This window comes from Bifidobacterium biavatii DSM 23969, from assembly GCF_000741165.1.
Lineage (GTDB): Bacteria > Actinomycetota > Actinomycetes > Actinomycetales > Bifidobacteriaceae > Bifidobacterium > Bifidobacterium biavatii.
Genome location: NZ_JGYN01000034.1, coordinates 57,672 through 100,648, shown reverse-complemented (window position 1 = coordinate 100,648; position 42,977 = coordinate 57,672). Strand labels below are relative to the sequence as shown.

The following is a 42,977-nucleotide window of genomic DNA, read 5'->3' as shown; positions in this document are numbered from 1 at the left end:
GCGACCGGCAGCGTGACCGGCGCGTCCGGCGTAACCGGCGATGCGACGACCGCGCATGTCGGCGGCGGCGCGCACGACGACTACATCGACGATCCGTTCGCACCGAACGGCACCGACGGCCCGATCGGCGTGATCGGAGAATACGGTCCGGGCCCGCTCGGCGCGGCTGCAAACGTCGGCACCGGCACGTTCTCCGCACACGACAGCAACGCCGCAAACGCTCGCATACCGCACGCCGGACTGCCGTACGGACTCGGCGCGCGCGGGCGCAGCGGCGACGACGCGACCGACGCGCTCGCCGCACTGGCCGGCCGATCGATCGGCGTTATGCTACCCGAACCGAGCTTCTTCTGGCCGAGCGTCATCGAACAGATGCGCACGCTCGCAGCGCACGCACAGATCACGCTCAACGTGCGCGAATCGTCGTACAACGGCGACATCCACGAAGAACGCATCCTCGACGAATTCGCCGCCGACCCGAACATGTGCGGGCTCGTCGTCGCGCCCACGTCAGAGCCGACCGTCAGCCAGCGCACGTGGGACTGGATCGCCACGTCGCCGCTGCCGGTCACCGTCGTCGAACGCGATCAGCCGGTCATCGGCGACTACTACGTCGACTCGGTGCGCACCAACCATCCGTACGGCGTGCGCAAGGCCGCCACGCACTTCATCCAGCACGGGCACACGAACATCGCCGCCGCGTTCACCAACACGCCGACCTCCGACGTGATCCTCGCCGGCTGGCTGCAGGTCGTGCACGACGTGCCCGACATCAACGGCACGCTCGTGTTCGACGGCGTGCAGCCGTACGACGCGCCGGGCGTGGAGGAAATCGTCGAACGCATCCTCGGTTCAAGCACCACGGCCGTGCTCGTGCACTCCGACTATCTGGCGATCGCGCTCGCGCAGGCGCTGGAGAAGGCCGGCAAGCGCGTGCCGGAGGACATTTCGATGATTTCGATCGACGGTTATGCGACGCTCAGCTCGCGTCCGCTCACCGTGCTGCGCTCGTCGCCGCGCGACCTGGCCGAGGCGGCGCTGCGCACGCTCGTCGAGCGCATCCTCAACCCGGAGCGCGCCACGCGGCACGTGTTCGTCGACCCGCAGCTCATCGACCGCGGTTCGGTGGTCGACCGGGCGTAGATCGTCGACAGGGTGTGACCGGCTGCGTTGGTGACCGGCCGCGACCATCGCCGTGCGTACGTTCGCGGGCACGTTGTCATGCGTGCGAACGTGTGCCGGAATCGCACGCGGACCGGACCCGCCGTTCACACCGTGTTGTACAGGCGCGTGGGGAACGCGTCGCGGTATTGGCCGGGCGTGAGTCCCGTGCGGCGTTTGAATACGCGCATGAAGTACTTGGGATCGTCGTAGCCGACTTCGCGCGCGATGTCGGCGACCGGCGACGGCGTGGAGCTGAGCAGTTCGCGCGCGCGGTCGACGCGGCATTCGACGATCTGGTCGTTCACGCCGATGCCGAACGCGCGCTTGTACACGGTCGTCAGATAGCTCGGCGAATAGTGGAACCGTTCGGCAACCTTGGCGACGGTGATGTCGTCGAAGGCGTTCGCCATGATCCACGAGCGCACCGAAAGCATCGGGCCAAGGCCGACCGGCCGGTGGCCTTCGACGGCGACGTTCGCGCCGCCGATGCGCACCGTGTGGCCGTCCGGGCGGAATCCGCCCACGCCACCGCCCGTGTCGACGCCCATCACGTAGCGTTTCGCGGCGCCGGCGGCATCCGCACCGCGCCCGTCACGATCGGCGGCCGACTCGGTCATGCCGGCCACAAGCACGCGCGTCTGCGCGGTCACCTCGAGCAGCAGGCAGGTGAGGAAATAGTCGCAGTACGTGTTCGCGTGCGGACCGAAGCGCGCGTACAGGTCGATCAGCTGGCCACACATCACGGCCAGGCGGTCCGGGTCGGCGGCGCGGCACCAGTGTGGCAGGATCAAACTATCGCCGGACTGTGGCAGTTTGACGGCGTCGTCGGCGTCCCCGACGTGCATGTCACTGGAGCCCTCCGGCAGGCGAAAGTGCATCCAGTAAAAGTCGAGCGGCTCGGTGATCGCACGCGAACCGGCATGCTCGACGCCGGTCGGCAACAGCGCGAGCTGGTTGGCGCCGATCGTCAACTCCCGCTCCCCCACGCGCATCGGCAGCACGCCGCGGCGCACGAACACCAGCTCGAACGTGTCGATCACGCGGCGCGCATGCCGCCAGCCCGGCCCCGACACGAACTGGCCGATCGAAAAGAAATCCGCCGGGCCGTCCAGCCTGCAAGTCGTCACGTCCATGCCCACCAGCCTAGCCTCTCCGCGCTTTTCGTGCGCGCCGTTCAGAAGATGAGCATGGCCTGGGCGGAGCGGGGTTCGTCGTAGTGGATCATGAGTTCGAGGTCGGCGGGGCGGATGGGCAGCTGCCACGCGTCGACGCTGGTTTCGCCGTATTCGGCGTCGGTCCACGGGTCGTCGACGAGCAGCGCGCCGGTGGCCGGGTCGCGGCCGGTGACGGTGATCCAGTGCGGGCAGGCTTCGCCGTGCATGTGCAGTTCGTCGATGAGGACGACGGCGATATGGCCTTCGCTCACCACGCTGGCGATGTCGTCGGCGCTGAACGGCGCGACGGTGACGGGAATGCCGGCCTCGTGCACCTGCCGTTCGAACGCGAGCTGCGTGTCGCGGGCCATGGCCGGGTCGAGCAGGCCGAGCTTGCTGTCCGGGTGCAGCGCCGGGCCGGTGTGCGAAACGCGGATCGTGGGATGAGCGCCGCGGCGTTCGGCGGCGAGCGCGAGTCCGTACGGCTCGCACGCGACGGCGATGGTCGCCTCGCGCCACATCTGCAGTTCCTCCGCGCGCGTGGGCTTGGACACGATGCCGAGCCGGTGCATCGCGGTCAGCACGGCGACCGGCCCGCACGTGAATTCAGTGGTCTGCCGGTAGTGCGCGGTCGCGTCGGTGGCCGGCAGCGGCGCGGCGGTCGCCGCGTCCGGAACATCGGCTGCCGACGATGTCGTTTCGCCCGCGGCATTGGACGCCGATGCCGTGGGATTCCCGCCGGCGGCGGATGCCAGTTCAGCGCCCGCCGCGTCCGATTCGGTGATGTCGTATTTGACGACGACGATGTCCGGTTCGGCCAACGATTGCCGTTCTGCGAACGCGATCAGTTCGCCCCACAGCGCACGCTCGCCGCCGATCGCGGTGAGCTTCTGCTGGGCCGTGTGCGGACGGTGATAGCCGAGCAGCGACGCGACGGCCGGGCTTGCAGCCCCGGCTTCGCCAGTCGTGTCATCGGCAACGTTCGCATCATGCGCGGCCGCATCGGTCACGGCGAGATACACGGTGCGCACGAGCGCGCCGCCGGCCTTGGCGAGCGCCGCTGCGGTCGGTTCCGGGATGGCGATACCGTCGATGTCGCGGAGCGTCTCGCCCTGTTCGACGGCGTATGCGATGTAGCGGGTCATGTCTGGCTCCTTGCGGGGGAAATTCGAGGGAAATTCAGTCGAGGGCGGGCGGCATGGCGGCGATGAGGGTGCGCACGTAGTCGTGCCGCGGGTGGTTCATCACTTGGTCCGTGGTACCGGTTTCGACGATTTCGCCGTGGCGCATGACGGCGATGCGGTCGGCGATGCGGCGCACGGTGTCGAGATCGTGCGAGATGAACAGCATGGCGAGGCCGAGCCGCGAGCGCAGTTCGAGCAGCGTTTCGAGCACATGCGTCTGGATATTCGCGTCGAGCGCGGTCACGGCTTCGTCGGCGACGAGCAGTTTCGGTTCGGGAGCGAGTGCGCGGGCGATGGCGACGCGCTGGCATTGGCCGCCGGACAGCGTGCCGGGCTTGCGGTCGATGAATTCGGCTTCCAGCCCGACTTTGGCGACGAGCGCGCGCACGGCCGCGTCGTCGGCGGGTTTGCCGGACACGCGCAGCGCCTCGGCGAGCGTCTGGCGCACGGTCATGGTCGGGTTGAGCGACCCGTACGGGTTCTGGAAGACGAGCTGCGCCTCGCCGCGCGACCAGCCGGTCGGCTTGCCATCGTTGCCGGCGAAGACAACGCTGCCAGAATCCGGTGTTTCGAGGCCGACGATGCAGCGCGCGACAGTCGATTTGCCGGAGCCGGATTCGCCGACGAGGCCGAGGATTTCGCCGGCGCGCACGTCGAGCGACACGTCGTTGACGGCTGGCGCGGCGGCGCCCGGGAACGTTTTCATCAGGTGTTCGGCCCGCATCACCACGTCGCCGGGGGCCGGTTTGTCGGTGACGGCGAGTCGCGTGTGCGCGTCGAGCAGTTCGCGCGTGTACGGCGAACGCGGATGGTGCACGACCTGGTCGCGGCCGCCTTCCTCCACGACCTGTCCGCCGTGGAAGACGACGAGATGGTCGGCTCGTTCGACGGCGAGCGCAAGATCGTGCGTGATGAGCAGCAGCGTCATGTGCCGGCTGGAGCGCAATGATTCGAGCAGGTCGAGCACGGTTTCCTGCGTGGACGCGTCGAGCGCGGTGGTCGGCTCGTCGGCGATGAGGATGCGCGGATCGGGCGCGAGCGCGGCCGCGATGGCGACGCGCTGGCGCATGCCGCCGGACAGTTCGTGCGGATACGCGTCGTACACGGCCGGGGACAGGCCGACGTCGACGAGCAGCCGTTCGACGGCCGCGCGACGCTGCGCCTTGGTCAGCCGACCTTGTTCGACGGGCCGATCGTCGCCGGCACGGTCGGCCACACGACCGGTGCGGACCGCCGCACGCAGTCCGTCTTCGATCTGGCGGCCGCAGGTGCGCAGCGGGTCGAGCGAGGAGAACGGGTCCTGCGGCAGCCAGACGATCGTGCCGCCGCGCAGTCTGCGCCACGCGCGCTCCCCCGCTTCGAGGTTGATCGGCTCGCCGAACAGCGCGTAGTCGCCGCTGGCGTCCGACCGGTCGGGCAGTAGTCCGGACAGCGCTTTCGCAGTCACGGACTTGCCGGAGCCGGACTCTCCGACGACGGCGACGGTCGCGTCGCGCGGGATCGTCAGGTCGACGCCGTGAATGATCTCCTTGCCGCCGATCGTGACGTGCAGGCCGGCCACGCGCACGGCCGGCGACGCGACGGTCGCACTGCCGTCGTTCGCAGCGTACGCAACGTTCGCAGCAACGTGCGCAAGCTTGGCATCGTTGGCGGCAACGTTTGCGGAGGAAACAACAGAGGAAACAGTCTTGTCGCTCATCGTTCCGCCTTCTCGCTTTGCTCGGTGATGAAGTCGCCGACGATGTTGAGCGCGATCGACGTGACGATGATGGCCACGCCGGGCGCGATCGCCGCGTACGGGTTGTCGAAGAGGAGGTTGCGCGCGTCGGAGAGCTGCCGGCCCCAGTCCGCGTCCTGCGGCGAAACGCCGAGGCCGAGGAACGAGAGGGAGGAGAGCGAGACGAGCGCGTTGCTCATGTCGAGGAACAGAGCCGCGCCGACAAGCGGGCGGATGACCGGGAACAGGTGGAACGCGAGCGTGCGCAGCGGCCCGAGTTCGAGCAGCCGAGCCGCGTCGAGGAACGGGTCGTTGATGTGCGCGAGCGCGCCGGATCGCACGAGGCGCACTTCGTACGGCGCGTACAGGATCACGAACACGAGCACGTTCGTCCAGTAGCCGCCGCCAATCACGCCGGCGACGACGATCGCGAGCAGCAACGTTGGCAGCGAGAGCATGAGCTCGACGATGCGGGAGATGATCCAATCGACCCAGCCGCCAACGTATGCGGCAGTCAGGCCGAACACGAGGCCGACGGCCATCGCGCCGAGCGCGATCGTGACCGGGCCGATGATCGCCGTCTTCGCGCCGGCGAGCGTGAGCTTGAGCACGTCGCGGCCGAGCGAGTCGGTGCCGAGCGGATGGTCGGCGTCCGGCAACGCCGTCGACAGCATGATGTCCTGATCGAGCGCGCCGGCGGACAGCGCGGGAACCACGCTCAGCACCACCACGGCCGCCAGCACCACGAGCGCGAGGATCAGCGGCAGACGATGCCACACTTTCGTCATCATCGTGCGGTCTCCTTTCCGTCGTTCGCGCCAGCGCCGTGCGCGGCCGCATCGACGGCACGGTCATCGCTGACGTTCGCGCCAGCCGTGCCGTCGTTGTCAGCCCTGCCAACGTTGCTTGAACCGGCCGTAACGGCCACCGCAGCAACCGCAACCGGCGACCGCCGCACGCGCAGACGCGGGTCGATGAGCGCTGCGAGCGCGTCGACGACCGCCGTCGCCACGCAGATAATCGTCGCCATGATCATCGTGATCGCCTGCACGGTCGGAATGTCCTTGAACGTGACCGACGTCTGCAGCAGCGTGCCGAGCCCGCCGATCGCGAACGTCGTTTCGACGATCACCGTGCCGGAGACGAGCGTGGCGATGAGCAGTCCGGACGACGTGATGATCGGCAGCGCGGCGTTGCGCAGCTGGGCCGCGAGAATCGTCCGCCGGGCGACGCCGCGCGAGCGGGCGAACAGCGTGTAGTCGGAGTCGACCTGCTTGATAAGCGAGGCGCGCGAAATTTTCACCACGGACGCGAACAGGCCGACCGCGAGCGTGATCGCCGGCAGCAACAGGTGCCAGAGCGTGTCGAGGAATCCGCCTTCGCCGAGACCGTAGATCGGGAACCAGCCAAGCTGCACGGACAGGCCGTAGAGCAGCAGCAGGCCGACCGCGAAACTCGGCGCGCTGAGCCCGGCGACGGCGAGCGCGGTGACGAGACGGTCCTGCCAGCGGCCGTTGCGGCGTGCGGCGAGAATGCCGAGCGGCAGGCCGATGACGAGCGCGATGGCGAGGGCGAGCAGGGCGAGGGCGAGCGTGATCCATGCGCGCTGGCCGATCATCTGCGAGACGGGCAGCTGCGTGCGGATGGACGTGCCGAAGTCGCCGTGCAGCAGGTTGTTCAGCCAACGCAGGTACTGCCGCCACAGCGGATCGTCGAGATGGTACTGCGCGCGGATGGCGGCGAGCTGTTCGGCGCTCACCTTCTTCGCGCCGGCGAGCGTGCGGGCCGGGTCGCTGTTGGTCATGTACAGCAGGCCGAACGTGACCAGCGACAGCACGAACAGCAGCAGTATCAGGTTCGCCAGCCGTTTGCCGAGGAATTTCAGCGCGTCCAACGGTTCCTCCCTTCCAACGTTCTCATGGGTTCCATCGTTCTCATCGTGCTCATGCAACTCATTCAAGATACAGCCAGGCTCCCCTTGCCCGGGGAGCCGCCGGCGAAGCTGACTGAGGGGTAGTCAGAAGGCTGTCCCCTCTTGACTACCCCTCAGTCGGTCATGCGACCGACAGCTCCCCCCGCAAGGGGAGCCGAATGCGGTGTTGCTACCGGTGCTTAGGTTCCCGCACCAGTTCTACCGGTTTATTGTTCCACGAAATCGGCGGCCCAGTTGGTGCCGAGCCAGAACGTGTCGATGTTCTTGAGACCGAGGCCCTTCTTGGTCGCGACCGCGGCCTTGCCCCAGTAGACCGGCGAGTAGATGTCCTGCTCGAGCGCGGTCTTGGTGGTGTCGAGCACGATCTGCAGCTTCTCGTCCGTGTCGGTGAGCGTGCCGATCTTGTCGGTCTGCGCGGCCACGTCCGCGTCGGTCCAGTTGGCCGGGTTCGCGCCCGCGCCGCCGGCGGCGAGCAGCCACGAGGTGACCTCGTTCGGCTGCGGGGTGGTCGGGTTGTAGATCATCCACGCCACGCCCTGCTTGCCGTTGCCGACCTCGCTCAGCCACTGCTCGAGCGGGATCTCCTTGACGTCGACGGTCACGCCGAGCGGCTTGAGGGATTCAGCGAGCGCGAGGGACGCCTTGCCGACGGCCGGGTAGCCGGTCGGGTACGTGAGCGTGGTCTTGAAGCCGGAAGCCTGCGAGGACTGCTTGAGCTCCTCCTTGGCCTTGTCGATGTCGTAGTCGAGCGCGCCGAGGTTCTTGACCTTTTCGGCGGCCTTGTCCTTGTCGTTGTCGGTCCAGCCGGCGAGCTGCTCCGGGGAGTCGATACCGGTGGCGACCTCGCCGTAGCCCTTGAGGATGCCCTTGACGACGCCGGCCTTGTCGAGCGCGTAGGAGAACGCCTTGCGCACGTGAATGTCGTCGAACGGTTTGACGCCCTGATCGAAGGTCAGGCCGTAGTAGGAGCGGTCGGAGTAGGCGGTGACCTTGGCGCCGTCCTTGCTCCACTGGCTCACGCTGGTGACGGGCACGTTGAACGAGGCGTCGACCTTGCCTTCCTGGAAGGCGAGCAGTCGGGTGGAGTCCTCGGTGATGAAGTCGACGCGCACGGTGTCGGGGCCGTCATTCTCGCCCCAGTAGTCCTTGAACTTCTTGAACGTGACGTGGCTGGACGGGTCGAATTCGGTGACCTGGTACGGGCCGGTGCCAACGATCAGCTTGCTGGCCGAACCGTAGTCGCTGCCGGCCTCCTCACGGAACTTCTTGGACGTGACGAACAGGCCGGCCACGTTCGAAACCTGCGTCGGGAATTCGGTCTGCGGGGTCTTGAGCGTGATGGTGATCTGCCATTCGCCGGTCTTCTCGACCTTGTCGACATAGTCCGGCCAGTAGACGGACAGGCCCGGCGACAGCTTGGCGTCGCGCGCGGTGTTGATGGAGTCGACGATGTCGTCGGTGGTCAGCGAGCTGCCGTCGTGCAGCTTGACGCCCTGGCGGATGTCGAACACCCACGTCTTGTTGTCGGTGCTGCTCCACTTTTCGGCGAGCGCCGGCACAACCTTGCCGGTGGCGTCCACGCCGGTGAGGCCTTCCTGATACAGCGCGGCGAGCTGGTAGTTGGCGCTACCGGCCTCCTGATTGACGCTCAGCGTGCTCACGGCGGAGGCGCTGGCGATCTTGAGATCCTTGACGGCGGTGCCGGTGGTGGTTTTGGCGCCGGTTTCGCTCGGCTGGTTGGCGTTGTTGTTCGAGCTTGCGCCGCATCCGGCGACGGCGAGCGCAAGTGACAGCGCCAGCGCGACGGGCGCGATCACCTTCCTGAATACGTTGCGTTGCGTGGTGGCCATGTTCTTCCCTCTCGTTTCCTGTATGACGGGCGTTCACGGGCGGGCGTGGTTCCATACCGTGCCGAACCGATGAATGTCGTTGTAATGTACACTAGCCGGTCAACGTTTCGAGGGGAAACGACACGAGGGGCGTGAAAACGCTGTAATTCCAACGTTTTCACGCCCGCTATAGCTTATTGGTATACGAGATGCGGCTCATATTGCGGAGATGCGGGCGCGGGGCGGCGGGCCGGCCGACATCATGTCCCATTCGGCAGACCGCCTGGCAGACCATCCGACAGGCGGGCAGCGTCACGCGGCCGAGCCTGACATCACGCCCTGTGCAGCCGCGTCCATCGTCGCACTCGCGCAGCTGGCCGTCGTCACGCCTTGCGCGGCAGGTCGACGGGCCCGCCGAGCGTGACCGTGTCGAGTCGGCCGGGCTCGTCGCGCGTGGCCTCGGCCCAGACGCGCAGATCACCCTCGCCTTCGGGCACGAGGAACAGATTCCCCCGCCCGCCTGCCAGCACCGTGCCCGGCAGACCGCCGAGCACCATGCGTCCGAGGCAGGATTCGCGGGTGAACGCGGTGAGCTGCAGTCCGTCGCCGCGGAACCGGACGACCGTGTTGTGCGCATGCGCGGACTGGGCGATCGCATCGGCCGGAATGCGCAGCCACTGGCCGGAGCCGGGCGCGATGGCAAGCGGCAGCGTCGCCGTTCGGTCCGCTGCCGCGATTGTCGGAGCCGACGAACCGCAGGCCGCGTCCGCGTCCTCGGCCGCGTCGGGCGCCGGAACAGCCGCGTTGGACGCCGAGCCCGCGTCGAACGCCGAGCCCGTGCCGAACGCCGCGTCAGCGGCCGCGCGCAGTTCGCGCAGTCCCTGCGCCGCCATCGTCCAGCCGGTCACTTCGAGGCCAGTCAGCAGGGTCATGCGCCCGGCGTTCTCGCCCCACGTGCGCCAGACGGTCACGGTCAGCCGGTCGCCGTCGCAGATGTCGCCGAGCCAGAGCGTGGGCGTGAGCGGCGTGATCGCGCCGACCGCGCGGCCGTTGAGCGCCACATCGCAGCGCGCTTGCCCGTGCTCGACGTGCAGCGCGGCCGTCGCGTCGCCCGCGTGCAGCGTGCGCGTGTAGGCGAGCTTGTGCGGCCATACGTCGGTGGTACGGCCGCCCAGTCCGCCGCGCGGCAGCGGATCGTCGCCGATCGTCAGTCCGCGGGCGCGCAGGTCGCGTTCCGCGGCCGGATCGTCGGGCGCGTATTCGGTCAGCCAGCCCGAGTTGAGATCGTATGCACGGGTGACTGCGATCGCACCGGTGATGCCGCGCTTGGCGTGCAGCCGCAGCGACGGCAGGCGCGCGTCGTCGAAGTTGGAGTGTCCCCAGATGCGCGCAGTGACTTCGAGCGTGCAGGATTCGGCCTGTGCGGGCGATCGTTTCGCCGAACGGTCGGAACCGGCGCCGGCGGCAGAGCCGGCCGCATCGGCTGCGCTGGCGTGCGCTCCGCGATCGTCATCGGCGTTGCGGCCGAGCGCGAGCGGCACGTACAGCGCGCCGCCGCCGTTCGCGCGCCACGGCGTGACCACGGAACCGGCCGTACCGTCGCAGCGCACGCTGATCGTGTCGGCCGCATCGCGCAGCACCACGCCGGTCACATCACCGTATTCGGACGCGTCGAGCGGCGCACGGTAGCGCATGGATCCGGCGTAGACGCCGCGATCTTCCATCGGCAGCGCGCGGCCGTTCGCATCATCTGGCACCGGGGTCCACGCCGGTTCGGCGGCAACGTTCGCACCGGTCGTGTCCACCGTCGTCATCGTCGTCTCGCCGGCGCAGGACGGCCGGTACAGACGTTCCGGCCGCGACAGCACGACGCGGTATGTTCGCGGCTCGCCGCCGTCGATCGAGAACGTGACCGCGCCGTCGGTGCCGGACACGACGAGCGCGCCGTTTTCGACGCGCGTCTCGACATCCCCGGTCTGCCGGATCACGGCGATCGCCTCGCCGCCGGCCGGCGCGAACGCGGCCCAGACCGCGCCCGGCTGCGGCAGCGGCGCGGACAGTTCGATCGACGTGACCGCCGCCGGCCGGCCGTCTTCGGCACAGTCGACACCGGCATGATCGTCTCCGACGCGAACGTTATCGACACGGCCAGCGTCGTCATTATCACCACCGTGCGCCGCGACGGACAGCGCGACCGGCTCGCCGTTCGTCGCGCACAGCGTCAGCGCATCGTCCAACGGCAGGTCGTGCACCAGCATCACGCCGGCGCCGGCGGGTAGCGTCGCGGGCGGCAAGTGCAGCGACGGGGCCGCATCGGACGCAAGCGCGATCGTCGCGTCGCGATGCGCGACGTTGGTGAGCGTGGTCAGCAGGCCGCCGCCGTGCAGGGCGAGCGTGCCGATCGCGACGCCGCCGTCGGACGGGTCCGCGTCGTCCGTCGTGTCGAACGCGCGCCCGTCGGGGTCGCTCGCGGCCACGCCATGCCATCGTTCGCCGTCGGGCACGGGGTCGGCCAGCGCTAGCCGCTCCCCCAGCGCGGCGATGATCGCGGACAGCCGGCGCGCCTCGTCCGCATCCGGCCGCTCCTGGCCGGCGGGGTCGATCACGCCGCCGAAGTCGTAGTCGTGGGTCATATACGATTCGAGCGCGCCCCAGTTGTTCACCGACGTGGTCAGGTCGAAGTCCCAGCCGGACACCTGCAGGAACGGGCCGACGAACTGCGCGCCGTTGCCGACGAGCCGGCGCAGCGTGCGGTGCAGGCGGTTCGTTTCGGTGACGATCAGCGGTGCGCCGTGACGGGCTGCGGCCGCCCGATAGTAGCGAACGTGCGCATCCATGTCGACGCCGTTGTCGTCTGCGTACAGGTTCACCGCGGGCGTGACGACAACGTTCGCAGCATCGCCCGCGCCGGACTGCGCGATGTCGCCCTGCCCGGCGCACGCGACGATCGGCACGTCGATGCCGGCCTCGCGCATCATGCCGGCGAGCGCGCCGATGTAGCCGCGCGGGTCGCGGCAGTTGTAGAAGTCGAGTTCGTTGTCGGCCTGCACCATGATGACCGGGCCGTCGTGCCCGTACTGCCGACGCGCGATGATCGGCAAGATCCGGTCGTACCAGCCGCGCACGGCGTCGAGAAACGCGGGATCGTTCTGCCGCAGCGCTTTGCCGCCCCCGTGCGCCGGATCGGTGGCGACCCATGCGGGAATCGCGCCGCCGTCCCACTCGGAGCAGATGTACGAGCCGGGCCGCACCATCGCGTACAGGCCGGCCTCGCCGGTGAGCCGCAAGAATGCGTCGATGTCGTGCCGACCAGCGAAATCCCAGACGCCGGGCGCGGTTTCGTGGAAATTCCACGGGATGTACACGTCGATCGCGTGGTAGCCGAGCCGTTTCACGGCCTCGAGCCGCTGCCGCCACTGCGCGCGCGGCACGCGGAACGGGAACAGCGAGGCGCACAGCAGCACGCGCGGCACGCCGTCGATGAGGATGCGACCCCGTTCGAGCCTCACTGCCCTCGATGCGCTGTTTCGGTCGCCGGGCTGGTCGCCGGATTGGATGGACTGGTTCATGGTCGCCCCTTCTTGACGATTGACGATGCCGGTGGGCATGTCGCCGCCGACCGTTCGATTCATTCCCATGACCACTGTAGGCCGAACGCGACAAAGAAAGGCCCGCATCCGTGCCGATTGTCGAAATCGGGCGGATGCGGGCCTTATGGGTCGGCTGCCGTTACGCGGGCCGCACGGCCGATCGGTTGGGGATCGGGGCGGTTGTCCTTACGCCGGCGAGCGTTGAAGTTTAAGAAAGTCTGCGTGCGTTCGCAGTGCGCGATGCGCGCGGCTGCGACGCGGGGCGGCGCTTACTTGCGGCCGGCGAGGTGCTTGATGGCCTTCCAGGCGGCCTGCGAGAGCGCATAGTAGCCGAGCGACGGGTCGTTCGCGGCCAGCGGGGAACGCAGAGCCTTGTTCATCATTTCTTCGTCCATCATGATGGACTCCTTTCCGTGTCATGCCGTTTTGAACGGTTGGTTTTCAGTTGCTCTATCTTCGGTTATGGCTCCAGCATATGTCGCCTCGCCTTGCCGCGCATGCCGATTTCGTCGTATCTTTGTCATATTCATCGGGTTTCACGATGATATTTACATTCTGTTCACGTATGTGACGAAACCATGACGAACATAGACGACTCCACGCCACACGACATCACGCAACGTCGCACAAACGCAAAAGGGCTCCCCTCGCAATCATGCGAGAGAAGCCCCCCCTGGCAACGCCGAAACGTTGCGGATCAGCCGCGCGCCGCTACTGCCCCTGCGCCACGCGGATCATCGCGTACTGCGACTCGTAGAGCCGGTAGTACGCGCCCTTGTCCTTGAGCAGCTCCTTGTGCGAGCCGTGCTCGACGATCTGGCCGTGGTCGATGTAGAAGATCTCGTCCGCGTTCTCGATCGTGGACAGACGGTGCGCGATGATGAAGCTCGTGCGGCCCTTGAGCAGGTGCGCAAGGCCCGCCTGCAGCGCCTCTTCGGTGCGCGTGTCGATGTTCGACGTCGCCTCGTCGAGGATCAGGATGCGCGGGTCGGCGAGCAAAACCCTGGCGAACGCGATGAGCTGGCGCTGGCCAGCCGACAGGGTCGAGCCGCGCTCCTCCACCACCGTGTCGTAGCCGTCGGGCAGCTCCATGATGAACTCGTGCGCGTGCACGGCCTTCGCCGCCGCCTCGATCTCCTCGTCGGTCGCGTCGAGCTTGCCGTAGCGGATGTTCTCGCGCACGTTGCCGGAGAAGATGAACGTGTCCTGCAGCATGACGCCCATCTGCTTGCGCAGCGATTCGAGCGTCACGTCACGCACGTCGTAGCCGTCGATCGTGACCGAGCCTTCCGACACGTCGTAGAAGCGCGACAGCAGGCTGATGATCGTCGTCTTGCCGGCGCCGGTCGGGCCGACGAGCGCGATCGTCTTGCCCGGCTCGACGTGGAAGTCGACCAGGTTGAGGATGTTGCGGCCGCCCTCCTCGTAACGGAACACGACGTCGTTGAAGTCGACCTTGCCGCGGATCTGCGGCAGGTCGACCGCGTTTGGCTTGTTCTCGATCTCCGGCACCACGTCGAGCGTCTCAAAGATGCGCTCGAGGTACGCGGAGCAGGTGATGAGCTGGTTGTAGAAGTTGCCGATGTTGATGACCGGGTTCCAGAAGTTGTTCGCGTAGCCGACGAACGCGATGAGCACGCCCGTGGTCACGTTCACGCCACCGAAGCCGGTCACGCCCACGAAGTAGATGAACGCGATGGTCATCACGGAGATGGTCTGCACGCCCGGCCACATGAGGAACTGGATGTGCACGGCCTTCATCCACGCGGAACGCACCTCGCCCTGCTGCTGCTGGAACGTTTCGAACTGAGACTTCTCCTGCGCGAACGTCTGCGTGGTCTTCACGCCGGCAATCGACTCGTGGATGTACGCGTTGAGGTTCGACTGCTTGTTGGACAGCTTCTGGAAGGCCCGGCGCTGGAAGATCTTGAGCACGTACACCCAGATGATGAGCGCGGGGAACAGCACGAGGCTCCACAGCGCGAGCTTCCAGTCGATCACGAACATCACCACGAGCGTGATGATGAACGTGAACACGTCGGAGATCACGTTGATCAGGCCCGACGAGAGCGTGTCCGACAGCGTGTTCACGTAGTTGACCACGCGGATGAGGATCTTGCCGTGCGGGCGCGAGTCGAAGTAGCTGAACGGCAGCGTCTGGATGTGCGTGAAGATGTCGCGACGCATGTCCTTGAGCATGAGCTGGCCGACGCGCGTGATGGACACGGTGCGGTAGCGCAGGCAGAGCTCGTAGACGACGATCAGGCAGGCGAGCAGTCCGGCGAGCGTGCCGAGCTGGCCGAGGTCCTTGTGCGGGATCGCCTCGTCGATCATGATTTTGGTCAGGTACGGCACGGACACGGCGATGCAGCTCATCGACACGACGACGATGAGGATGCGGGCCACCTGCCCGAGGTACGGTTTGAGATAGTTGCCGACGCGCAGGATGTCGTGGAAGTTGATGGACTCCTCGAGTTCCTCATCCTCGCGGTACGTATTGCGTTGTGCCATGATTCCTTATCCTTGGGAATGCTTTGGTCTTGCTTGTTGCTTGGCGTTGGGCGACGTTGGCCGGCGCGATCCGCGGATCAGTAGCCCTGCGCGGCGCCGGACTGCAGGCCCAGCTGCTTGTGGTAGATCTCCCAGTAGCGTCCGTGCGCGGCGACGAGCTCCTCGTGCGTGCCGCGTTCGACGATGCGGCCGTGTTCGAGCACGAGGATCAGGTCGGAGTCCTTGACCGACGAGATGCGGTGCGCGATCGTGATGATCGTCTTGCCGCCGTCCATTTCGCGCAGGTGCTGCTGGATTTCCGCTTCGGTTTCCATGTCCACGGCCGACGTCGTGTCGTCCATGATCAGGATGCTCGGATCGTCCGCGAGCGCGCGGGCGAGCGACAGGCGCTGCTTCTGGCCGCCGGACAGGCCGACGCCGCGTTCGCCGACGACCGTGTTGTAGCCTTCCGGCATGGACTGGATGAAGCTGTCCGCGCCGGCGATGCGGGCCATGCGCTGGATGTAGCGTTCGTCGTGGGCCGCGTCGTTGTTCGCGCCGAAGCCGATGTTGCTGCCGATCGTGTCGGAGAACAGGAACGTGTCCTGCGCGACGATGCACACTTGCGAGCGCAGCGTGGCGAGCGGCCAGTCGCGCGCGTCGATGCCGTCGATGAGCACGTGGCCGACGGTCGGGTCGTAGAAGCGCGAGATGAGGTTGACGAGCGTGGACTTGCCCGCGCCGGTTTCGCCGAGGATGCCGAGCTTGCTGCCCGCCGGGATGGAGAAGTCGATGTCCTTGAGGATCGGCGTGTCCGGGTCGTCGGGGAACGCGAAGCTGACGTGGTCGAAGCGGATTTCGCCGCTGATGCGGTCGGGGGTCGGCGGATGCGCCGCGCCGACCTGTTCGGCGATGGTCACGGCCTGCTTGACGGCGGCCTCCGCGTCGGGCTTTTCGACGATGCGCGACTGTGCTGTCAGGAGCTTCCTGATCTTGATACAGCTGGCGTTGAAGCGCTGCCAGTCGTTGATGAGCCAGCCGGACTGTCGGACGGGGCCGTCGATCATCCACAGGAACGAGTTGAAGCTGACGAGGTTGCCGAGCGTCATGTTGCCGGTGATGACCAGATAGCCGCCGAAGCCGAGCGTGATGAGCTGCAGGCTGAAGCCGAGGCCGTCGAGCCACGGCATGTACTTGCGCGAGTTGTACGCGAGCGCCATGTTGCGCTGCATGTAGTCGTCGTTGTGCTCGTCGAACTTCTGCGTTTCGTACGGTTCGCGCACGAACGCCTTGACGACGCGATTGCCTTCGATGTTCTCCTCGACCATCGAGTTGAGGCTTGCGAGCGAGTTGCGGATCGCGAAGAACAGCGGGTGGGCGTGCGTGGACAGGCCGCGCGTGAGGATGAAGATGAACGGCGTGACGCAGGCAAGCGCGAGCGCGAGTCGCCAGTCGATCGAAAACATGACGCACAGCGCGCCGATGAACATGACCACGCAGTCGAGCACGTTGTAGCTCACCCAGCTCAGCGCGTGGCGGATGGCGTCGGTGTCGGAGGTCAGGCGGCTCATGATGTCGCCGGTGCGCGTGTGGTTGAAGTATGTGAAGTCGAGTTCGTGCAGCTTCTCGTATTCGTCGGAGACGAGACGGTAGACGGAGTTCTGGCCGAAGCGTTCCATCCACATCTGATAGCCGTATCGGGAGCCGACGCGGATGATGGTGAACACGATCATGAGCATGCACAGGTGCGCGAGCCGTTCGGTGTGGCCCTGCGTGATGACCTGGTCGACGAGCATGCCGGAAAGGAGCGGGATGGTCAGCGCCATCGTGTTGTTCGCGCAGAACAGTACGAGCGCTCCCGCCACGCGCGGAAGGTCGGGTTTGCAGTAGGGCAGGATCCAACGCAGATTGCCCTTGTCTTGGTTTTTCGTCGGGTCGACGTACATGTGAGGAAATCCCCGCATTCTTGTTTGTTTGCTTGTGGTTACTGTGCGGCTTCTCCCACCGCACGCGGCATTCGCTGCCGCCACGATTCACGACCGTCGTGTTTCTCGAGTATTCCGCAACCGACGCTCTCCTCGCCGGCCGAAACCCCTGTTCGGATTCGCAAACGCCGTCTAGTCTATGCGAACGGCAGGTGATTTCAACCCGTTGATTCCGTGCGTGTTGCCGCGACTTTGCAACGATTCAACCCCTTTTCCGCCCGTCGCGAAATCAAGGATTCGCGCCGCGCGCGATGCCGCGTTTGCCAGCGGCACTGGTGTGCCGCATTCTCTCCCTCAGTCCGCCTGCGGCGGCCAGCTCCCTCGTCAGAGGGAGCTCCTGCGACATCAATGCCGTTGCATGGTATCGGCGCCGTCGGAGCCACAGGAGCCCCTTCGGCTGAGGGGGCTGTCAGCCGCTAGGCTGACTGGGGGAGCGTCACGGCGCAATAGCGCCGTCAATACGCTCAGCATCGCGCGCAGCGCGATTCCGGATACAAGAAAGGGTCCCTGAAGCGAACTGCAGGGACCCTTCCCGATGCCCTAAGTAGAAGTTGGTTCCTCGCGCGTTATGCGCGGATCATGCTCACTTCTGCCAGCCGATGTTCTCCCAGTGCTTGGTCTGGAAGCCGGCGGGGCCGTAGTTGGCGAGGCCCTTCTTGACGGCGACGTAGCTCGGCGGGGTGTCCGTCGGGATGGTGCCGTAGAGCTCGAACGCGGCGGCCTCGGCCTTGTTGCCGGCCTCGACAGCCTTATCGTTATCTTCGATGGTGCCCGGGATGGCGGCGAGCTTGTCGACCTCGTCGGAACCGATCTGCGCGTAGTTGGACGGCGAGTCAGAGCCGTAGAGCTGGACGATGGAGGTCTGGCCGAACGGGTTGGTCGCGGACCAGCCCATGCCCATCACTTCGTAGTTGTGCTTGGACATATCGTCGGACCACTGCGAGGTGGCGCGGTTGTCGACCTTCACCTTGATGCCGGCCTTCTTCATCATGGCCTGGTAGGCGAGGGCCTTGGCCTTGGTGGTGGAGTAGTCGCCGTAGTAGACGTAGGAGACCTCGACGGTCTTGCCGTCCTTCGCGTAGTAGCCATCGGAGCCGAGCTTGTAGCCGGCGTCTTCCATGGTCTTCTTGGCGGCGTCGACGCTGTACTTCTGGGCGTCGGCCGGGAGGTTGTTCTTGTAGCCCTTCTGGAACTGCAGGAAGACCTCAGAGCCCGGGCGCTCCGGGTTCCAGTCCATGCCCTGGTAGGCGATCTTGTTCCAGGTCTCGTTGTCGAACGCCTGGCTGATGGCCTTGCGCACGGCGATGTCCTTCAGGGCGCCGGCCTTGGTGTTGTAGGTGAACACGTAGGTGGCCAGCGAGTAGCCGAGGCGCAGCTGGATGTCCTTCATGCTCTTGATGGCGGCCAGGTTGTCCTTGGAGCCAGCGGAGATGGAGTCAAGCTCGCCGTTCTTGAAGGCGTTGAGCGCGGCGGCGTCCTCCATGTACTTGAAGGTGATCTTCTCCAGCTTCGGCTTCTCGCCCCACCACTTCTCGTTCGGGACGAACACGGTGCTGTCCTTGTCGGTGGACTGCACCTTGAACGGGCCGGCGGCCCACTCGTTGTGCGGGTTGTCGATCCAGCCGGAGGTGTAGGTCTTGGCGTCCAGCGAGTTGTGGTTCAGCAGGTTCTGGAACAGCGCCTGGTACGGATAGTACGGCTCGGAGAAGGTGACCACGGCCTGCTTGTCGCTGGTACCGGCCTTGACGCTGGCGATCTTGTCGTAGCCGTCGGTGGAAGCCGGGGTGTAGTTAGCGTCCTTGCCGTTGGAGGTCTTCCAAGTGGACTCGAAGTCCTTCCAAGTGATGTCGGTACCGTCGTTCCACTTGGCCTTCGGGTTGATGTCGTAGGTCACAACCAGCGGATCAGAGCTGGTGACCTCGACCTTGGACAGGAAGTCCGGGTTCGGGGAGACTTCGCCGTCAGCGGTGTAGTCCCACAGCTGCGGCATGTAGAGCTGCCAGAAGGTGCCCATGTACAGCGTGTTGCCGTCGGTGTTCAGGGAGTTCCAGTTGGCGGTGTAGGTGGTGCCCAGCGTCAGGGTGCCGCCGTCCTTGATGTTGTCGCGCTCCTGCGGGTTGTTGTAGGTCTTGGACGCGTCCGGGGTCGGAAGGGTGCCCTTCCAGTTGGCGATGTCGATGCCCTCGGCCGGCTCCTCCTGAGTGGAGGCGGTGGTGTTGCTGCCGTTGTCAGAGCTGTTGGTGTTGGAGTTGTTCGCACCGCAGCCGGACAGCAGCATGGCCACTGCCGACACGACGGCGCCAGCCGCAAACAGGCGCTCCTTCATCGAGTTAGTCATTGAATAATCCTCTCAATCTTCCACCGGCGGCGTATCGCAGCCGGCACCTCGGCCTTTCCCGAACGGCAAACCGTCCGAAGTGCAGTCGCCGCGTTGCCGCGGCGGCGCTCGCGTCCAGCCGACCGATGGGCTGTCCGCAATTCCGGGCCTGACTTTATCGCCCTTGTGTTAACAGAAATCGTTAACGTGGACGAAACCATCAAGTTCTGGGGTTCATTGTTCCTGACCCCACACCCCAACGGCTCGGAATGTCCACGAAGCGGATGCCCCTTGTCCATTTATGGGATAGATCACACGCCACCACAGCATCGTCGCAACATGCAAAAGCCCGGCAATCCCCGAAACGTTTCGGGGATTGCCGGGCTCATATCGGAGTATCACTCAGGCTCAGGCCATCGCGGCGAAGTGGCAGGCGACCTGACGGTCCTCGCCGGACCACTGGTGCAGCTTCGGCGGCTGCGTGTCGCACATGCGGCGCTGTTCCTCGCTCAGTGTAAGGCGCAGCGGGCAGCGGGACGCGAACGGGCAGCCCTCGATCTTCTCGGTCGGGCTGGGCAGTTCGCCCTGCAGCACGATGCGGTTGTGCGTGCGCTCGTACTGCGGGTCCGGCGCGGGCATGGCGCTCAGCAGGGCCTCGGTGTACGGGTGCAGCGGATGGTCGAAGATGTCGTCGGTCGGGCCGAGCTCCACGATGCGGCCGAGGTACATGACCGCGACGCGGCTGGAGATGTGGCGGATGACCGACAGGTTGTGGGCCACGAACAGGTAGGCGACGCCGAGCTTGTTCTGCAGGTCTTCGAGCAGGTTGATCACGCCGGCCTGAATGGACACGTCGAGCGCGGAGACCGGCTCGTCGAGCAGGATCAGCTGCGGGTTCACGGCAAGCGCACGCGCGATGGCGATGCGCTGACGCTGGCCGCCGGAGAACTGAGTCGGGAAGCGGTCGACCTGATCCGGGTTGAGTTCGACGAGCTTCATGAGCTCGTCGATGCGCGTGTTGATCTCGGCCTTGCTCTTGTGCAGCACCTTGAGCGGCTCGGCGAGGATGTCGTAGACGGGCAGACGCGGGTCGAGCGAGCTCATCGGGTCCTGGAACACGTACTGGACGTGGCTGTGCAGGTCGCGCTTGGTCTGGCGGCTCATCTTTTCGCCGACCTTCTGGCCGAACAGCGTGATCGAACCGGACTCGGGCTTCTTGAGGTCCATGATCTCGAGCAGCGTGGTCGACTTGCCGGAGCCGGACTCGCCCACGAGCGCGACGGTCTCGCCCTCGCGCACGTCGAGCGTCACGTCGTCGACGGCCTTGACCACGCCGATCTTGCGGCGCAGGAATCCGCCGGAAGTCAGCGGGAACGTCTTCTTCAAATCCTTGACGTCGAGCACCACCGCACGGTCCTCGCGCGGCACGCCGTCGAACTTGGACTTAATACCCTCGCCCACCTGGTACACGTCGCGGAACGTGAGGTTCTTCGCAACGATCTCGCCGGAACGGTAGCAGGCGGCCACCTGGCCGTCGCGGCCGACCACGGGCAGCAGATCCGGCTCGGCGGTGCGGCACTTGTCCTCGGCCATGGGGCAGCGCGGCGCGAACGGGCAGCCCTTGGGCAGGTTGACGAGGTTCGTCGGCGAACCCGGGATCGGCACGAGTCGGCTGGACTTGCTCTTGTCCGGGCGCGGCACGGCGCCCAGCAGGCCCATGGTGTACGGCATGACCGGACGGTAGAAGATGTCGTCGACCGAGCCCTTTTCGACCGGGCGGCCGGCGTACATGATGATGATCTCGTCGGCGATGCCGGCGATCACGCCCAGATCGTGCGTGATGAAGATCAGGGCCGCGCCCGTCTCCTGCTGCGCCTTCTTGAGCACGTCGAGCACCTGAGCCTGGATCGTCACGTCCAGTGCGGTGGTCGGCTCGTCGGCGATGATCACGTCGGGGTCGTTGGCGATGGCCATGGCGATGACCACGCGCTGGCGCATGCCGCCGGAGAACTGGTGCGGATACGACTTGAGGCGCTCCTCCGCGTTCGGGATGCCGACGAGGGTGAGCAGTTCGATGGAGCGCTTGCGAACGTCCTCGGCGCTCATCTTCGGGTTGTGGATGGTCAGGGCCTCGGCCATCTGCTCGCCGATGCTGAACACCGGGGTCAGGGCCGAGAGCGGGTCCTGGAAGACCATCGCGATGCCCTTGCCACGGATCTTGCTCATCTCGGCGTCGGTCTTGGTGAGCAGCTCCTCGCCGTGATAGGTGATGGAGCCCTCGACCTTGGCGTTGGAGTCCAGCAGGCCCATGATCGACATGGACGTGACGGACTTGCCGGAGCCAGACTCGCCGATGATGCCGAGCGTCTCGCCGCGGTGCAGCTGGAAGTTCATGCCGCGCACGGCGCGGACGGTGCCGGCCTCGGAGGCGAAGCTGACGCGCAGGTCCTTGACCTCGAGCACCGGGGCGCTCTTGTCGTTCGGATCGTACGTCGACTTGCTCGCGAGCGTTTCGCTCGCCGCCGGGACGGCCGGGGTCTGGGCGGCGTCGGCCGCGGGCTTGGTTTTGCGGAACATATTCATGGTGATTGCCTACCTCACTTGGCCTTACTTGGCCTTGCCGCCGGAGCGGGAGTACGGGTCGATGGCGTCGCGCAGGCCGTCGCCGATCAGCTGGACGGAGAAGGTGACCATGATCAGCACGATGGACGGGAAGATGAGCACCCACGGGGCGGTGAGCACCACGGACTGGCCGTCGTTGAGCAGCGTACCCAGCGAGGTGTCCGGGGCCTTGATGCCGAGGCCGAGGAAGCTCAGCGAGGTTTCGGAGCCGACCGCACCGACCACGCCGAGCACCGTGTTGATGATGAGCACGGAGCCGAGGTTCGGCACGAGGTGGCGCAGGATGATGCGGAACGAGCCGACGCCCATGAACTTGGCCGCGCGCACGTAGTCGAGCTCGCGCAGGCTCATGGTCAGCGTGCGCAGGACTCGCGCGTAGCCGATCCAGCCGAACGCGACGAGGCCGAAGATCAGCCACAGCCAGCCGCTCATGCCGGCCGAGGAACGCACGATCATGGCGATGAGCAGGAAGGACGGGACGACGAGCAGCATGTCGAGGATCCACATGCCGATGCGCTCGACCCAGCCCTGGAAGAAGGCGATGGAGGTGCCGATGATCGCGGCGAGGATGGTGGTGCCGATGGAGCTGATGATGCCGATGGCGAGCGAACGGCCGAGGCCGCGGACCACCATGGCGTACATGTCGGAGCCGCCGCCGGTGGTGCCGAACCAGTGCTCGGAATTCGGCGCGGTGCCCAGCGACAGGAAGTCGAGGTCCTCGTAGTGCCACTTGCCGAACTTGGAGCCGACGAGGGCGAAGATGACGAGCAGGATGAGCATGACGAGGCCCACCACCGCGGACGGGCGGCGGAAGAAGCGGCGCACGTACAGCGTCATGCGGCCGGTGCGCTTGAACTCGCCTTCGGCCTTGTTGTTGCCGTCGACCGCCTTGGCCTCCTCGTCGAGGACGGCGTCGGCCACAGCCGCGTCCTGCGGGTCGAGGTCGAGCTGGGCTTCCGCGGTTTCGGATTTCGCGTTGTTCGCGTTGTCAGTTGCCATGATCGTTGTTCCTTTCCGCGTCAGCTCAGGCGAATGCGCGGGTCGAGCCACGCCGCGAGGATGTCGGCGAGCAGGGCGCCGGTCAGCGTGCACACGCCGCCGAACGCGGCGATGCAGACCGAGCCGTTGATGTCGTTGCCGTTGATCGCGGTCACGAAGTAGCGGCCGAGGCCGTTGACGGCGAACACCGTTTCGGTGATGACCGCGCCGGTGAACACGCCGGTGATCGAGAACGCGATGTTCACGGTGGTCGGGATGAGGGATGTGCGCAGCGCGTGCTTGCGGATGGCCTGGTTGAGCGTCAGGCCCTTGGCGCGGGCCGTGCGCACGTAGTCGGAGTTCATCGAGTCGAGCAGGTAGGTGCGCTGGGTCAGGTGGTAGCTCACGGTGCCCGGGATGGCCATGACGATCGTCGGCAGGATGATGTGCTGCAGGAAGTCGAGCAGCCACAGGAACGGGTTGGAGCCCTGATACGACGACAGGCCCGTCACGTAGAAGATACGCGTGCCGACGCCGTTGTTGATCGCGATGGCGATGAGCACGACGAACAGGCCGAGCACGGCCGGCGGGATGACGAGGAAGAAGGTCGCGATGATGTTCAGCGTGCGGTCCTGCCACTTGTACTGGCGGATGGCCGTGTACACGCCGATGCTCACGCCGGCGACGATGCCGATGATCGTGGCGAGCGTGACGAGCTCCACGGACGTCCAGATACGCGACGCGATGGCCGGGCCGACCGGCGACTGGTCAGGCGCCAGACCCCAGTCCCAACGCGTGAAAATGGCCTTCAGCCAGCGGAAATAGCGGACGAGAATCGGGGTCTGGTCGTTGATGTTGGCCAGATCCAGCGAATGGTTGATGGACGCAATCGGCGGATGCGGATGACGATCCATATAGTTTGAGCGCGGATCCATGAACGCGCTGGCGAGGAAGTACGTCATCGACACTGCCACAAACAGCATGACGACATAGTTCACAATGCGCTTGACGATGTACTTGAGCACCTTCACCTCCCGAAAATGACTATAGGAATAATACCCCGGTCACTATGTCCCCAAAGTCGAATCCAACATGTGAGACGACCCATTGACACATAGTCGGAACGGCGGTATTGGCTCAACCCCCGCAAACTAAGGCCACAGGAACAGTTTGTAAATTTTTGGTTTCATCTTGCTGTAAGGGGCCGACCTAGACTGGCTGAGGCGCTCATTTGGCGACCATAGGTATTGACAAGACAGACCAAATCGTATATGGAGGCATGACTTCATGACCAGCGACGCATCGGCGATCAAGCCGGAACTGCTGCGCGAATACAGCGAGTCATTCAACAAGGATCGAGCGAACCTCATCGCCGCGGACGCAGCCGTCTCGGCGGGCGTGCTCAAGGCCGCCACGGACTACCGCGGCGTGCGCGAACTGCCGCGCGACTTCTCGGTCGAACTCAAGCAGGGATCCATCACCAACCAGGAGCACTCCGGCCGCTGCTGGATGTTCGCGTCGCTCAACACGCTGCGCTATGAACTCATGCACCGCTGGAACCTCGAGGACTTCGAGTTCTCCGAGACCTACCTGTTCTTCTGGGATGCGATGGAGAAGTCCAACACGTACCTCGAGAACGTGCTCGCCACGCTTGACGAGCCGACCGATAGCCGCACGTTCGACGCCGTGAACGCCGGCCCGTCCGACGACGGCGGCTGGTGGCAGATGTTCGCCGCGCTCGTCAACAAGTACGGCCTAGTGCCCAAGAGCGCGTACCCGGAGTCCGCGAACTCGCGCAACTCCTCCGACTTCAAGCAGTACCTCAACTCCAAGCTGCGCGAGTTCGCGCGCGACCTGCGCCGCCGCCACGCCGCCGGCGAGGGCCTCGACGCGCTGCGCGCCGCCAAGGACGAGCAGATGTCCGTCGTCTACCGCTTCTGCGCGATCGCGCTCGGCGAGCCGCCGGCCAAGTTCGACTGGGCCGCCTACACCAAGGACGACAAGGACAAAGACGGCAAGGGCTGCTGCAAGTCCGACGACAAGTGCGGCAAGCAGGACGGCTGCAAGTGCGGCGACGAGTGCAAGTGCGAGGCCGACGGCAAGTCGTGCACGTGCGGCGAGAAGTCCGGCGACAAGAAGCACTCCGGCATCGACGATCGTCCGGTCATCCGCGAGACCGGCATCACGCCGCTCGAGTTCTACAAGAAGTACGTGCCGGTCGACGTCAACGACTTCGCGTCGCTGTGCAACTCGCCGATGGCTGCCACGCCGTTCGGCAAGCGCTACGTCATCAAGTTCAGCGCGAACGTCGCGGAAGCCGGCGACATGGAGTTCGTCAACGTGCCGCTTGACGTGTTCAAGAAGGCCGCGATCGACCAGCTCACCGCCGGCCACCCGATCTGGTTCGCCTGCGACTGCACGCAGTTCGCGCTGCGCCACGACGGCTTCTTCGACCAGTCCGTCGTGCGCGTCGACCAGCTGTTCGGCACCGAGTTCACGCTCGACAAGGCCGACGGCCTCGAATACTCCGACAGCCCGAGCAACCACGCCATGACCTTCACCGGCGTGAACATCGAAGGCGGCAAGCCGAACCGCTGGAAGGTCGAGAACAGCTGGGGCAAGGACAACGGCAAGGACGGCTACTACGTCATGTCCGACGCGTGGTTCGACCGCTTCGTCACCGAGATCATCATCCGCAAGGAATACCTCGACGACGCCACGCGCGAGCTGCTGACCGCCGAACCGGTCGTGCTCGAGCCTTGGCAGCCGCTCACTAAGCGCTGCATCTGATCCCGACTCCCATTGGAGACAACGCAGCAAGGCCCCATTGCCACAACAGGCAATGGGGCCTTATGTATGTATGCGCGCAGCCGCAGGAGAGAAACGGCCGAAGCCGCACGGCCGTGCGCAAGTTTTAATCGGCTCCTAATCAGCCGATGTGGCGCTCGAAGCGCTTGAAGCCGAGGATGTCGTCGATCTGCTTGAGCGCGTCGGCCGGGATCTCCACGCCGGAGGCGGCGATGTTCGACTCGAGCTGGCTCGGCTTGCTCGCGCCGACGATCACCGAGCTGATCACCGGCAGACGCAGGATCCACGCCAGCGCCAGCACCGGCATCTTCACGCCGAGCTCGTCGGCGATCTTGCTCAGCCGCTCGACCTTGTCGAGGTTCTCGTCGGTGAGCAGGTTGTTGATCTGGTGATCGGACTGCCACGTCGCACGCGAGCCGGCCGGCAGCGGCTGGCCCTTGCGGTACTTGCCGGTCAGCAGGCCCTGCGCGAGCGGCGAGAACGGCGTGATGCCGATGCCGTAGCGCTCGCACGTCTCGACGATCTCATGCTCGATGTAACGGTCGACCATGTTGTACTGCGGCTGGACCACGGTCAGCGGATGCAGGCCGCGCTCGGAGATGATGCGCTCGGCGCGCTCGAGACGCGCGGCGCTCCACTCCTCGGACACGCCGTAGTACAGGATCTTGCCCTGGTCGACAAGGTCGCTGAGCGCCTGCAGCGTCTCCTCGAGCGGCGTGGTCGTGTCGAAACGGTGGCAGTAGTACAGGTCGATGTAGTCGGTGCCGAGGTTCTTCAGGCTACGCTCGCAGTTGTTGAAGATGTGCTTGCGGCTCAGGCCACGGCCGTTGACGCTCTTGCCGGTGCCGAAGAAGACCTTGCTGGAGATAACCACGTCCTCGCGGTCGTGCTTGGCGATGAAGCGGCCGAGGAAGCGCTCGGCGTCGCCGCCCGAGTACGCGTCCGCGCAGTCGTAGAAGTTGACGCCGGCGTCGAACGCGGCGTCGGCGATGGCCATCGCGTTGTCGACGGCGGCGGTGTCCTCGAGGCGAGTCATCCAGCTGCCGAGGGCGATCTCGCTGACCTTGATGCCGGCTTTGCCTACGTTGCGATATTTCATGGTGTTGCTCCGTTTCCGGTGTTGCCCGTTATTCGTGGTATCCTCGCGCCGCATCGTTCGCGGCGTCGTTCTTGAATCGTGTCGTAACACACTGTAGAGGTTCAACCCCACTTGAACGCAACCCGGCGACACGCCGAACGCGCAAAAGCCCCCGCCGGATGGATTCCCTGCAAATCCGGCGGGGGCAGTCTTTGTGCGGAAGCGATCGCGCGCGGAAACGACCCGCGCGACGCGCCTCGGTCCTAGCGGCGGGTCATCTCCTCCTCAATCTCCTCGAGCGACTTGCCCTTGGTCTCGGGCACGAAGCGCATCACGAACGGAATCGACAGCAGCGAGAACACGCCGAAGATCGCGAACGGGCCGCCCACATTGTTGCCGAACGCGGCGAGCAGCATCAGGAAGAACTGGGAGACGATGAAGTTGCCCAGCCAGTTCGCGGCCGAACCGAACGACGAGCCGATGCCGCGCACGGACAGCGGGAAGATCTCGCCGATGAGCACCCACGCGATCGGACCCCACGAAATCGCGAAGCCGAGGATGTAGAACGCGATCAGGATCATCGTCGGCACGGCGAGCACAGCCACGTCGCCCACGAAGTTCATCACGGCGAGGATCGCGAGCGCGACAGTCATGACGACGGAGCCGAAGATCAGCATCTTCTTGCGCGGGAACTTGTCCATGATCATCGTCGCGACGATCGTGGAGACGAAGTTGACCACACCGATGCCGACCGACACCCAGATCGCGTCGCCTTCGGGGAAGCCGAAGCCCTTGATGAACACCTGCGGCAAGAAGTAGATAACCGAGTTGATGCCGACCAGCTGCTGGAAGAGCATGATGCCGACGGCCGCGACGAGCGCCGGCTTGGCGATGCGGAACAGTTCGCGCACGCCGCCCTTGGTGTCCTGCGCGGCGACTTCCTTGATCTCGTCGAGTTCGAGCTGCACCTGTGCCTGGTCGACATCCTTGCGGATGAGCGTGAGCACCTTGAACGCGTTGCGCTCGTCGCCCTTGTTCACCAGGTAGCGCGGGGATTCGGGCAGCAGCAGGCCGCCGATGAGCAGCAGCGCGGCCGGCACGAGCGCCGAGCCGAGCATCCAGCGCCAGTCGCGGACCCCAAGCAGGTTGTGGTTCAGGAAGCCGAGGTTGGAGGCGTACGCAAGCAGGATGCCGAACGTGATCATGAGCTGGAACAGCGTGGACAGCGATCCGCGGCGCTCCTTCGGCGCGAGTTCGGCGAGGTAGGCCGGGGTGAGCGCGGACGCTGCGCCGACCGCAAGGCCGAGGATGATGCGCGCGGCGACCATCATCAGGAAGCCGGTGGACGTGGCGCACATGCCCGAGCCGATCAGGAAGAGGATCGCGGAGACGATGAGCAGCTTCTTGCGACCGAAGCGGTCGGACAGCGCGCCGATCGACAGCGCACCCGCGCACGAGCCGATGAGTACGGACGACGTGATGAAGCCGGTCTGTGAGACAGTCAGGCCGAAGTCGGCCTCGATGAGCGGCGACGCGCCGGAGATGATGCCGGTGTCGAAGCCGAACAGCATGCCGCCGAGCGCGCCGAACGTGAAGATGAACGCGCTGTTCATCGGGAATCGCGTGGAGAACGCGCGCGATTCCGCCTGTTCGATCGCCGTCGCAGCCGCGTTCGCGCCTTCCGCCACGGTGTCGATCGTGTCCTTGAATTCGGTTGATTCGGTTGATGCCGATGATGCAGTCGTCGTTGCCATGTCCCGTCCTTCCGTCGTCTTTGATTTCGGCCGAAACGAAAAAAGACCTGAGACAACGCAGTGCGCATCATCGTCGCCGATGATGAGCTGCGCCGTCTCAGGTCTTGCCTCGTTCGGAGTAACAACCCTGTTCACTGCGTTTATGTTTGGTGCTTAACAGCATAAGGCCAGTCGGCCCGCGACACTCCGGGGAACAGAAAAATTTTGCAATCGATTACCCGCGGAATACCAACGTTTCTCAAGCATCACTTACGTCAATCGTTTGCCTTGCTTGCCGCACTGTCATAGGGGAACGGCGGCACCGGCGCAAGAGCACGCGCACACAAAAAGAAACCCGGCGGGAGAGAAAACCGCCGGGTGAGAGAGAAGAGAGAAGAAGGGTTTCAGTTATGGGGTCCTACCCGAACCTCGCCACCGGCCGTAACCGTTGACATGAACTATATAACCGCCGGTTTCTGTGAGGAACGATGCGCGTTCCTCACAAAATCCTGAGAACTCTGTGACGGGTTTGTGGGCTCTTCGCATTTTGGCATGTAAGGGCTGTTGGCTGATGATGCGTGGCTTAGCTTAGTGTGTGCATGAACGGTACATGTATGCGGCTTATGACCGTGCTCAATGACCCGTCTATGCCCACGCTTCCGTATATGAACCGGATATGCCCACGATTATCAGACCAAATGATCCGCTTCCACCCACACCCGACACGGGTTCGGTCTCCGAACCGGTTTTCGGTGCGGATAATGATCCACTTATGCTCACACCCGATATTGAATGAAACTGATTCACTGTGTCCGTCGGACGTGGTGTGGGCGGGCACGGTACATTTGTGCGATCGTGTGCACCAACCGTGTGCAATGCGGCGAGGGGCATCCGCAACTCGCGGATGCCCCTCGCAACGCCGGTATGGCGCCTGTCGGACTGCCTACTTGTTGAGCTCGGCCTTGGCGGCGGCGAGGCGCTTGGCCTCAGCCTCCTTGCGGGCGGCCAGCTCGGCGTCGAAGCGGGCGAGCTCCTCGGCCACGGCCTCCTGCGGGATCTTCGCGAAGATCGGCGAAGGCTTGGCCACCGGGGCGCCGACCACGATCTCCTCGCGCTGCCACGGGTGCACGGTTTCGCCCAGCTTGTAATCGCCGGTGATGATCGGGTATTCGAAGCCCGGCTTGTCGAGATCCTCGACCTCCTCGATGCGCGGCAGCGGCGAGAACGTGCCAGTGCCGCCGAGCGCCTCCCACACCTTCTGCGCAGAGTGCGGCAGGAACGGCGCAAGCAGGTGGTTCGCGTCGGACACGGCCTGCGCGGCCACGTGCAGCACGGTGCCGAGGCGCGCCGGATTGTCCTTGATCTTCCACGGTTCGGTGGCGGAGATGTACTTGTTGATGTCGCCGACGACCTTCATGGCCTCGTTCAGCGCGCCCTTCTGGCGATGATGCTCGATCAGGCCGCCGACGGTAGCGAACGCGGCGTTCGTCTCGTCGAGCAGCGCACGGTCCTCGTCGGTCAGGGACGCCTCGTCGATCGCCGGGATCTCGCCGAAGTTCTTGTTGATAAGGTTCGCGACACGGTTGACCAGATTGCCCCACGAGGAAGCGAGCTCCTCGTTGTTGTGGCGCACGAACTCGGCCCACGTGAAGTCGGAGTCGGAGGATTCCGGACCGGCCACGGAAATGTAGTAGCGCACCGCATCCACGGGGTAGCGGGCGAGGATGTCCTTGACGTAGATGACGATGCCGCGCGAGGAGGAGAACTTCTTGCCCTCCATCGTCATAAACTCGGAGGCCACGACCTGTTCGGGCATGTTGAGCGGGCCGTACTCGCCGGTCTCGCCGCCCTTGGAGCCCTGGCCGTTGTACGCGAGCATTTCGGACGGCCAAATCTGGGAATGGAACGTGATGTTGTCCTTACCCATGAAGTAGTAGGCCGGGGACGCCGGGTCGTTCCACCACGCGCGCCACGCCTCCGGGTCGCCCTTGCGGCGAGCCCATTCGATCGACGCCGACAGGTAGCCGATCACCGCGTCGAACCACACGTACAGCTTCTTGTTCGGGTTGTCGATCCAGCCGGCGACCGGAACCGGGATGCCCCAGTCGATGTCACGCGTGATCGCGCGCGGCTTAACCTCTTTGAACAGGCCGATGGAGAAGTTGATGACGTTCGTGCGCCAGCCGGTACGGGTTTTGAGCCACGCGAGGTTCGCGTCGGCGAGCGCCGGCAGGTCGAGGAAGTAGTGTTCGGTCTCCTCGAAGCGCGGGGTTTCGCCGTTGATCTTGGAGACGGGGTTGATGAGCTCGTCCGGGTCGAGCTCGTTGCCGCAGGCGTCGCACTGATCGCCGCGCGCGCCCTCGGTGTGGCAGATCGGGCACTCGCCCTCGATGTAGCGGTCGGGCAGGGTGCGGCCGGTGGACGGCGAGATCGCGACCTTCTGCGTGCCCTTGTAGATGTAGCCGTTCTTGAGGCACTGCTTGAACAGTTCCTGCACCACGTGCTCGTGGTTGCCGGTGGTAGTGCGCGTGAACAGGTCGTAGCTCAGGCCGAGATCGCACAAATCCTTGGCGATCACGCGGTTGTAGCGGTTGGCGAGCTCCTGCGCGGTCACGCCTTCCTTCTCGGCTTCGACGAGGATCGGGGTGCCGTGCTCGTCGGTGCCGGACACCATCAGGACGTCGTTGCCCTTCATGCGCTCGTAGCGCGCGTAGACGTCGGACGGCACACCGAAGCCGGCGACGTGGCCGATATGACGGGGGCCGTTCGCGTACGGCCATGCAACATTCACCAGAATATGACTCATAGTCCTTGATTATCAGGCTCAGCGGGGACAGGGGCCGCCGTTTGCCTACCGTTCCGCCGGTCCCACGCCCGGCCGCGTCATCGGTCGCTTTCGCCGACGGTCGCCGACGACTGCACGGCATATGCGCGGCGTAGGCGACACGCCCGGCCTGGCCTGCCGCTCGACGTTACGATCGGCGCGACACGCACGGATTATGCCGTCGTCGCATATCGCGAGAGTCGCGGAATGGCGGCGATCGCGCGCCGCATCCACGGCGTTATCCACAATGCGCGTCATATCGTCGTTTTTATCCACATATCCACATTTTCAGCCGTCACGGTAGCGGAAACAGGCCGGCGCCGATAGCGTCAACGACATGAACGCACCTACCAAATGCGCCGCACGCCCGGCGCACGGCACACACGACAAGCGCACGGAACGCAGCGCGCACAGCAGCGCACGCGCGCCCGGCAACCTGTCCGCGGCGCTGCCATTGTCGATGCTCCCGCACGACAAGCCACCGACCGCCAAACCGCTGCTGGGCGGCAAGGACCTGCCCGGACCGCTCAGCCTGACCGCACTGTCCGACTACGGCATGATGACGCGACTGGACGAAACGAACGGATACCAGATGGACCACGCCGGCACGCTGTTCGGCCGCGCGTCCATCGCAGCCCGCATCGCGCCGCGCAACACGACCGTCTGCGCGCTCACCGCCGCATGGGTGTGGATCGGCGGGCATTTTCCCGACACCGTGGACGTTATTTCCCGATCGCACTATCGCGCGGCCGTGCATAATCGCCGCATCCGCGTGTTCAACCGGAAAAGCCCGCGGGAACAGGTCATGCGGGTCGGCGACGCGCACGTCACCACGCCGGCGCGCACGGCCTGCGACCTCGTGCTCCTGCCGGAATATCAGGAATATCAAGGCAACGGCGACGCCATGGACCAGATCGTCGTCGACATCATGCTCGAATATCGCGTCAGCGCCGACGACTGTTTGGACATACTCGAACGCAACCCGTTCTGGCCGCGCGCCACGTTCGGCCGCGAACTGTTCACCGCGTGGAGCCGCGGATGACGCGCCGGACGCGGGATACGCAGAGTACGTACGGGACACGGGATGACGTTCGGAATACGTATGCAATGCAGCGCACGTATGCGACGTGGGACGCGGCGAGCGCGCTGCGGCGATTGTTCCGTCCACTGCCGCCGCGACGATCGGACCGGGACTTGGCCGAAGCGACGCTGCGATCGCCGGCGGAACGGCTCAATCCACAGCGCGCAGATCGCGCGGATCACTCCAACCACGCGGGGCGGCACGCAAGGCACCGCACGATGCAGCCGCTCATGATCGAACCGCCGGCCCCGCCGATCGCGCTGACGCCGCTGCTGGCCTGCGATCCGGCGACCGACCCGGACATCCTATGGCACATCGCGCGCGAGGCTCCCGAACTGCGCCGCTGGCTCGTCGCCAATCCGAACGCCGATGCGGCGCTGCTCGAATACGTGGCGCAGGCCGGCGGGCCGGGCGTCAACGTCGCGCTCACCGTGCTGTTGGAAGGGTGACAACCGCGAGGGTTACGCGAACAACCCGCGCAGCGTATCCCACAGCGTTTTCTTCTTGAGCAGATCCATGCCTTCGCGGTCCGACTTGACCGCGGCGATGTCGTACGAATACGCCTTGCCGGAGCTCGGCTTGCCGACCAGCTCGCCGTATTCGAGCAGCTGCGTGCGCGGCCGGTGCGGATGCCGGATGTCGAACTCGAACAGCCGGGCAGCGCGCTTCTCCGCCGCGGGACCGTACGAGTCGAACCCGCAGGTCGGCGTCGCGACGAGCATCAGCCCGTCGACCGTGCCGACGAACCCGTTGCGATGGTCGTGTCCGGTCGCCACGCCGAAATAGCCGCCCGAATCGACGAGCATCACGAATTCGCCGCTGTCGTAGTCGGGACAGCTGATCCCCTCCCCTAGGTAGCTGCCGGGCTGCGTTTTCGTCTCGTCAAGCACGTAATAGTGCGACTCCCACGCGCGGTAGCCCTGGATCGCGCCGGACGCGTTCGCTTCGACCGGCTTAAGCAGACCGTAATACTGCGGCAGCGGCATGTGCTGGAACACCAGCGATTTCGCGCCGATGCGAGACGGCAGCGACCGGAGGAAACCGAGCGTGCGCGTGGACGGCTTGCCGTAGCCACCTTCGGCCGAATAGTCACCGGAATTCACGACGACGATGCCGAGCACGGCTCGCGTGCGGTCCGTGTCCATGACCGGCAGCGCGAACGTGCCAGTTTCGCCCGGGTACACGAGCTGGTCGGGAAGCCCGGACTGCGGAACCGTGCGCGGTTGGGGGAACGCGTGCGGATGCAGTTCGTCCGAATCGTCCGGTTCCGGCGGCGGGTTCAGGCAGCCGGGAAATTCGCGGTAGATCGCGTCGAGCTCGTGCGTGTCGAGTCCGCACTGGAAATCGTGATTGCCGTACGTAACGGCGAACGGCACACCGCGCTTGACGAGCGGGTCGATGACCGTCGCGATCATGCCGCGCACGAGTTCGCGCGTATGGTCGAGATTGCCCGGTTTGGCCGGAGTCCAGTGCCGTTTGCGGAACGTGTCAGCGAAGGCCGGATCGTAGCCGGCGATCTGATTGCCGGTGAAGACGACCAGATCGGGCCGGGCCGCGTCCACGGCCGCTTCGATGAGCTTGATAGTGTCCTTGTTGACTTTGGGACCGTCTTGGATGTCCGCGAGCTGCAGGACACGGAATTTGCCGGAATTATGGAATTGCAGGCGCCCTAGCCGCGCCGACACCGATACAGGCCGCCCTTCGCCGCGCGGCCGCTCGTCGTTCTGATTCAGTTCCGTCATGTCCTCAAGCGTAGCCCACGTTGGTATGGCGTTTGCTGAAGTGTCGCGGGCGGTTTGTCGCGGGGCGAAAAACAAAAAACCCTCGCGCAAGGCGAGGGCTTATTGGCTGGGATGCCTGGACTCGAACCAAGAATGGCTGAACCAGAATCAGCTGTGTTGCCAATTACACCACATCCCAATTTGGCTGGCGTACCAACTCCGAGGAGTCAGTCGTCGTACCCCCAACCGGATTTGAACCGGTGTTGGCGCCGTGAGAGGGCGTAGTCCTAGACCGCTAGACGATGGGGGCATATTCAGTTTTTCAACCGGTTGTGCAGCGAACCGCGCAACGAGTGATAAATATACGCGACCACGCCCCATCACGCAAATCACGGCGTGTCGCGCCATTTTCCAACGGTTTTAGTCTCTCCACCGAGACCAACTCTCTCCACGGCAACCCATGCCAACCGCTTCCCCGTTGTGGATAACACGCCGAGGTGTGGATAACTCGGACCTTTCGACCACATACCCCGCCCCGGCTTGCATGCGCACTCCGGATATGGAACGCTTGCCGGACCACCACGTCATTCATCAAAAAGTGAGAGCAGATATGCTATCATCAGAGCAACGGAAAGCGAGGTTTGATTGGGTCAAACGAGATGACGGCAGCAGCGAGTTCCAAGACTTCCTTGACGGCATCAGCAGCAAGGCGCGAGCCAAACTTCTGGCGCGCATAGCCGCCATAGAGGAGTACGGCGTCACTTTCGCCGCCACAATGCTGTGGGTGAAGAAACTGGAACACAACCTGTACGAGATACGCGTCGAATACACGGGCAACCAATATCGATCGCTGTATTTTCAAGTTCAGGGTAACCGCTACATGATCACCCACGGATTCTCCAAAAAGACCCAGAAAACCCCGGAGCAGGAGAAAATACACGCACGGCACATACGGGACCGATGGATAGGAGGCCATGATGACCGCGATTGACCAGCTCGTCGAACATTATGCCCACAACGACGCCGTCTTCAGCAAGGAATTCCGGCAGGAAAAAGAACGGCTCGACGTTGCGGCCGCCCTGATGCAGCTCCGCAAGGAAACCGGGCTGTCACAGCGAGAACTGGCAGAACGCGCAAACAAGCCGCAATCCACCATCGCCCGCATCGAATCAGGCCGCATGAACGCAACCATCAGCCTGCTCGAACAGATCGCCGCAAGCGTCAACAAACGCGTACACATCAGCTTCGTCGACGCATAACACAATAGATGCAACAAGCAAGGCCCCGAGCGAATGCCGGGGCCTTGGTGAATCGTACCCCCAACCGGATTTGAACCGGTGTTGGCGCCGTGAGAGGGCGTAGTCCTAGACCGCTAGACGATGGGGGCTTGAGTTATCCGCTACGTAGCGAACCACGCAACGAATGATCAATATACGGGAACATCCCAACAACGTCAACCACGGCGTGTCACATTGTGATTCCTCGGTTGACAGAACGCGTTTTCCGTATTCTCACTGTACTCTCGCCGCGTGATTGCGAGCGGTTATCATCGGCGGCACCAATCAAAAAGGCGCCCGCCAGCAAGACGGACGCCTTTACGCGTTCCCGCGGAATGCGGGAAGTTCAGCGATCACTCACAGGTGCTCGCGCAGGCCCTTGAGACGGGCGATCGACAGGTCCTTGCCGACGATCTCCATGCTCTCGAACAGCGGCGGGGAGACGCGGCGGCCGGACATGGCTACGCGCACCGGGCCGAACGCCAGACGCGGCTTGTAGCCGCCGTCCTCCACGAGCGCCTTGTTGAGCGTCTCGTGCAGGTTGTCGGTCTTCCAGTCGGCCTCAGCCACGCCCTCGAGCGCGGCGATCGCCAGATCGAGCACGGCCGGCGCGGAATCCTTGAGCGTCTTCTTCGCGTCGTCCTCCGGCTCGAGGTACTCCTCGGTCGACAGCAGCGAGCCGACCATGCCGGCGACCTCGCCAAGCAGGCGCACGCGCGGCTGCACGAGCGGCGCGGACGCGGTCAGGATCTCCCGTTCGCGATCGGTCAGCTCGTCCCAGGACGCGGCCGACACAACGCCGTCACGGTGCAGGTACGGCACGGAACGACGCAGGAAATCGGCAGGATCAAGCATGCGGATGTGCTCAGCGTTGATCGAGATCGCCTTATCGAGGTCGAAGCGGGCCGGGTTGGCCTTCACGTCGCGCACGTCGAACTTCTCGATCATCTCCTCCATCGAGAACACGTCGCGGTCCGGCGCAATCGACCAGCCGAGCAGGGCGAGGTAGTTGAGCAGGCCTTCACGGATGAAGCCGGCGTCGCGGTGGTTGAACAGGTTGGACTCCGGGTCGCGCTTGGAGAGCTTCTTGTTGCCCTGGCCCATCACGTACGGCATGTGGCCGAACAGCGGGGTGGTCTTGGCGATGCCGAGCTCCTCGAGGTAGCGGTACAGCACGATCTGGCGCGGGGTGGAGCTCAGCAGGTCCTCGCCGCGCAGCACGACGTTGATCTCCATCATCGCGTCATCGACCGGGTTGGTGAGCGTGTACAGCGCGTCGCCGTTCGGGCGGACGATCACGTAGTCCGGCACGGAACCGGCCTTGAACTCGATGCGGCCGCGGATCAGATCGTCGAACGCGATGTCCTCGTCGGGCATGCGGATACGCAGCGCGGGCTTGCGGCCCTCCGCGCGGAACGCGGCCTTCTGCTCTTCGGTCAGGTCGCGGTCGTAACCGTCGTAGCCGAATTCGGCCGGGCGGCCGGCGGCGAGGTTGCGTTCCTTGATCTCCTCCGGCGTGGAGTAGGACTCGTACGCATAGCCGGCCTCGAGCAGCTTGGCAGCGACGTCCTTGTAGATGTCGGTGCGCTCAGACTGGCGGTACGGGCCGTGCGGGCCGCCGACGTCGATGCCCTCGTCCCAGTCGATGCCGAGCCAGCGCAGCGCGTCGAGGATCTGGTTGTAGCTTTCCTCGGAGTCGCGGGCTGCGTCGGTGTCCTCGATGCGGAAGATCAGCTTGCCGCCGGTGGCGCGCGCCTCGGCCCAGTTGAACAGGGCGGTGCGGACCATGCCGACGTGCGGGGTGCCGGTCGGCGACGGGCAGAAGCGCACGCGCACGTCCTTCGGCAGTTCGGGCTTGATGTCCTTCGGATTTTCAGTGGTTGCGGAAGTGTTGTCAGCTTCAGTCATAATCCCTTATTCTGCCGCGCAAGCGGGACGTGGTCGCGCGCACAGTCGTACGCACAACCACGCGCACGATCGCATACGCACCCGATACATACGCCGATGCATGCGCCGATCATCACATGTACCGTCTATGCCCACACTCCCCCGGCAGACCGCTTGCCAACGAAGAACGGAAAAACAGTCGTGGGCATAAACGGAACATTCACGAAACCGGAATCGTGAACGTACATCAGCATGTACCCGACTGTGGGCATAGACCGTACATCACGCGGACAAGATCGTGGGTATGGACAGTACATTTGCACGAACGTGGGCATAGACGGGACAATAACCGGGCGGTTGCGGCCCGTACGTGTACCGTCTATGCCCACGCTCTTGCGGAACTGTCCGATTACACCCACAAACCAGTCATCAGCGCTTCTTGCGCGCCTGCTCGCGGGCGGCGCGACGCTCGTCCGCGCGGCGCTGATCCTCGGCCTTGCGCTCGGCGCGACGGCGCTGGCGATCCTCAAGCGGCTCGATCACGTGCACGTCCATGCCGGGCAGGCGGGCGTACGAATACGCGACCATCATCGCGATGAACGCAGGCACGGACACGCCGAACGCCGCGGCCAGACCGGGCCACGTGTAGTACGCCCAGACCATCACGAGGAACAGGATCACGGTCATCAGGCTGTTGAGCGGGCGCGCGACGACCATCTGCAGCGACGCCTTGACGATCCAGATCGGCTTTTCGTCGAAGTTAGAGCGCAGCACCCACGAGACCATCACGAACAGGCCGTAGAAGATGTTGATCACGAGCAGCGCACCGGACAGGCCGTACCCGATCGGGCCGAAATCGTTCCAGTTGGTCAGGTAGTACTCCCAGATGAGCAGCGCCCACAGCGCGAACTGCGGGTAGCCGAACAGGTTCGCGCTTTTGAGTTCGGCCTTCCAGGCTCGGTGGAAGACGGTCCACGTCTGCTTGATGGTCCACGAGCGGTCGGCCACGTCGAGCAGCCACGTGCGGTACGTGGTGTGCAGCGCGGCGATGGACGGGAAGAAGCCGACCACGCCGAGCCCCAGCACCGTGTGCACGATGAACGCGATGTGCGCGACCACCACCATCATGATGATGCGGCAAATGTATTCGTATCCGACCGCAAAACGGTTCATTTCCAACGTTCCTTTCAGAGAGGGGCCGCGCACGGCCGTGACCGCGGCGCGTACGGCGCGCATCCGGCGCGCATCCGGCGCCCACGCCGTCGACGGCGGGATTCCGACGATGGTTGCCTTATCACATCCTATTACGACGCCGGGCGCGAAGCTGGACGCCAGCTGGACGCGAGAACCAGACGGGAGCACCAGACCCGGAGAACCAGACCGGAAGACCGGCAGACAACGGCAAAAAGCCCCGCGTCGGAATGGACACGGGGCTCAGCTTCTGGCCGACAGCCAATGCCGCGGCGCGGACCGCCTTAAAGGCACGCGGACGGATGCGCCGCCGTACGCCATACGGCCGGAAGGAGAATCAGCCCTTCACGGCGCCGATCATGACGCCCTTGGTGAAGTACTTCTGGAGGAACGGGTAGATCACCAGAAGCGGCAGGGTGGAGACGATGATGATGCCGTACTTGATCGAGTCGGCGAGCTGCTGGCGTTCGATCATGGACTGGCCGTTGCTCGAACCGCCGCCCGACGTGGTGATCTGGTTGGCGAGCAGGATGTTCTGCAGGATGACCTGCAGCGGCTGCTTGTTCTGATCGCGGATGTAGATAAGGCCCGTGAAGTAGTCGTTCCAGTGGCCGACGAAGTAGTACAGCGCGATCACGCCGATGATGGCGGAGCTCAGCGGCAGCACGATCTTCATGAAGTAGCGGAAGTAGCCGAGGCCGTCGATCTGGGCCGCGTCGTGCAGTTCCTCCGGAATCGACGACTCGAAGAAGGAGCGCACGATGATCACGTTGTACACGCTCACCGCGCCCGGCAGGATGAACACCCACATGGTGTTGAGGATGCCGAGGTCCTTGAAGAGCAGGTAGCCCGGGATCAGACCGCCGGAGAAGAACATGGTGAAGGTGAACAGGAACAGGATGATGCGGCGGGGCTTGAACTCGGCGCGGGACATCGCGAAGCCGACGGGCAGCGTGACGATCATGTTGACCAGCGTGCCGACGACCGAGTACAGGATGGTGTTGCGGTAGCCGATCCAGATACGAGGCTCCTGCATGACCTTCATGTAGCCGCTGAAGTTGATGCCCTTCGGCAGCAGCGTCACCTCGCCCTGCGAGACGAGACCCGCATTGGAGAAGCTGGCGATGACGATGAACCACAGCGGGTAGATCGTGATGAACACGACGGCGATGAGGATGGCCGCGATGAGGATGTCGACGACCCAGTCGACCGGCTGCTTGTGCTGGCGGACCTTGGGGTTCCACGGAATGTCGGCGCTCGATGCCTTGGGCGCGATCGTGGGGGCGGATGCACTCATGATGATGATCCTTTCTTTGCCTGAAAGACGATTCGTTGGCCCGGCATCAGAAGATGCTGGTGTTGGACGCGCGCTTGGCGACCGCGTTCGCGGCGATCAGGAACGCGAAGTTGATCACCGTGTTGAACAGACCGATGGCGGTGGAATAGCTGTACTGGTTGGAGACGAGACCCATCTTGTACACGAAGGTCGAGAGCACCTCGGCACCGGACAGGTTCAGCGAATTCTGCATCAGGTAGACCTTTTCGAAGCCGACGCCAAGCACGCCGCCCATGTTCAGGATGAGCAGGATGCCGCAGGTGGGCAGGATGGCCGGGATGTCGACGTAGCGGATGAGCTGGAGGCGACCGGCGCCGTCCATTTTCGCAGCCTCGTACAGGGAGGTGTCCACGCCGGCGAGCGCGGCAAGGTAGATGATGGAGTTCCAGCCGCAGTGCTGCCAGACTTCGGTGATCCAGTAGATCGGGGCGAAGGCGTCCGGGTTGCCGAGGATGTTGGTCGGGCCGAGGAAGCGTCCGATCATGCCGGAGTTCGGCGCGAGGAAGATGTTGATCATCGAGACGATGACGACGGTGGAGATGAAGTGCGGCATGTACGTGACCGTCTGCACGAAGGACTTGGTCTTCTTGCCGCCGATCTGGTTGATGAGCAGCGCGAGGATGATCGGCGCGATGAAGCCGAGCACGAGCGTTCCGAGCGAGACGCGGACGGTGTTGATGATCAGGCTGGAGAACTGCGGGGATTCGAAGAACTTGGTGAAGTACTTGAAGCCGACCCACTTGCCGCCGGTCAGGCCCTTGCCGGGGACGAATTCGCGGAAGGCGAGCTGGATGCCGTACATCGGCACGTAGGCGAAGAGGACGACGAAGAAGATTGCGGGGATCGACATGGCCCACAGCTGCCAGTAGCGGCTCATGTGGGTTGCGATGCGGGCGGGCAGCGGACGGTGCCGTGCGATGTAGTCGTTGTCAGGAATGTCGACGCCGGCCTTGGTGGGCGCGGGCGTGGCGGCTTCGGCGCGATGCGTGCCTTTGATTGCGGAAGCCATGGCCATCCTTTCGGAAAATGACTGGTCAGTGAATGGAAGGGCCCGTCCCGCCGGCGCCGGTGTTGGCCGAGCGGCGGGACGGGCCCGTGGGTTGAGAGGAAGGGAAGGAAGGAATGAGGTGTCTGTCAGGGGTTACTTGGACGCCGCGATGGTGTCGTCGTAGGCCTTCTGCCAGAGCTTGATGTTGTCTTCGATGCCGCTCTTCTTGAGGGTGTCGATGTAGGTGTTCCACGAGGCGTCGTCGAGGCCGCCGTCCTGGATCCAGGTGGAGATGAGCGGCAGGGCGTAGTTCCAGATGGTCGAGTTGTTGTTCGACACGGTGGTGTTGTCTTCGGCGCTCAGACGGGTGTACATCGGGATCAGGTCCTTCTCGCCGATGTGCGACTGCTGGGTCTTGTAGACGGTGCCGTCCTTCTCGGCGAGGACCTTGTCCTGATCGCCGGTGACGCTCATGTTGTCGCGGACCCAGGTCAGGCCGCGGTCGGCCAGACCGAAGGTGGACAGGTCATCCTGGAACTTGATGACGTTGTAGACGCCATCGCCCTTGTTCTCGATGTACTTGCCGAGGTCGCCGTAGTAGGACTCCATGGAGATGTCCGGATCAAGGAACTCGTTGATGATCTTGAGCGCGGCGGTCTTGTGGGCGTCGTCCAGGTTGGCCTTGACGGCTGCGCCGTTGTAGATGTCCTGGAACTCCGGCTCCCACGTGGTCTGATCGTAGGAGACTCCCGGCGCGGCCGGCACCTCGATGGACTCGTACTCGTCCTTCAGGTCGCCGAAGTTGCCGGTGTTCCAGCCGAAGATCATGCCGACCTTGGCGGTCTTGCCGTCGGAGGAGATGTCGGCGGTGTTGAGGGAGGCATCGCGGGTGAGCACGTCGGCGGGCATGAGGCCGGCCTTGATCAAGGAGTGGTAGTACTCGATGACGGAGCGGAAGTTGTCGGAGAGCATCCAGTTGCCGACCTTGCCGTCCTTGACGTAGATGCCCTGGGAGCCGGCGGAGGTGATGACCTGAGTGTTCTGGCCGGTGCCGTTGAGCAGCAGGAACGGGCTCCACCAGCCGAAGCCCGCGGTGCCGAGCTGGTTGATGAGCATCGGAACCTCGTCGGCCTTGCCGTTGCCGTTCGGATCCTGCGTCTTGAACGCGGTGAGGACCTTGGTCAGGTCGTCCCAGGTCTTCGGAACCTGCAGGCCGAGCTTCTCGAGCCACTGCTTGTTGATCATGAGGTTCTGGCCGCTGGACCACTTGGCGCCGGAGGCGTTGCCGTAGTCGGACGGAACCTGCCAGACGTGGCCCTCGAGGTCGGAGCCGAACATCTTGGCTTCCGGAACGGCCTTGAAGTAGGCCTGCACGTTGGGCATCTGGTCGAGGTCGTCGCTCAGGTCCTCCCAGTAGTTGTACTGGGCGAAGTTGTCGGCGTTGTAGCCCCAGATGGTGATGTCGCTCACGTCGCCGGAGGCGAGCACGGTGGAGGCCTGCTGGGCCCACTGGGTGTCGAGGATCTCCTCCCACTTGATCTCGCAGTCGCAGGCGGCCTCGAGGTCCTTGGTGAGCTTCATCTTCTTGGCTTCGATCTGGGTGCTTCGCTTGATGAGCGTGATCTTGATGACCGGCTTGCCGTCGGCGTTGGTCTCGCTCTTCTCGGCGCCGCAGCCGGCGAGAGTGAGGCCGGCGGCCAGCACCATGGCGGTGGCCGCGACGAGCTTCTTCTTGATGTTCATGGGGTTCCTCCTTGTTCTCCTGGTTTCCCAAGAAATCGGCATATTGCACACGAGCGGATCGCACTGCAAGGGATTGGCTCGGCCAACACCGTTGTTGTGTTCACTGTGAGCCTCGCCGCTCGTTTACAACGTTGGAATTGAGTATAGCGCTTTTTTCATCGTTGTACAAATCGGCTGACACGCCGAAGAAACGGCTTGTTTTGGCCGTTCTTACCGAGATGCCTCGCTAAAAACGGCCGAACGGGTTCGAGATTTTTTTCTTGCTTGTGACGGACGGCCTATCGCGTCAGCGCACGAAGGTGCCCGCGGAGGGACCTCCGTCGGGCGGCAGCACGTCGGTCGTGACC

30 protein-coding genes and 3 tRNA genes (1 of these 33 only partly in view) are annotated in these 42,977 nt (G+C 64.6%); 6 read left to right on the top strand and 27 right to left on the bottom strand.

Annotated elements, in window-relative coordinates; translation table 11 throughout:
* A partial coding sequence (locus tag BBIA_RS11610; RefSeq protein WP_035138427.1) for a LacI family DNA-binding transcriptional regulator occupies positions 1-1,143 on the top strand: 1,143 nt, incomplete at its 5' end.
* 125 nt (positions 1,144-1,268) lie between these two features.
* Here BBIA_RS11610 and BBIA_RS11605 read toward each other — a convergent pair.
* From BBIA_RS11605 to BBIA_RS11545, 14 genes are all read right to left on the bottom strand, one after another.
* Positions 1,269-2,297 (bottom strand): AraC family transcriptional regulator, encoded by a 1,029-nt coding sequence (locus BBIA_RS11605; protein WP_051924027.1) that lies wholly within the window; start codon positions 2,295-2,297, stop codon positions 1,269-1,271.
* A 41-nt stretch (positions 2,298-2,338) separates the two neighbouring features.
* The gene (locus BBIA_RS13540; RefSeq protein ID WP_051924026.1) at positions 2,339-3,463 is read right to left on the bottom strand and encodes a peptidase C39 family protein; all 1,125 of its coding nucleotides are present in this window, start codon (positions 3,461-3,463) and stop codon (positions 2,339-2,341) included.
* Between the two features lie 34 nt (positions 3,464-3,497).
* On the bottom strand, positions 3,498-5,201 hold the full coding sequence (locus BBIA_RS11595) for an ABC transporter ATP-binding protein (RefSeq protein WP_081892370.1): 1,704 nt from the start codon (positions 5,199-5,201) through the stop codon (positions 3,498-3,500).
* Positions 5,198-6,010, bottom strand: a complete 813-nt coding sequence (locus BBIA_RS11590; RefSeq protein WP_051924025.1) for an ABC transporter permease — start codon at positions 6,008-6,010, stop codon at positions 5,198-5,200. Before BBIA_RS11590 ends, BBIA_RS11595 begins: the two co-directional genes overlap by 4 nt.
* Complete coding sequence (locus BBIA_RS11585; protein ID WP_238548513.1) at positions 6,007-7,113, bottom strand: ABC transporter permease; 1,107 nt, start codon at positions 7,111-7,113, stop codon at positions 6,007-6,009. The genes BBIA_RS11590 and BBIA_RS11585 overlap by 4 nt, the downstream gene beginning before the upstream one ends.
* Positions 7,114-7,358: 245 nt before the next feature.
* Positions 7,359-9,002, bottom strand: coding sequence for an ABC transporter substrate-binding protein (locus BBIA_RS11580; protein WP_051924024.1), 1,644 nt, complete (start codon positions 9,000-9,002; stop codon positions 7,359-7,361).
* Between the two features lie 362 nt (positions 9,003-9,364).
* Complete coding sequence (locus BBIA_RS13535; RefSeq protein WP_160268241.1) at positions 9,365-12,550, bottom strand: beta-galactosidase; 3,186 nt, start codon at positions 12,548-12,550, stop codon at positions 9,365-9,367.
* A 290-nt stretch (positions 12,551-12,840) separates the two neighbouring features.
* Positions 12,841-12,969, bottom strand: coding sequence for a hypothetical protein (locus tag BBIA_RS15080; RefSeq protein WP_274518586.1), 129 nt, complete (start codon positions 12,967-12,969; stop codon positions 12,841-12,843).
* A gap of 313 nt (positions 12,970-13,282) precedes the next feature.
* Positions 13,283-15,082, bottom strand: coding sequence for an ABC transporter ATP-binding protein (locus BBIA_RS11570; RefSeq protein ID WP_033494131.1), 1,800 nt, complete (start codon positions 15,080-15,082; stop codon positions 13,283-13,285).
* A gap of 77 nt (positions 15,083-15,159) precedes the next feature.
* On the bottom strand, positions 15,160-17,007 hold the full coding sequence (locus BBIA_RS11565; protein WP_033494129.1) for an ABC transporter ATP-binding protein: 1,848 nt from the start codon (positions 17,005-17,007) through the stop codon (positions 15,160-15,162).
* Between the two features lie 622 nt (positions 17,008-17,629).
* Positions 17,630-19,384, bottom strand: coding sequence for an ABC transporter family substrate-binding protein (locus BBIA_RS11560; RefSeq protein ID WP_081892366.1), 1,755 nt, complete (start codon positions 19,382-19,384; stop codon positions 17,630-17,632).
* A gap of 387 nt (positions 19,385-19,771) precedes the next feature.
* A complete protein-coding gene (locus BBIA_RS11555) occupies positions 19,772-21,946 on the bottom strand; it encodes a dipeptide ABC transporter ATP-binding protein (protein ID WP_081892364.1) in 2,175 nt (724 codons plus the stop codon).
* A 24-nt stretch (positions 21,947-21,970) separates the two neighbouring features.
* Entirely contained in the window at positions 21,971-22,984 is a 1,014-nt protein-coding gene (locus BBIA_RS11550) for an ABC transporter permease (RefSeq protein WP_081892362.1), read from the bottom strand.
* Positions 22,985-23,004: 20 nt separating this feature from the next.
* Positions 23,005-23,988, bottom strand: coding sequence for an ABC transporter permease (locus BBIA_RS11545; RefSeq protein WP_033494125.1), 984 nt, complete (start codon positions 23,986-23,988; stop codon positions 23,005-23,007).
* A gap of 262 nt (positions 23,989-24,250) precedes the next feature.
* Between BBIA_RS11545 and BBIA_RS11540 the strand changes: the two genes are divergently transcribed.
* On the top strand, positions 24,251-25,753 hold the full coding sequence (locus tag BBIA_RS11540; protein WP_033494123.1) for a C1 family peptidase: 1,503 nt from the start codon (positions 24,251-24,253) through the stop codon (positions 25,751-25,753).
* Between the two features lie 139 nt (positions 25,754-25,892).
* Here BBIA_RS11540 and BBIA_RS11535 read toward each other — a convergent pair whose 3' ends face one another.
* From BBIA_RS11535 to metG, 3 genes are all read right to left on the bottom strand, one after another.
* On the bottom strand, positions 25,893-26,870 hold the full coding sequence (locus BBIA_RS11535; RefSeq protein ID WP_033494121.1) for an aldo/keto reductase family protein: 978 nt from the start codon (positions 26,868-26,870) through the stop codon (positions 25,893-25,895).
* A 242-nt stretch (positions 26,871-27,112) separates the two neighbouring features.
* Positions 27,113-28,603 carry a sugar porter family MFS transporter gene (locus BBIA_RS11530; RefSeq protein ID WP_338010490.1) on the bottom strand — a complete coding sequence of 497 codons (1,491 nt, stop codon included), beginning with the start codon at positions 28,601-28,603 and terminating at the stop codon, positions 27,113-27,115.
* A gap of 922 nt (positions 28,604-29,525) precedes the next feature.
* Positions 29,526-31,388, bottom strand: a complete 1,863-nt coding sequence (metG, locus tag BBIA_RS11525; RefSeq protein WP_033494119.1) for a methionine--tRNA ligase — start codon at positions 31,386-31,388, stop codon at positions 29,526-29,528.
* A 355-nt stretch (positions 31,389-31,743) separates the two neighbouring features.
* Here metG and BBIA_RS11520 point away from each other — a divergent pair, with 355 nt between their 5' ends.
* A complete protein-coding gene (locus BBIA_RS11520) occupies positions 31,744-32,448 on the top strand; it encodes a hypothetical protein (protein WP_152600543.1) in 705 nt (234 codons plus the stop codon).
* Positions 32,449-32,705: 257 nt separating this feature from the next.
* Entirely contained in the window at positions 32,706-32,936 is a 231-nt protein-coding gene (locus tag BBIA_RS15000; RefSeq protein ID WP_420796702.1) for a variant leucine-rich repeat-containing protein, read from the top strand.
* Positions 32,937-32,948: 12 nt separating this feature from the next.
* Here the strand turns inward: BBIA_RS15000 and BBIA_RS11510 are convergent, their stop codons facing one another.
* The 3 genes from BBIA_RS11510 to BBIA_RS11500 form a co-directional block, all read right to left on the bottom strand.
* Positions 32,949-34,229 (bottom strand): metallophosphoesterase, encoded by a 1,281-nt coding sequence (locus tag BBIA_RS11510; protein WP_035138424.1) that lies wholly within the window; start codon positions 34,227-34,229, stop codon positions 32,949-32,951.
* 103 nt (positions 34,230-34,332) lie between these two features.
* Positions 34,333-34,407 (bottom strand) — tRNA-Gln (locus tag BBIA_RS11505).
* A 38-nt stretch (positions 34,408-34,445) separates the two neighbouring features.
* Positions 34,446-34,518, bottom strand: a tRNA-Glu gene (locus BBIA_RS11500).
* 249 nt (positions 34,519-34,767) lie between these two features.
* On the opposite strand from BBIA_RS11500, the gene BBIA_RS11495 reads away from it, so the two are divergent.
* Together BBIA_RS11495 and BBIA_RS11490 are read left to right on the top strand one after the other, a co-directional pair.
* Entirely contained in the window at positions 34,768-35,199 is a 432-nt protein-coding gene (locus BBIA_RS11495; protein WP_202962052.1) for a type II toxin-antitoxin system RelE/ParE family toxin, read from the top strand.
* Positions 35,186-35,467 carry a helix-turn-helix domain-containing protein gene (locus tag BBIA_RS11490; RefSeq protein ID WP_033494186.1) on the top strand — a complete coding sequence of 94 codons (282 nt, stop codon included), beginning with the start codon at positions 35,186-35,188 and terminating at the stop codon, positions 35,465-35,467. Before BBIA_RS11495 ends, BBIA_RS11490 begins: the two co-directional genes overlap by 14 nt.
* Positions 35,468-35,522: 55 nt before the next feature.
* Here the strand turns inward: BBIA_RS11490 and BBIA_RS11485 are convergent.
* The 7 genes from BBIA_RS11485 to BBIA_RS11455 form a co-directional block, all read right to left on the bottom strand.
* Positions 35,523-35,595: transfer RNA gene (locus BBIA_RS11485), tRNA-Glu, on the bottom strand.
* A 247-nt stretch (positions 35,596-35,842) separates the two neighbouring features.
* Entirely contained in the window at positions 35,843-37,393 is a 1,551-nt protein-coding gene (gltX, locus tag BBIA_RS11480) for a glutamate--tRNA ligase (protein ID WP_033494116.1), read from the bottom strand.
* Between the two features lie 408 nt (positions 37,394-37,801).
* Positions 37,802-38,545 (bottom strand): YesL family protein, encoded by a 744-nt coding sequence (locus tag BBIA_RS11475; protein WP_081892360.1) that lies wholly within the window; start codon positions 38,543-38,545, stop codon positions 37,802-37,804.
* A 355-nt stretch (positions 38,546-38,900) separates the two neighbouring features.
* Positions 38,901-39,860 (bottom strand): carbohydrate ABC transporter permease, encoded by a 960-nt coding sequence (locus BBIA_RS11470; protein WP_033494115.1) that lies wholly within the window; start codon positions 39,858-39,860, stop codon positions 38,901-38,903.
* Between the two features lie 46 nt (positions 39,861-39,906).
* The gene (locus BBIA_RS11465; RefSeq protein WP_051924022.1) at positions 39,907-40,908 is read right to left on the bottom strand and encodes an ABC transporter permease; all 1,002 of its coding nucleotides are present in this window, start codon (positions 40,906-40,908) and stop codon (positions 39,907-39,909) included.
* 132 nt (positions 40,909-41,040) lie between these two features.
* Positions 41,041-42,630: an extracellular solute-binding protein gene (locus BBIA_RS11460; protein WP_033494113.1), complete on the bottom strand. Its 1,590-nt coding sequence runs from the start codon at positions 42,628-42,630 to the stop codon at positions 41,041-41,043.
* 286 nt (positions 42,631-42,916) lie between these two features.
* Positions 42,917-42,977: the 3' end of a glycoside hydrolase family 43 protein gene (locus tag BBIA_RS11455; RefSeq protein ID WP_033494111.1), read on the bottom strand. It continues 956 nt past the right edge of the window; only the last 61 of its 1,017 coding nucleotides appear in the window; its start codon lies off the right edge, out of view; the stop codon is at positions 42,917-42,919.

Coding starts and splice junctions, on each gene's coding strand:
- BBIA_RS11605 (WP_051924027.1), bottom strand. CDS start 2,297: ATGGACGTGACGACTTGCAGGCTGGACGGCCCGGCGGATTTCTTTTCG.
- BBIA_RS13540 (WP_051924026.1), bottom strand. CDS start 3,463: ATGACCCGCTACATCGCATACGCCGTCGAACAGGGCGAGACGCTCCGC.
- BBIA_RS11595 (WP_081892370.1), bottom strand. CDS start 5,201: ATGAGCGACAAGACTGTTTCCTCTGTTGTTTCCTCCGCAAACGTTGCC.
- BBIA_RS11590 (WP_051924025.1), bottom strand. CDS start 6,010: ATGATGACGAAAGTGTGGCATCGTCTGCCGCTGATCCTCGCGCTCGTG.
- BBIA_RS11580 (WP_051924024.1), bottom strand. CDS start 9,002: ATGGCCACCACGCAACGCAACGTATTCAGGAAGGTGATCGCGCCCGTC.
- BBIA_RS13535 (WP_160268241.1), bottom strand. CDS start 12,550: ATGAACCAGTCCATCCAATCCGGCGACCAGCCCGGCGACCGAAACAGC.
- BBIA_RS15080 (WP_274518586.1), bottom strand. CDS start 12,969: ATGATGGACGAAGAAATGATGAACAAGGCTCTGCGTTCCCCGCTGGCC.
- BBIA_RS11570 (WP_033494131.1), bottom strand. CDS start 15,082: ATGGCACAACGCAATACGTACCGCGAGGATGAGGAACTCGAGGAGTCC.
- BBIA_RS11565 (WP_033494129.1), bottom strand. CDS start 17,007: ATGTACGTCGACCCGACGAAAAACCAAGACAAGGGCAATCTGCGTTGG.
- BBIA_RS11560 (WP_081892366.1), bottom strand. CDS start 19,384: ATGACTAACTCGATGAAGGAGCGCCTGTTTGCGGCTGGCGCCGTCGTG.
- BBIA_RS11555 (WP_081892364.1), bottom strand. CDS start 21,946: ATGAATATGTTCCGCAAAACCAAGCCCGCGGCCGACGCCGCCCAGACC.
- BBIA_RS11550 (WP_081892362.1), bottom strand. CDS start 22,984: ATGGCAACTGACAACGCGAACAACGCGAAATCCGAAACCGCGGAAGCC.
- BBIA_RS11540 (WP_033494123.1), top strand. CDS start 24,251: ATGACCAGCGACGCATCGGCGATCAAGCCGGAACTGCTGCGCGAATAC.
- BBIA_RS11535 (WP_033494121.1), bottom strand. CDS start 26,870: ATGAAATATCGCAACGTAGGCAAAGCCGGCATCAAGGTCAGCGAGATC.
- BBIA_RS11530 (WP_338010490.1), bottom strand. CDS start 28,603: ATGGCAACGACGACTGCATCATCGGCATCAACCGAATCAACCGAATTC.
- metG (WP_033494119.1), bottom strand. CDS start 31,388: ATGAGTCATATTCTGGTGAATGTTGCATGGCCGTACGCGAACGGCCCC.
- BBIA_RS11520 (WP_152600543.1), top strand. CDS start 31,744: ATGAACGCACCTACCAAATGCGCCGCACGCCCGGCGCACGGCACACAC.
- BBIA_RS15000 (WP_420796702.1), top strand. CDS start 32,706: ATGCAGCCGCTCATGATCGAACCGCCGGCCCCGCCGATCGCGCTGACG.
- BBIA_RS11510 (WP_035138424.1), bottom strand. CDS start 34,229: ATGACGGAACTGAATCAGAACGACGAGCGGCCGCGCGGCGAAGGGCGG.
- BBIA_RS11495 (WP_202962052.1), top strand. CDS start 34,768: ATGGAACGCTTGCCGGACCACCACGTCATTCATCAAAAAGTGAGAGCA.
- BBIA_RS11490 (WP_033494186.1), top strand. CDS start 35,186: ATGACCGCGATTGACCAGCTCGTCGAACATTATGCCCACAACGACGCC.
- gltX (WP_033494116.1), bottom strand. CDS start 37,393: ATGACTGAAGCTGACAACACTTCCGCAACCACTGAAAATCCGAAGGAC.
- BBIA_RS11475 (WP_081892360.1), bottom strand. CDS start 38,545: ATGAACCGTTTTGCGGTCGGATACGAATACATTTGCCGCATCATCATG.
- BBIA_RS11470 (WP_033494115.1), bottom strand. CDS start 39,860: ATGAGTGCATCCGCCCCCACGATCGCGCCCAAGGCATCGAGCGCCGAC.
- BBIA_RS11465 (WP_051924022.1), bottom strand. CDS start 40,908: ATGGCTTCCGCAATCAAAGGCACGCATCGCGCCGAAGCCGCCACGCCC.
- BBIA_RS11460 (WP_033494113.1), bottom strand. CDS start 42,630: ATGAACATCAAGAAGAAGCTCGTCGCGGCCACCGCCATGGTGCTGGCC.